The following is a 56,768-nucleotide window of genomic DNA, read 5'->3' as shown; positions in this document are numbered from 1 at the left end:
GCAACGTTAGAGTATCACACTGGCAAAACGAAACGCACAGGAAGGATTGCCATGCAAGCAGATGTAGCCATCGTTGGAGCTGGGCCTTCGGGCATCTTCACGGCGCTCAGGCTCATACGCGAGCGCCCGCAGCTTCACATCGTCATGGTTGAGAAGGGCCTGCCCATCGAAAAGCGCTCATGCCCCAAAGCGCGTGCAGGCCGCTGCGTTCAGTGCAGCCCGTGCCGCATAACCACGGGGTTTTCTGGGGCCGGCGCATTCTCGGATGGAAAGCTGTCTCTCTCGCACGAGGTGGGCGGCGATCTTCCTGAGCTCATTGGGTGCGACCTTGCCCAAAAGACCATCAACGAAGTCGATGGCATCTATCTTGCGTTTGGTGCCGATGAGCACGTCGAGGGGGTCGATGCGCCGGAATCTGTACGTAAGATTCGCCTGCGAGCGATCCAAGCCGGACTTAAACTCGTCGACTGCCCCATCCGTCACCTCGGAACCGAGAAAGCCCAGGAAATCTATGGACGAATCGAGCGGGACCTCATTGACCGAGGCGTAGAGATCGTGTTCAACACCGACTGCCGCGATCTCATCATTGAGGATGGCGCGTGCCGAGGCGTCGTCGCCGAAGGACCCGAGGGGGCGCTGCGCATTGACGCCGAGCGCGTCATCGTGGCAACGGGCCGCCGCGGAGCGGATTGGCTCGAGCACCTTTGCTCCGAGCACGGCATCGACCATGTTCCGGGCGCCGTTGATATGGGTGTACGCGTCGAGGTGCGCAATGAGGTGATGGAGCGCGTGAACGACGTGCTCTACGAGAGCAAGCTTATCGGCTATCCCAACCCCTTCCGCAACAAGGTGCGCACGTTCTGCCAAAACCCCGGCGGCTTTGTAAGCCAGGAGAACTATGACGGCGGCCTGGCGGTGGTGAACGGCCATTCGTACAAAGAGCGCAAGAGCGAGAACACCAACCTAGCCGTGCTCGTGACGCACAATTTCCGCGAGCCGTTCAACCAGCCCATCGCATACGCCCAAAATGTTGGACGCCTCTGCAACATGCTCGGAGACGGACACATCCTCGTCCAACGCTTTGGCGACATCCTAGACGGCAAGCGCACCTGGCAAAAGGAGCTCTCGCGCTCGAACATCAAGCCCACCCTCGTGGACGCCGTGGCGGGCGATATCACAAGCGCGCTGCCCTACCGCACCATGACCTCAATCGTGAACTTCATGCTCGCCGTCGACCAGGCCATCCCCGGCTTCGCCTCAGCCGAGACGCTGCTCTACGCTCCAGAGCTCAAGTTCTACAGCAACCGCGTTCGCATGGACGAGCGCTTCGCCACCAATGTGCGCGGCCTGCACTGCCTGGGCGACTCAAGCGGGTGGACGCGCGGCCTCATGATGGCAAGCGTCATGGGCTACCTCATGGGTGGCTACCTAGCAGAGGAGCTGTAGGAAGAGCGCCCGCCGCACGGGCCGATGCGCGCAGCGCGAGGCCCCCGGCAGAGCTCCCCACCCGCCCATCCCCGTGCCCGCCGCACGGGCCGATGCGCGCAGCGCGAGGCCCCCAAGCCCCTCTCATCCCCTACATCCCCCCCGCGAGCCCGTAAACGCAGGAAGGCCCCGGAAGGATTCCTGAGCGCGTTTCCCGCAGCCGCTCGGCTCTGCCGAGCGGCGATGACCACGCGCGAAGGAACCTTCCGGGGCCTTCCGGTGGGAGTCTAGGACTCGCGATTAGTACATTCCGCCACCCTGAGCGCCAGCGGTCGCAGCAGCAATGGCATCCTCAAGCGCGGTGTTCTTCGGAACATCGGTCACCGTAGCCTCGGTGATGAGGATGAGGGAGGCAACGGACGCGGCGTTCTGCAGCGTGGTGCGGGTAACCTTGACCGGGTCGAGCACGCCCATCTCAATCATGTTGCCCCACTCGCCGTTGTAGGAGTTGAGGCCCTCGCCCGCGGGCAGGGAAGCAACCTTGTCGACCACGACGGCGCCCTCGAAGCCAGCGTTCTGAGCGATGGTCGCCACGGGGGCGGTCAGCGCCTTCTTGACGATGTCGACACCGATCTTCTCCTCGGGATCCTCGACCTCAATCGAATCGAGTGCAGGAGCAGCGTCCATGAAGGCCACACCGCCACCAGCAACGATGCCCTCCTCGACGGCGGCACGAGTCGCCTGCAGGGCGTCCTCGACGCGGTGCTTGATCTCCTTGAGCTCGGTCTCGGTGGCAGCGCCCACCTTGATGACGGCCACGCCGCCGGAGAGCTTAGCGAGGCGCTCCTGGAGCTTCTCGCGGTCGAAGTCGGAATCGGTGTGCTCGAGCTCGCCCTTGATCTGGGCAACACGGGCCTCGATGGCCTCCTTGGAGCCGCCGCCATCAACGATGGTGGTGTTGTCCTTGGTCACCGTGACGGACTTCGCGGTACCGAGCATATCGGCGGTGATGTCGGCAACCTTGATGCCGAGCTCGTCGAGCGCAACCTGGCCGCCGGTGAGCGCGGCGATGTCCTCGAGCATGCGCTTACGACGGTCACCGTAGCCCGGAGCCTTCACGGCAACGACGGAGAGCGCGCCGCGGACCTTGTTGAGCACGAGGGTCGGCAGGGCCTCGCCCTCGATGTCCTCGGCGATGATGAGCAGGCTCTTGCCGGCGCGGCTCACAGCCTCGAGCACGGGCATGATGTCCTGCACGTTAGAGATCTTCTGGTCGGTCATGAGGATGTAAGGATCCTTGAGCGTGGCCTCCATACGATCGTTATCGGTGACGAAGTAGGCGGAGACGTAGCCCTTGTCGAACTGCATGCCCTCGACGGTGTCGATCTGGATGTCGAAGGTCTGGCCGTCCTCGACGGTGATGACGCCGTCCTTGCCCACGACGTCCATGGCGTCGGAGATCTTCGCGCCAACGTTGGGGTCGCCAGCGGAGATGGTGCCCACGGAGGCAATCTGCTCCTTGGTCTCGACCGGCTGGGCCTGCTTCTTCATCTCGTCGACCGCGGCGTTCACGGCCTTCTCGATGCCGCGGCGAATGGCCAGCGGGTTGGCGCCGGCGGCCACGTTGCGCAGGCCGTCGTTCACGATGGCCTGAGCGAGCAGGGTCGCGGTGGTGGTGCCGTCACCCACGGTGTCGTTGGTCTTGGTGGCGACCTCCTTCACCAGCTGAGCGCCCATGTTCTCGATGGGGTCCTCGAGCTCGATCTCCTTGGCGACGGAAACGCCGTCGTTGGTGATGGTCGGCGCACCGAAGGAGCGCTGGAGCGCCACGTAGCGGCCCTTGGGGCCCATGGTGACGGTCACGGCGTCAGCGAGCTTGTTAACGCCCTTGGCGAGCTTGGTGCGCGCCGCGGTATCGAACGTAATATCCTTTGCCATCTTGTGTATCCTCCGTTACCTAAGATGTAGTACCTAATGAATGGCTAAGCCATGCCGGCAGGGCTACTCGACGATCGCGTAGATATCGTCAACGCGCATGAGGAGGTAATCCTCGCCGTCGATCTTGACCTCGTTGCCACCGAACTTGCCATAGATGACCTTGTCACCGGGCTTGACATCCATGGGGAGACGCTCGCCGTTGTCGTTGAGCTTGCCCTCGCCCACCGCGACGACCTCGCCGCGCTGCGGCTTCTCCTGCGCGTTGCTGGCGATGTAGAGACCGGACGCGGTCTTCTGCTCAGCAGCCTCGGGCTTAATCAGGACGCGATCACCAAGCGGCTTAAGACTCATAGAAGGTTCCTCCTTCAGCGGTTGCGCGGAGCACCTAGCCTCCGCAGCACCATGTCCTTTACGTACGCAGAGAATAGTACCCAGCTCTGAGAACTTATACAACTCGAAGTCAAAAAATCTTATCAATTGACACTTAGATTTCTTGAGCGCCTACCCAGCACCGGCTACGGGCTACGGGCTGCGCGCTATCCGCACACCATCCGCGCCCCGTGCATCTGCATAAGGCCCCTACCTCCCCTGCATGCGCGCTTCAACATCATGCAGCAGCTCGTCCCGAGATCGCCGCATGGCGGGCGTCATGGGCGAAAGCACCTTTTCGTCGAGAAGCTGGTGCGCAACCTCGGTGTCACCGTGCGCCAGCTCATACTCGGCCAGGCGCAAGCACCAGCTCGCGCGTTCGTTGTGGGCCTGGGCCCCTTCAAGGCGACGAACGATGAGCGCAAGATCGGATGCGTCCCATGTCTCGACCGGACGCAGCCTCTGCTCCACGCTCTCGCAGACCGAAGCGGCAACCGCCTTTGCCGCCCGGCTCCGTGCAAAGCGGTCGCGGAACTCCTGCGCAGACCGGAGCGCCTGTTCGGCGGCCTCCTGGTCTCCCAGCCAGTACAAGCTGAGCGCGCGCGTGTTTAAGATCGTCGCCCGCAAGGCGCTTCTCTCGCCAACCGAAATGGACGCCAGACGCCGGATCGCATCGGCATACCTGCCGTCGGCGTAATCTGCCGCTGCGATATTGCACGCGATCCTCCGCCGCACGAACCCCCGGCGGTTGCGCTCGTCGTAAAGCTCCATGAACCGGCGCCACTTAGCACTGTCGCAATCTTGCGTGATGATTTCCGTGATGCTGCGCTCGCGCTGGCCCACCACGCTCCGGAAGAGGACCGCGGAAAGAATGGCCAGGCCGAGCAATACGAAATACCACACCATATAGCCGAGCATCCCTGCAATGAGGGCGACGGCGGCAAGCCCCAGCACGCCGACGATCTCCATGAGGCGGAACCGTCTGAACCAACGCCAGTAGTCATCAAATATCTCATCGGCTGTCTGTGCTCTATACCCCGAGGGCACATCCCGCGCCATGAGCGCGCGCACCGCCGCAACATCGACGCCGCCCGCGGACAGCACGAGGGAACGAACCTCGATCTTCTTGGCTCCCGTTTCTTCCCCAGCCATAGAAGCCCCCATTCATATGGCCCAACACCTGCCGATAAAGCGTAAGATTGTTCACGGCTACGAGTATAGCCGATGGCGCGAACGCCACCGGAAGCAGGAGGGCGCATGGCAGGCGAACAAGCACGAACGGCATCGGAATCGCAAGCGCAGGGAACGGCCTATGCGACCGCGCGCATCCAGGAGCTCGGGGCGACCGCGCGCATCCAGGAGCTCGGGCGCGCGGCAGAGCCGTACGTCATCGCGCAGCGCCGCTATTTCCACCAGCATCCTGAGCTGAGCCTGCAGGAGGTGGGCACCACCAAGGCGATTGCCCGCGAGCTCGACGCCATGCGCATCCCCTACGAACGCCCGCTTGACACAGGCCTCGTCGCCACGCTTGCCGGCACTGCGCCCGACGCCTACCGGGAGGACGGCTCGCCGCGGCGGCGCCTTCTCATTCGGGCCGATATCGACGCCCTCGCCGTCACCGAGCGCACCGGCATTCCCTTCGCCAGCGAGCGCGCGGGGGTCATGCACGCCTGCGGGCACGACTGCCACATCGCCATGCAGCTCGGAGCGCTCCGCGTACTCGCGCAAATGACCGACGCGCTCCACGGCGAGGTGCGCGCGGTATTCCAGCCCTCCGAGGAAAACGGCCAAGGAGCGCGCATGATGATCGACGCCGGCGTGCTCGATGGGGTAGACGGCGCCTACGCAGCGCACATTTGGAGCGAGGTGGACGCGGGGACCATCTCATGCGAAGCAGGGCCGCGCATGGCAAACACCGATTGGTTCCGCGTCGACGTGCGCGGGACGTCGTGCCACGGTGCCATGCCGCAGCGCGGAGCCGATGCCATCGTAGCCGCCGCCGAGATCGTGAACAACCTGCAAACCATCGTAAGCCGCGATCTCAGCCCCTATGAGCCCGCCGTGGTGACGGTAGGCGAGCTCCATGGTGGAACGGCGCGCAACGTCATCGCCGGGACTGCTTACCTCACCGGCACCGTGCGCACCTACAGCGACACGGCGCACGAGGCGATGCCGAAGCTCATCGCGCGTATCGCGCAGCATACCGCTGCGGCGCTGGGAGCGGAAGCGGAGCTTACCGACTACACCGTCGCGCATGGTGCGGTGGTGAACGACGGGGCGGCGTCCGCACGGTGTCGGCGCGCGATTGAGCGCGTGCTGGGCCCCGAGGCCGTAGGATGCTACCGGGGCACGCTTTCCGGCGAGGATTTTTCTGAAGTCCTGCGCCGCGTGCCCGGCGTGCTCGCCTTCGTGGGCACGCGCAACCCTGCCCTGGGCGCCACCTTTGCCCAGCACTCCTGCTTTTACCGGGTGGACGAGAGCGTGCTCGTGAAGGGGGCCATGCTCGCCGCCCAGTACGCGGTGGATTTCCTAGCTGAATAACGATGGCCCCACAGCCCGCTGGAACCGGGTTCCTGGTCCGCAGGGTGAATCGCAGACACCGGGTGTCTGCGATTCATCTTCGGCATATTCGTCCAGCAAATGGAAAAGCCTGCATGGGCAGTCTGGATGCTCGCTCAGTTCTCGATATCGCTTGCGCACAACGTCGCATGCGCAGGCCGTCGGCTTGCCCGCGCCTCATATTTCAACTTGCATGCCGAATTACGCAATAAGAGCCATTTTTCGCCCTCTTATTGCGTAAATCGGCATGCAGGTTTCTCCTGAAGAGGGAAGCTGGCTGCCCGCCGCCGTTTTTTCAGAGCGGAGCCGGCGAACCTCGCATTACGCGCGAATGAACGCTGCATCCTGCGAGGGCACGCCGGCGGCATCAGTCACGAAACGCTCGACGCGCATATGCAGGTCGTACTTCTCGCGCAGCTCGGCAATGGTCGCCATCATGGGCGAAGCATGGTGGGCATCGAGTGCAGCCTGGTCGCGCCAGCTGTCGACGAGCATGATGGTCTCGGGATCATCGAGCGGCTGAAAGTACTGGTAGCCAACGTTGCCTTCCTCTGCGCGGATGCGATCGGCCGTGCCCGACGACTCCATCTCCTCGGCAAATGCGCGCGCCGCGCCCGCATTGCCGTGTAATACAAATTCACCGTGATCGCCATCGTTCATCACCCTAGAAATGACAGATGTACCGGGTACAACTGTCACGATTCTCGCTGCGAACCAGGTCCCTCCCGAGCCCCTGGCTCTTGTTGGCAAAAATCATCGTACTATTTATAGAAAACCGAAGCATGAAATCAATAATTCTTACGACAATTATTGAGATGCAACAGATGTACCCGGCATCATTGTCGCGCTGGCAGGCTTGTGATGCAAAAATACCTCTGTCCTAATTTCGCACCTAACTGCCGGCGCACGCAGATGGATTTGCGTCGAATCTATAGTCCCTCGACCCAACGCTCGACTTCAGTCTGGCCAGCGCCATTGAGCAGACGCGCCGGGCGAAAGCCCGCGGCCGTCGCGCACACGCCGCGGAAGCGCTCGTCGATCGACCCTGTACCACTGCCGCCCGACGTACAAAACGGCACGATAGTCGCGTTCGAGAAATCGTATGCCTCGAGGAAGGTATCGATGATCGAAGGCTCACGGTACCACCAGATGGGAAAGCCAACGAATACCGTGGAATATGAGCCCATATCATCGACGGTGCCCGCGATGGCCGGGCGGCACGCAGGGTCGTTCATCTCGATGGAACTGCGGCTCTGTTTGTTCGTCCAATCGAGGTCCGCCCGTGTATAAGGCACCTCGGGCGCTATCTCAAACAGATCGCCGCCCGTCACGGACGCGATCTGCTGCGCCACGCGACGCGTCACGCCGCTACACGAAAAGTAGGCTACCAGCGTCTTTGCCATTGCTATCAGCTCCTATCGGCGCCGCGTTAGACGGCGCTCAAGCCATCTGCTGCCTTTATCCTAAGACTTGGAGTCAGCTCTAAGGCAAGGGCAAACTCGGGTTTCAACTTTTGGGCACTTGAAGGAAGACCTGCCATGTATAAGGCAGTCGTCGCTTAGAAAAACCCCAGCTAGAAGAAGCGCCGCACACCTGGATACTCCGGGTGCGCGGCGCGAAGTGCCCAAAAGTTGAAATTGCGCTCTCTCGCAAAGACTACAAAGACACGTGAGGGGCGAGAAGTCTAATCCCTGCGGCCAAAGAGCGAGAGCAGGCGAATGAACACGTTAAGAATGTCCAGGTAGAGGTCGATGGCGTACCACAGAGCATTCGAAACCGTGGGGACCGCCGTCGATGCGCGGAACACGTCGTAGCCGATGAACCCGCAGAATATCACGATGACAGCAAGGTCGATGAACGTCTGGCCCACGCCCAGGAACATCAAGATAAGCTGGACAACGAACAATGCGATCAGCGCTGTGATGAGCACGCCCTGAATACGCTGGAAAAATTGCGGGAACATAATGCCCGCAGCACCGAACACGATCATGATGCCCGCCGTCGCCGAAAACGCGAGCGAGATGGTCTGCATGTCGTACATGCCCAGAATCAGCGAGGTGGAGAACCCAAACGTCAGCGTGAAGAGGGCATAGCCGATAAGGCCCATGGGGAGGCTTTCCTTACTACGCCCGATGCTCATCACGATGCAGCCTGCGATGCTGCCCACGAGCATGCCGATGGTGAGGGCAAACGGGTTCCTCAGCATGAACAGCATGAACTCATACGTGCCCGTGATGTACGAGCACGCCGCCATGATGACAAACGATAAGAGCACGAATCCGGTGAGCAGGACATTATATAGGCGGCGAGAGATGAGCTTGGGCGCCGGTCCCTCCCGATAGATGGGACCATCGAAAGGCTGCTGCCCGTAGCGCTCGACTTCGTTCATGATTCCTCCGATCAACTGGGGCCTCAGTGCCCCGTTCCTCCCAGTGTACCCAATCAACGGGAATCTCACCAGCTCACCGAGACACCCGCCGGGGTTCGGGGAACTTGGCAGCCTGACGGGGCGCGCCGGGGTCCCGGGGCGCATGGAGCACCTGACGGCTCGCAGGCGCTTTGCCGCGACGGAGGCTTGTCAGCCAGCCGGGCGCTTTGCCACGACGGGCGCCTGGCATCGCCGGGAAGCGCGCAGGCAGCCTTTACGCTGCCGGATGCACCTCGGCATCGATTCGCGCGATGCGCTGGTGGCCGAATACAAGCACAAGGACCGGGAACGACGCGACGAGCACGCTCGCCAGCAAAAGCGTCCCCTGGACCCCGAGCATCGCGGCAAGCCAAGGCGACATGAGCAGCGGAATAACGCCACCCGCACTGGCGCCGAACGTCATCATGGAATTCGCGCGGCCAATCACCTCAACTTCGGCGTGCATCTGTACCAGCGTGTTCTGCAACGGAACGATCATGCCGAAGGCAAGCCCCAAAAGCACCTGCCCCACAAGAGCGACCAGCACGTACGGCGTGCCCACATACACCAAGCAACCGATTCCCATGCCGCAAAGCAGGACAAGGAGCGTCCGCACGGTCACGCGGCGCACCGGAATGCGCAGCACGAGCAGCGCGCCCGCCACCGCGCCCACGCCAGACGCGGCAGAGAGCCAACCCATCCACGCAACGCCCACCTGAAGGACGTCGCGGTAGTAGAGCGATTCGAGCGGGTCGAGCGCGCCATAGCCCAGATACGAGAGAAAGCCCGCCCAAAAGAGGAAGGAGAGCGCTGCGTTGGAGAAAACGGCGCGGATGCCCTCGATAAGCGACGAGCGCGAGCCGGCGGGGCGCCCGCTCGAACCTGCTGCGCAGCAATCTGCTCCAGCGCCGGCAGAGCCCTCCGCCAGCTCCGCTGCCGGCCCTGCATCTTGCCCGCCCCCTTCAGCGCGGACACCGATTACCGGGCGGAACCCCGCTGCCGGAATCACAGCGAGCACCACGCATGCGCCCATGAAAGCGAAGACCGCTCGCGTTGGCGCCACCGAGGCGATTGTTCCGCCGATAAGTGGCCCCACCACCACGCCAATATTCGACACGATGGAGAGCGCCGAGTTAATGCGTTTGAGCTCGATGGCGTCTGCCGTAAGGTAGGCCGGGTACGAGCGAGACACCGGCTCGAAAAAGCCCAGGCTAAACCCCAAGCATGCCGCGCCAAAGGTGAGTGCGGACATATCGCCGCCAAACACGATGCAAAACGCGTCAACAGCAAGCATCACGATGACGAGCAACGCGAAGTGCAGCCGGGGGCCTCGCGCGTCGAGATACGTTCCGCCGACAAACGAGCCTACGATTTGGAAAAGGTTGAGCAGCGCCACCACGACGGCGGTCGAAGCGACCTCACCGTCCATGCTGTAGGTGAGCGTGCCGAGCACACCGATGAAATAGCAGGACTGAATACCTACGTATATGAGAAAGCGCATGAGCACGAGACGGCGCGCCGCCGGTGCGAGCGCGCGAGCCTCGGCAAGAATACGGTCGAGCATAGGGGCTCCTTGGATTCGAGCGATGGTGCGAGCAGAGAACGAACGCGGCGCGCCCGCTACGGTTCGTAGACGAATCCTTGTGTCATGCCACGTCCCCCATCATCCGAGGCCCCAGTATGGGCACCACTCTATCACAACGGATGCGCACCCTGGGTGGCAGGAGCGAGCCCCGCGCAACCGAGGGGCTAGCTCAGCTCGAGCATGCCGGTATACAACTGGTAGTAGCGCCCATGCTGGGCAATAAGCTCGTCGTGGCTGCCGCGCTCTACAACGCGCCCCTGCTCGAGCACCATGATCGCGTCGGCATCGCGCACTGTGGAGAGCCGGTGGGCGATCACGAACGTCGTGCGCCCGCGCATGAGCTGATCCATGCCGCGCCCAATGAGCATTTCGGTACGCGTGTCGATGGAACTCGTCGCTTCGTCCAAAATGAGAACCGGCGGGTCGGCCACGGCCGCGCGCGCGATGGCCAGGAGCTGCCGCTGCCCCTGGCTCAGGTTCGCCCCATCCGAGGTCACCATCGTGTTATATCCATCTGGCAAACGCCGGATGAAGCTATCGGCGTTGGCGATCTTCGCGGCAGCACGCACCTCTTCGTCCGTGGCGTCGAGCTTGCCAAAGCGAATGTTGTCGGCAATCGTGCCGGTGAACAGGTGCGTATCTTGCAGCACGATGCCGAGCGAGGAGCGCAGCGCACTCTTCGCGATGTTCTTGACGTTGATCCCATCGTAGGTGATCTCGCCGTGCTGCACGTCGTAGAAGCGGTTGATAAGGTTGGTGATGGTGGTCTTGCCGGCACCTGTAGACCCCACGAACGCGATCTTCTGGCCGGGCTTGGCAAAGAGGTTGATGTCGTGGAGCACCTCGTGCTCTGGGGTATAGCCGAAGTTCACGGCATGGAAACGCACATCGCCACGGAGCGGGATGAGGCCCGTCATGAGCACCGTGCCGTCCGCGGCCATATTGCGTTCCGCCACCGGAACGAGCGCGCCCCAGACACCGATGCCATAGCCGTCGGGTACCTTCCAAGCCCATGCGTCCTCGCCCGTCTCAACGAGCGTCACCTTGCCCTCGTCGACCTCGGGCTCCACGCGCATGGCGGCAAACACGCGCTCCGCGCCCGCAAGCGCCGAGAGCAGGAAGTTCGACTGCTGCGTGAACTGGTTGATGGGCAGCGCCGTCTGGCGCACGAACACGAGATAGCTCGCGAGCACGCCCACATCGGTCTGCCCGGTAAGCGCCATCCAGCCGCCGAGCACGGCGACAATCGCATAATTCACGTAGCTGATGGACACCACCGCCGGCACCATCGACGCGGCATACGATTGGGCGCTTGTGCCCGCCACGCGCAGGCGCTCGTTCTTATCGCGAAACCCCGCGAGGTTCGCCTCCTCATGGTTGAAGACCTTCACGACCTTCTGCCCCGTGACCATCTCCTCGATGTAACCGTCGAGCTCGCCGAGCACCGACTGCTGCCGCTGATAGAAACCGCGGCTCTTGTTGGTCGAATAGCGAATATAGGCGAACATGCAGACATAGCCCACCACCACGACGAGCGAGAGCTGCCAATTCAAGATGAAGATCATGGCAAGCGTGCCCACGATCTGTATGGCGCTCTGGATGACCATGGCGAAGCTGTTGTTCATAGCCTCGGCCACGGTGTCCACGTCGTTGGTGAAGTAGCTCATGATATCGCCGCGATTGTGCGTGTCGAAGTAGCTCAGCGGCAGCTTTTGCAGGTGCGCAAAGAGATCGCGGCGGATGTCCACGAGCACTTTTTGCGCAGCGTGCACCATAACCTGCGTATACGCGAACGCTGCCACCACACCGGCAGCGTAGATGAGGGCCGTAGCGATGATGCCTGCCACGAAGTCCGCATACGCGCCGCCCGCGAGGCTATCGACCACGGGCCGGATCATGTACGTGCCGAGCAGGTTGGCGATAGCCGACACGCTCACCAGCAGCGCCACCGCCAAAAAGAGCAGCTTATGGCGCCCCATATACGCGAGGAGCTCACGCAGCGTTGCGATGAGGTTCTGCGGCTTGTTCCCAGGCGCAGCCATTACCGCTCACCCCCTTCTGATCCATTATGGGACGGGTTTGTTTTGACCCATCCGGCGTTCCCGGGCGCGGCCTGATAGCCTCTTTTGACCCCGTCCCCATTTGGACCCCCCTTTGGACCATGCGTTTGAGATGCGTAGATTTCCTGGTAGATACTATCGCTCGCCAGGAGTTCGGCATGGGTGCCCACAGCATGCACGCGGCCATCGTCGAGCACGACGATCTGGTCCGCATCCGCAACGGAGCTCACGCGCTGCGCGATGATGATCTTCGTCACGCCGGTAAGCGCAGCGAGGCTCGCGCGAATATCGGCATCGGTCGCCGTGTCCACAGCCGAGGTCGAATCGTCAAAGATGAGCACGCGAGGCCGCTTGAGCAGGGCGCGAGCAATGCAGAGGCGCTGCTTCTGCCCGCCCGAAACGTTCACGCCGCCCTGTCCCAGGTCGTACTCGAGCCCACCAGGCAGCCGGTCGAGGAACTCGTCCACGCGGGCGCGGCGGCATGCCTCGAGCAGCTCTTCGGTCGTTGCCTTTGGATTCCCCCAGCAAAGGTTCTCGCGAACCGTACCGCTGAACAGCACGTTCTTCTGTAGCACGATCGAAACCGCGTTGCGGAGTGCCTCAAGGTCATAGCTGCGCACATCCCGCCCGCCTACGAGCACCGAGCCCTCGCTCGCATCGTATAACCGCGGTATGAGCTGCACGAGCGTCGTCTTGCCGGAACCAGTGCCACCGAGCACGCCGACGGTCGAGCCGGCGGGTATGCTCAAGTTCACATGCTCAAGCGCGTTCTCGGCAGCATCCGCACGGTACTTGAACGACACGTCGCGAAACTCCACGGACCCATCGGCCACCTCGGTGATGGGGGCCTCCGGCGAAACGAGGTCGACCGGCTCATCCAGCACCTCGCAAATGCGATGGATGCTCGCCAACGAACGCGTGAGCAGCAGGAACACGTTCGAGATCATGATGAACGAGTTCAAAATCTGCATGACGTATGAAAGGAACCCGGTCAGCTCGCCCACTTGAAGCTCCCCGCCCAAGATCATCTGGCCGCCGAACCACATGATGAGCGTCGTCGCTGTGTAAAGCGAGACGTACAGCACGGGCATATTCAGCACCGCGAACTTGAACGTCTGCTCGCTCGTGCGCGCCAAGCCCTCGTTGACCGCGCGAAATTGCGCGCACTCGTAGTCCTCGCGCACGTATGCCTTCACGGCACGCACGGCGGTAAGCATCTCCTGAACTACGTCGTTGAGCTTATCCACCGTGGTTTGCAGCACGCCGTAAAGGGGCCCTACATGACGCACGATGAGTGCAAGCGCCACGATCATGAACGGCGAGACCCCCACGAACACGAGCGCAAGCTGCATGTTGAGATAAAACGCCAGGCCGAAGCCGATAACAAGCATCACCGGCCCACGCACCATCGGCCGGAATCCCGCGTTGAGCGCGTTCTGAATCACGGTGACGTCGGTGGTCATGCGCGTGATGAGCGACGAGGTCTCGAAGTGATCGAGGTTCGCGAAGCTCATCTCCTGCACGTGCTCGTACTCCGCGGCGCGAAGCCGTGCGCCGAGGCCATACGTAGCGCGGGCGGCGTGACGTGCGTAGAGCTGGCCCGTGATGAGCGAGAGAGCGGCGCACGCGAGCATGAGCACGCCCTGGCGGAATATGAAGTCGAGGTCGCGAGTAGCCACGCCCACATCGATGATATCGGCCATGAGAATGGGAATGACCATCTCGAACGCGCTCTCAATGACCACCAGGAGCATGCCGAGGATCGCGTCGCGGCGATAGGGACCAAGGAAGCCGACGATGCGGCGGAGCTCATGCATGGGGTGCCTCCTCAGGAGCAGAGGGCTGGCTAAGAGCAGAAGCGGGCCGGGGTTCCTCTCCCGCGGGTATGGGATCTATCCGCTCCGTGGCGGGACGGGGTTCCTCCCCTGCCAGTTGCCGCCCGTAGGCACGCAGGTTCGCATGCGCGCGAACCAGGTAATCCGCGAATGCGGCACGCTCCTCGGGCGTGAAGCCCTCCAACATGGCCGCCGCCTCCTCGCGACACGCAGCACCCCACGATTGGGAGACGCGCTTGCCTTCCGCCGTGAGCGAGACCACCTTGCTGCGACGGTCATCGGCCGCGGGCGCTATGGCCACAAGCCCCTTCTTGCTGAGCGCATCGAGCATGCGCGAGACGCCCGCCGGGTCGAGCTCATAGTATTCAGCGAGGTCGCGGGGCGAACTCGGACCGTTTTCCTCAAGATATGAAAGCAGCCTGGGCTGCCCGGTGCCAAGGCCGATGCTCGCCATGAATGGATGCATGAGCTGCCGCTGTGCATGGCTCGTGCGGTAAAGCAAGGCACGGAATTCAAACAGATCGGGATCTTCCACGCCAATCCATCCCCTTAATTACTTGATATATCAACTGTTGACGCGTCAAGTAATAATCCAGAGCAAAGCCACTGTCAAGCAACAACCCCTGTGTACACAGATGCGAAATGAAAGCAAGCCTGCTCACCGCACCGTCACCGACGACGTGCTAAACGCGGGCGAGCCCCTCCGCACGGGCGGCTTCGGCCACGGCGGCGGCAACCACGGGCACGACGCGCTTATCAAGCGCCGAAGGCAGGATATAGTCGGCCCGCAGCTCATCTTCCCCCACCATGCCGGCGATGGCATGCGTCGCGGCAACCATCATGCCGTCGCTGATATCGCGGGCACGCACATCGAGCGCTCCGCGGAACACGCCGGGAAATACGAGCACGTTGTTGATCTGGTTGGGGAAGTCCGAGCGCCCGGATGCGCATACAGCGGCACCCGCGGCCCGGGCCTCGTTGGGCATGATCTCGGGCACGGGATTTGCGAGGGCGAACACGATGGGATGGGAAGCCATGCTTCGCACCATGTCTTGAGATAGCACGCCGGCAACGCTCACGCCCGCGAACACATCCGCGTCTGCAAGCGCGTCGGCAAGCGAACCCGTAACGCCACGTGGGTTCGTTTGCGCCGCAATGCGCTCCTGTGCGGGATTCATGCCCGGCTTTCCCTCATAGAGCGCACCGTCAACGTCGCAAAGCACGATGTCGCGCGCGCCGAGCTCGAGCATGAGCGATGCGATGGAGATGCCCGCTGCGCCCGCGCCCGAGAACACGATGCGAGCCGTTGCGAGCTCCCTCCCGGTAAGGCGGCACGCATTGATGAGCGCTGCGCTCGCCACAATCGCGGTGCCGTGCTGGTCATCGTGGAAGATGGGAATATCGCAGACCTCTTTGAGGCGCCGTTCCACCTCGAAGCAACGCGGAGCCGAGATATCCTCGAGGTTGATCCCGCCGAAGCTGCCGGATATGAGCCGAATGGTCTCGACGAGCTCGTCCACGTCTTGCGTGCCTACGCACAGCGGGAAGGCATCGATGTCGGCAAACGATTTGAAAAGCGCGCACTTACCCTCCATGACGGGCATGCCCGCGACCGGACCGATGTTGCCAAGGCCCAGCACCGCCGAGCCGTCGGTAATCACCGCGACCAGGTTCCCACGACGCGTATAGGTATACGAGAGGTCCGGGTCGCGCTGAATCTCAAGGCACGGCGCGGCAACGCCCGGCGTATAGGCAACCGCAAGATCATCCGCCGTCTCCACCGCCGCACGGCTTACAACCTCGATCTTTCCATGCCACGCCGCGTGCTGCTCAAGCGCCCGCTCGACAATACTCATTGCGACCTCCTTCTCAAAGTGATAAAACGAACCGGGTTCGTTTTATCACTTTGCTGGCAACGTGCCCGTAGCGAGCACGCGCTCAAGCTGTTCCTCGTCGAGCACGGGCACGCCCAAGCTCTCGGCCTTGGTGAGCTTGCTTCCCGCACCGGGACCTGCCACCACGTAGCTCGTCTTCTTCGAAACCGATCCCGTAACCTTGGCGCCGAGCGCTTTGAGCGCTGCACCGGCCTCGTCGCGTGTCCGGCGCTCAAGCGTACCGGTAAGCACAAAGGTCAAGCCCGCAAGCGGCTGCGCCTCCGCAAGGTCAACCGAAACACCGGTTTCCTCCGCCGCGCGCGCCGCCTCGCCCGAAAGGTCCTCTTCCAGCGTAAGGCCGGCAACGCGCAGGCGCTCGAGCACCGCCAGGTTCTCCGGCACGCTGAAGAACTGCTTCACGCTCGCCGCAATCTTGGGCCCCACGCCGTCGATGGCCGCGATATCCTCTTCGTTTGCCACAACGAGCGCATCGAGGGTAAGGAAGCGCCGCGCAATGGCCTCGCCCACGCTCTTGCCCACGTGCCTGATTCCCAGCGCGAAGAGCACGCGCGAAAGCGGCTGCTGCTTCGACTTGTTGAGCTCATCGATGACCTTGGCCGCAATGGTCGCGCCCACGGGGATGGAATCGCCCGCGCGCACGCCGCGACGCTTATCGTCTTTAAGGTAGGTGCGGCCCGTGTCGATCGCGGCGACGGTGTCGGCGGTAAGCGTGTAGAAATCGGCCACGTCGCGCACGAGGCCCGCCTCCATGAGCTTATCGATGAGCTCGTCGCCCACGCCGTCGATATCCATGCAGCCGCGACTCACCCAGTGCGCCAAGCGCTCCTTGGTCTGCGCAGGGCAATCGATGGACACACAACGGTAGGCGACCTCGCCTTCCTCGTGCACCACGGGGCTCCCGCAGGCGGGGCACGTCGCGGGCATATCCCACTCCTGCGCGCCCTCGGGGCGCTTCGCGAGCACCGGGCCCACAACCTCGGGGATCACGTCGCCAGCCTTATGGACGACGATGGTGTCGCCCTCGCGCACGTCCTTGCGACGGATCTCGTCGATGTTGTGGAGCGTCGCGCGGGCGATGGTGGAGCCGGCCACCACCACCGGGTCGAACTCCGCGACCGGCGTGAGCACGCCCGTGCGGCCCACCTGGATGCGAATCTCGCGCAGCACCGTCTCTTTCTCCTCGGGCGGGAACTTGAACGCGATGGCCCAGCGCGGGGCGCGCGCCGTGAAGCCCAGCTCGTCCTGCTGAGCGAAGCTGTCGACCTTCACCACCACGCCGTCGATGTCGTAGTCGAGGTCCGCGCGGTGGGCGAGCGCCTGCGCGCAGAACTCGTGCACTTCGGCGGGGGTGGTGCAGCGCGCAACGTTGGGGTTCACCGAGAAGCCGGCATCGCGCAGCCAGCTCAGGAAGTCGTGCTGCGACGTCACGTGCAAAGGGGCGGTATCGGCAACGGCATACAGGAAGGTAGCCAGGTCGCGACGGGCCGTGACCTTGGGATCCTTTTGGCGAAGGCTTCCCGCGGCGGCGTTCCGCGGGTTGGCGAAGGGGTCGCGCCCCTCGGCATCCGCCTCTTCGTTCAGGCGCAGAAAGCTCCCCTTGGGCATGTATACCTCGCCGCGCACCTCGATGGCCGTGGCAGCATCGGCCCCCATGTGAGCGAGCGCCGTTTCGGAAAGCCGCGCCGGAACGTCTTTGATGGTGCGCACGTTGAGCGTCACGTCCTCCCCCGTCGTGCCGTCACCACGGGTGGCCGCGCGCACAAAGAGCCCGTTTTCGTAGGTGAGGGCTACGCCCAGGCCATCGATCTTGAGCTCGCAGGTATAGGTGGCTTGGCCCGCGCCGAGCGCCGCCTCCGTGCGGTCGAGCCACTCATCGAGCTCTTCGAGGTTCATGGCGTCGTCCATGGAATACATGCGCGCCATGTGCGTGACCGATTGGAACTGCGGCGACACGTACCCGCCCACGCGCTGCGTGTAGGAATGCGCCGTCACGAGCTCGGGATACGCAGCCTCCAGCTGCTGGAGCTCCACGAGCATCTTGTCGAACGCCGCATCCGTAATCTCGGGAGCGTCCAGGGCATAGTAGCGATATGCATGGTATTCCAACTGGTGGTTGAGCTCCGCCGCCCGAGCTGCGGCCGCACGGCGCTCCTCATCTGCGCGCTCCAGCGTTGGCTCATGGCTCTCGGCCGCCTCATTCGATGCGCGGCTCAAATCAAACAGGCTCTGCTGCTCTGTCATAGTTCTCCCATCACCTATTGGTCGCTTTCATAGCGTAACATCTCGCTCACGCAAAAGGCTCTTTGTCCCAATTTCACATGGAGAGCGGCGCACGCAGCCTACGCCCAAACGTCAAAAGGCCCGCCGCGGATGCGCTCCGCAGCGGGCCTATCGGTTTACCATGCCTGATGAGGGACTGACCCTCATTTGGCATTACATGAGCCCCTCGAGGTACTGACGCAGCTCCTCTTCGCTGAGCGAGTTACCGGAGCCTTCCCCCGTCGTGCCGTCCTGGCTCTCGGCCTGCACCTCGGCATCGGAGCCAAGCGTCACATCAACCTCGATGGTCTCGTCATCGCGCACCACGGTTAGCGTGACCGTATCGCCGATGCTATGCTCGCGCGCTGCGATGATGAGACCGTCGGCCGAGGTAATCTGCGTGTCGTCGACCGCGGTAACGATATCACCCTCACGGAGCCCCGCCTCCTCGGACGGGCTGTCGGCGTTCACGGAGTTCACGTACGCGCCCTCGCTGACCGCAAGGTTGTTCTGGCGCGCGGAGTACGCGTTCACCGTGGTCACCGTCACGCCGATGTACGGGTGCGCGGGGGTCTCGCCATCGATGATCTGCTGAGCGATGTTGATCGCGTAGTTCACTGGAATGGCAAACCCAACGCCCGAGCTCGAGCCGGAGTAGGACTCAATCATCGAGTTGATGCCGATGAGCTCGCCGTTGTCGTTCACGAGCGCGCCGCCCGAGTTGCCGGGGTTGATGGCGGCATCGGTCTGGATCATGTTCGCATAGATCGTGGTGCCGGAAGTGGACTGCATGGCGGTCGAGCGGTAGAGCGCGCTCACGATGCCCGTGGAGACGGACTGCTCGTTGCCGAACGGGCTACCGATTGCCATGACCCACTCGCCAACCGTGAGGCTGTCGGAGTCGCCGATCTCGATGGGCGTGAGCGAGCTTGCATCGGCGCCCTGCAGGCGGATGACTGCAAGGTCGCTCGACTCGTCCTGCCCCACCAGCTCGGCTTCGTAGCTCGCGCCATCGTTCGTTGAAACGTTGATGGTCGTCGCGCCTTCGATGACATGGTAGTTCGTGAGGATGTTGCCATCGGTATCGAGGATCACGCCCGACCCGATGCCACCCTCGCCGGAACCCTCGTTCACCGCCGTGATGGAGACCACCGAGGGCAGCGCCTTGGCAGATACCGCCTCGGCGAGCGTCGTATCCTCGGCATCGATCTGAATTGTCTGGTTCGAGCCGCTATCCGAAAGTGCAGGCGCATCCACGTTGGTGCTGCCGATGCGAAGCGCACCGGTCATGACCAGCGCGATCACAAGCACCGCGCCAACCACCAGGCCGGCGAGCGACGAGACGAAGACCGGGAGCTTCTTGGTTTTCGTCTTCACCACGGTATGGGTGATCGTCTCGGCCGGCGCGGAGGGCGCCTGAGACGAACGGGGGTCGCGGCCCGCGCCAGACGCGCCTGCGCCGGCTGCCACCTGCGGGGCAGCGTACTGCTGCGTTGGCTGCGCCGGGCCCGCGGTGCCAGAGGGGTTTGCCCACGAGGCACCGGATGGGGCCGCATGGGTGCCCGTCTGTGCGGTGCCAGCCTGCGGAGAGCCAGCCTGTGCGCTCCCCGTCTGAGGCACGGTCGGCTGCGCAGAAGACGCGCTCGCGGGAGCCGCTCCCTGCGGCGCCTGAGGCGTGGGCTCAATCTCTATGCGCGGTGAGGACGCCGTGCCCTCGCCCGCCGCGGTCCCCTCGGGACGCTGGGGATACTTCTCATCCATCGTAGCTGCTTCCTTTCAACTTCCATACAGAATCGTTGTTCAGCAAGCGTTGTACCCCAAGCCCGCGCGTTTGCACGAGACAACACGCGAGCTTCAGTCATTTTTAACTAATTGTAACGGCACGTGAAAGGTATCGCGCTATCGGAAACCGACCTATCGACAGCCCGCCGCAAGCCGGCCCGCCGCGGCCTCCGGCAAGCCGACCCGCCGCAGCACTCCGCGAACCGGCCCGCCGCGGCCCATCGCACGCCAACCGCCGCCGCATGCCGCGAACCGGCCCCAACACACGCTAGTCTTTGAACAGGTAACCCACACCGCGGACGGTGGTGATGTGCGCGGCGATCTGCGGGCCCACCTTCGAACGAATGCGACGGATGTGCACGTCGACGGTACGCGTGCCGCCGCAGTACTCAAAGCCCCACACGCGATGCAGCAGCACCTCGCGCGAATAGGCCCGGTTAGGATGAGTGGCCAAGAACGAGAGCAGCGAGTACTCCATGAGCGTGAGGTCGACGGGCTCGTCATCGAGATAGACCTGATAGGTCGCGAGGTTGATGACGAGGTTATCGATATGAAGAATGTCGTCGAGGTTGAAGGAGTCGTCATCTCCCATAAGGCGACGCGCACGTGCCTCGAGCTCCGCGGGGCTCGCCGAAGAGCAGATGAAGTCGGAGCGGGAGTGCGCGGGCAGGCGCAGCGACGGAAGGGTCTCGTCGTCTACGATCACGAGCATCGGGATGCCGCCGCGGTCCTCGAGCCATTTCGCGATCTGGTCGATGCGGTCGTTGCGAATGCCATCCCCATCGAGCATCAGCAGGTCAAAATCGTGTGCCGCGTTAGGAGAATCGGGAGTCGCCAAGCTCACCTCCACACCCAGCGATTGGGTGAGGGTCCGGGCAAACTCGTGGAACCGCGTTGTCCTGGCCATAAACAAAATGCACTTCTCGGCCATGCAGCACCTCCTAACGCGTTGCTTTATCTTACCGTAAAACACCTACCACTTGCAGCGCAGATGCGCATTTCCGCACGTAGGAGGGATCATAAAACCCTTCCTGCGACCCTGCGCGCCTCCGCCGGCCCGTGCCCGTTGCCGGAACCTTCAACTGACCGGCCAGACGGCACGCTCAGCTGCACGGCGGACACAAGGTCGTTACCGCGCAGCCACCCGAACTTCGCTAGGAATTTGCGAAGTAGTGCTTGATCTCCCACTCGGTGACCGTCGAGGTGAACTTCGCCCACTCGGCGCGTTTCTTCTTGAGGAAGAACGAGTGGATATGCTCACCGAGCGCGTCCTTCATAAACTGGGAGTCCTCGAAGTAATCGAGGGCCTCGTCGAGACTGCGCGGCAGGGGCGCATAGCCGGTAGCAGCCAGCGCCTCGGGGCCCTGGTTGAGCATTTCGGCCGTGGCCTCGGGCGGAAGCTCCAGCTTTCGCTCGATACCGTCGAGGCCGGCGGCGAGCGTCACCGCGTTCACGAGATAGGGGTTCGACATCGGATCCGGGGAGCGCAGCTCGATACGCGTGGAGAGCTGCTTGCCCGGCTTATAGATGGGAACGCGAATCATCGCAGAGCGGTTGCGCAGCCCCCATGTAGCGGACTCGGGCGTATTCCCCTCGCCCGTGGTGAGGCGCTTGTAAGAGTTAACCGTAGGGTTGGTGATGGCGCTGATCTCTTGCGCGTGCGCAAGGATGCCCGCCATGTAGTGCTTGGCAAGATCGGAAAGATGGTACGTGTTGTCGTCCTCGCCCCAGAAGACGTTGTTCCCCTGGCGATCGAAGAGCGACTGGTGGAGGAACATGGCGCTCGACGGCGCCCCCGCGATGGGTTTGGGCATGAACGAGGCATGGATATCGGACGCATAGGCCTCGAGCTTGATGATGTACTTGGCCGTCATGATGGCATCCGAGGTAGTGAGCGCCTCGGCATGGCGCAACGAGATGCCGTGCTGCGACTTACCCGACGAATGGAAGGTGTACTCGACCGGGATGCTCATCTTCTCGAGGGTGAGCACGGTGTCACGGCGCAGGTCGCGCGCGGAATCAGACGGCATGAGATCGAAGTAGCCCACCTCGTCCATGGGAACGGGCGTGTGGTCGTCGGGGAAGTAATAGTATTCGAGCTCCGTGCCGACGTTCATGATGTATCCGGACGACTCCGCCTTGCGGAACATGCGACGCAGGCACTCGCGCGGATCGCCCTCGAAATACGTGCGGTCGGGCTTGCGAATGTCGCAGAACACGCGAGCCACGCCGTCGTGCGAGGGACGCCAGGGAAGCACCTGGAACGTAGAGGGGTCCGGGAAGGCGAGCATGTCGGCCTCCTCGGGCGCGGTGAATCCTTCGATGGCAGAGCCGTCGAAGCCGACGCCCTCCTCGAAGGCGACCTCGAGGTCTTCGGGGCTAATGGCGAAGCTCTTGAGCCTGCCGAGCACATCGGTAAACCAGAGATGCACAAAGCGGATGCCGCGCTCCTCGACGGTGCGAAGAACGAAGTCGATGTTCTGCTGCTGATCCATGAGCCAGTGTCCTCCCTAATACTGGGGTTCACACAGTACACGCACGTACCCGTTCACTGTGCCATACGATTGTTTCAGCAGCGTTTCCGGGGCACGATAGGCGGTGCCCGCAAAATGGTGCAGCGAGCCCGGTTTGATAAAACGAACCCGGTTCATTTTCTCATTGTTAGGCACAGCAAAAAGTTCGAGGCTCGAGTCGGTAGGTTTTTCGCGATGTGCCGAGTAGACCGCCCTTTGAAGCCAATAAAACCGCAGGAACGGCTTTGCGTACAACACGGTCTACTCGTCCGATCTTAAAAAACTTACCGACTCGAGCCTCGAACCTAGAATGAGAAATTGAACCGGGTTCGTTTTGTCACTTTACACTTTGCTCGAGCTCCTGCGCCACAGCGTCGACGCCCTTCATGGCCGGGCAGCTCTTCTTGGTGCTCGAACTGCAATGCCCCGTGCAGACGCCCGCCGAGGCGCAATCCGCACACGACCCCTTGCGCCGCACACGCACGCACACCGCCACGAACGCGACGGCCACCAATGCGAGCACGATGATGTCGGCCAAAGAAAGCACCGCGTTCACCTCCTACGATACGATCATCGTACCCCATGCAGCCAAAACGCATGGGGCACGCATAGCTTCTCCAACGCGGAGCGGATCCCATCGAGGCTGGAAACTGTTGGATAACAGAGGGGATGGGCGCCCCGAGCAATCCGCTCCGAGTTGAAGGCCAGGGCACCGTGCGGGCGCCCTGGCGAGCAACCGAATCTTATACGGGCAAGAGCCCCATCTTATGCAGCAGTGGCAGCAGGAGCCACGCCATCGTCCTCGCCCATAGCTCCCTTAGGCATGGGCCGGAAGAGCTGGAAGAGGATGAGCGCGATGAATGCGAAGGCCACGACGGTCCACAGCCCAAACTCACCGAGCACGATGAGGTTATAGAGCTGGTTGATGATGAGGCCCACGACCCACGCGAAGGCGCACTCGTAGCCCAGCGCGATGGCGGTCCACTTGCCGGAGTTCATCTGGGCGCGGATGGTGCCCATGGCGGCGAAGCACGGCGCGCAGAGCAGGTTGAACGCACCGAAAGCGGCGATGGCGCCAGCGCTCGGGAACATGGCAGCGAAGGCCTGCCAGAGCGCCGGATCGGTCTCGCCGGCATCAGCGATGTGCAGGAGCGACGCCGCCGTGGCGATCACGTTCTCCTTCGCCACGAGACCGGTGATCGACATAGCCGTGGCCTGCCACGTGCTGAAGCCGAGCGGAGCGAAGATCCATGCGATGGCGCCGCCGAGCATGGCGAGCACGGAGTAGTCGGTGAACTCCTCGGGCACGCCCTCCATGGCGGGCAGGAACCCGAAGGCGCCCGTGCCACCATCCCAAGAGGCAACGCCGAAGTTCGACAGGAACCACACCACGATGGTGGAGGCGAAGATGATCGTGAACGCCTTCTTGACGTATGCGCTCACGCGCTCCCAGATATGCAGCCACCAAGACTTCAGCGAGGGGAAGTGATAGCTCGGCAACTCCATGACGAACGGCGTGGGGCGGCCGGCGAAGAGCTTCGTCTTCTTGAGCATGATGCCCGAGACGATGACAGCCACGACACCCAGGAAGTAGAAGAGCGGGGCGATCCACGTGGCCTCGGCATCTCCCACGAGCGCACCCATAAGGAGCGCGATGATGGGGAGCTTCGCGCCGCAGGGGATGAATGTCGTGGTCATGACCGTCATGCGGCGGTCCTTCTCGTTCTCGATGGTCTTCGTGGCAAGCACGCCCGGCACGCCGCAGCCCGTAGAGACGAGCATGGGGATGAAGCTCTTGCCCGAGAGGCCGAAGCGACGGAACACGCGGTCCATAACGAACGCAACGCGCGCCATGTAGCCGCAATCCTCAAGGAAGGAAAGCAGGATGAAGAGGACGAACATCTGCGGGATGAAGCCGAGCACCGCGCCCACGCCAGCCACGATGCCGTCGTTTACCAGGCTGATCACGAGATCGCTTGCGCCGAGTGAGGTGAGCCAGCCCTCGGCCACCATGGGTACGGACGGGAAGCTTTGTCCAAAGAGCTCGAAGCCCTCACCGAAGAGGTTGTCGTTCACCCAGTCGGTGCCCGCGGTACCGAAGGTAGAGATGGCCAGATAATAGACCACATACATGATGAGCAGGAAAATCGGCAGGCCGAGGATACGGTTGGTGACGATGCGGTCAATCTTCTCGGACGTGCTCATGCGAGCGGGCGCCTTCTTGAGGCAGCCGTCGATGATGTGCGCGATCACGGCATAGCGCTCGCCGGTGATGATGGACTCGGCATCGTCGTCGCAATCCTGCTCGCATTTAGCGATGAGCTCTTCCACGCGGTCGCTCGCGCCCTTGGTGAGGTTCACGAGCTTGGTTGCATCGGCGTCGCGCTCGAAGAGCTTGACCGCGTAGTAGCGGCGCTTGTGCGCGGGCACCGAGCCGGGGAGCTGGCCCTCGATGTGGTCGAGGACGTCTTCGATAGCAGAGTCAAACTTGTGCGACATCTTGCCGGAAGCGCTGCCCGCTGCCTGCTTGGCCTCGGCGATAAGGTTGTCGAGTCCGCGGTTCTTGAGCGCCGAAATCATGACGACCGGGCACCCGAGGCTCTTGGAAAGCGCCTCGGTATCAATCTTATCGCCGTTCTTCTCCACGAGGTCGGCCATGTTGAGCGCCACGACCACGGGCACGCCCGTCTCGATAACCTGGAGCGCGAGGTACAGGTTGCGCTCGAGGTTGGTGGCATCAACGACCTGGACGACCACATCGGGCTCGCCGCTCATGAGGTAGTCGCGCGAGACGCGCTCCTCGGGGCTGTAGGGGCTGAGCGAGTAGATGCCGGGAAGGTCGGTGATGGTCACGCTCTTGTCGGCGGAGAGCTTGGCCTCCTTCTTCTCGACCGTAACGCCGGGCCAGTTGCCCACATAGCCGTTCTGGCCCGTGATCTGATTGAACAATGTGGTCTTACCGCAGTTGGGGTTACCTGCCAACGCGATATGGAGCTGTGAAGCTGCCATGTAATCCTTCTTCCATAGGCTTTGAAACTTGGGTAAGTTACCGAGCTAGCAATCCTTAGCCCCTAACACCCCGAACCGGTTTGTGGCGAACGCCCCGAAATCTGAACTCCGCGGGACTCTGCGCCGCCTGGCTCCTGGATGGCTCGTGGTTGGTTCTTGGGCCCGGGCTACAGCGAACCATTTGATTCCTGAGAACCGCGTTTTCTGATGTCAATATGCTGAGGTTAACAAATGCCACCGGAACAGTGATATTTGTTAGATTCCGCTAACTCTACCTTCAAAAAAAGAGGTGCACTGCACCAGAAGCTATGCGAGACGCGACACGATGCCTCGCCCACTATGAGCGAGCGACACGCGACGTGCCTCGACAATCGCCGTGTTACTGCACCTCGACAATCGCCGCCTCTTCCTTGCGAATCGAGAGCTCATAGCCGCGAACCGTGATCTCGATCGGATCGCCGAGCGGCGCGACCTTAACCACCGTGAACGGCGTGCCCTTGATGAGGCCGAGGTCCATGAGATGACGGCGGAGCGCCCCCTCGCCATGAAGCTTCACGATGGTGGACGAACCACCCACCTGCACATCTCCGAGCGTTTTCATTGCATCCCCCTTTCCACGTTCCGAACGGCGGAAGGCTCAACCGCGCGCGGGCCCGCCTTAAGCGGGCGCAGCACGCAGAGGCGTGCCTATGCCGTCATGACATGTGCGGCGACCTTCGCATCGAGGCCGAACCGCGCCCCCTTGATGGTCACGATGATGTTGCTGCCGCTCGAGCTCACCACGTGCACCTCCGAGCCCTCGACAAAGCCGAGGTTCTCGAGATGGTGCTTAATGTTCTCGTTGCCGCGCACGCGTGCGACCGTAACAGTGTCTCCGCTGTGGACCAGCGATAGCGGCATCGCTGGCATCTGCGGCCCCTGTCCCATGTCAAACCACCCGTTTCATCGTTTCCGTCTTACGATCCGTGCGCACCTTTGCCGCAGCATGCGGTGCGCAGCAGTTCACCTAAGTAAACTACCACGACAGCCACGCGAGGGGAAGATGAAATTAGCCATTGGTAACAAAAAAGTTTCTATCGGTACACTTTTCCCATGAGACAGTTGTGCCGGGTTAATCTGTCTCCTTCTCTGCTTCGCCGTCTCGGTAAACAAAACCCCGCCCGCAGAGGCGCGGACGGGGCCGAAACACAAGAGTGGAATAGATAAATGAGACAGATTAACCCGGCACGATTGTCTCGGAGACAGATTGACCTGGCACAACTGTCTCTCTACAGGTAGGAGAGCACCACCTGCATGGTGCCGGAGAGCTCCAGCGTATCGCAGGCGGAAAGGGCCAGCAGATGCGTTCCCTTCTTGACCTCCCGGCCGTTCACGACGCCCTCCCCCTCGATCACGCTGATGCACGTAAAGGGATGCGGCGTCTCGACGGCGAGCTCCGCAGGACACCCGTCCTCGCCAACGCGCACGAGGTCGACAGTGTAGCACTCGTTCTGCTCGAGCGTGGTCACGGGGCCCGAAAGCTCGACCTCGCCCGAGGTGAGCGGCGCGCAGTCGAAATCGATGACGTCGAGCGCCTGCTGCATGTGGAGAGGACGCAGCGTGCCATCGTCCTGCTTGCGATCGTAATCATAGACGCGATAGGTCACATCGCTCGACTGCTGAGATTCCAGAATCACCGTGCCGCCTTTGATGGCATGCACCGTGCCGGGGTCGATCTGGAAGAAATCGCCCGCCTTGATGGGGATCTCGTTCAAGAGCTCGCTCCAGCGCCCCTCTTCGACCATCTGGGCGAACTCCTCGCGCGAGTGAGCGCGCTGACCCACAACGATGGTCTGGCCCGGCTCGGCGGAGAGCACGTACCAGCACTCCTTCTTGCCCAGCGAGCCGTTCTCATGCTCGGCGGCGTAATCGTCATCGGGATGCACCTGGATAGAGAGGTCGTCCTTCGCATCGATGATCTTGACGAGCAGCGGGAACCGGTCGCCTTCGCAATTGCCGAAGAGCTCGCGGTGCTCGTCCCACAACCACGAAAGCGTCCTCCCGGCGTACTCGCCCGAGGCGATCTCGTCGTCGCCCGCCGGGTGTGCAGAGATTGCCCAGCACTCGCCCACGGGCCCGGCGGGAATCTCGTAGCCAAACTCGGTCTCGAGCTTGCGCCCGCCCCAGATCTTCTCCTTGAACACCGGTACGAGCTCGATGATTGATTCCATGGTACAGCTCCTTGCCACGAGGTGAACGCCCTGCCGCCCCATTGTATGCCAAGAACGAGGCGTCTCCAAAAAGACATCCGAAAGGGGCGGCGCGTGCGGTCGCGTTGCCTCACCTGGCGCATCTTGTGATAAAACGAACCGGGTTCGTTTTATCACTCCACGTAGACCGTGATGAACTTGCAGTGCTTGAGCACGGGCAGCTCAACCGTAGCGCCGTCCACGGCAAGTTCCTCCGTTTCGCGCTCGCGCAAATCGCAGATGCATGCGCGGTGCACCGGCTCCGCGAACACGAGCTTTGCCGTTGCATCCCCCTCATGCATTCCGCAGAACAGGCGCACGATGATACCCGGCTTCTCCGGATCCTCCGCCGCTTTCACAGCCGACACAATTGCCGAACCCTCAAGCGTAAAGACCGAGCCATGTGCAGGCCGATCGCCCACGACCTCGGGTTCCGAGAAGATGAGGCGGCCATTCAGGAACGCCGCATACTCATAGACCTCGAGCTCCCCGTCATAGCAGCGTGCCAGCTCGGCCACACCGGCCCTGGCCAGTGGCTAGAGGCAAGACTCGAGCTTGGCGCGAAGGCGGTCGGCGGTGGACTGCTCGTCGGGACCCTCGACCGAAAAGCATAGCTCATCCCCTTGACGAGCACCGAGTCCCATGACGCCCATGACATCGGTCGCCGAGACCGTTTGCCCGGAGAACGCAAGGGTGATCTTGCCGTCGTAGGAACCGGCGAAAGAGCAGATTTCGGCCACGGGACGGGCGTGCAGACCCGCTCGACCCTGCACCACATGCGTGAACTCGACCATGCTCCTCGCCTTTCTATCGGGCTCCTCAATAGTAACAATACCAAGCAGCCCAGCCGCCGTTGGATGCGGGGCTGGGCCAAGGTGCAACAAAGATGCTTTATGTTATTGCGGGGCAGTCAAAATGGGACTGTCCCATTTTTTGTCAAAGCGGTCAAAACGGGACTGTCCCGTTTTGACTCATTTGTCATTACATGAGGCGCAGCGAAACCTCTTTGAGCTGGCCGAGTGACACCGCACTCGGTGCGCCCGACATGAGGTCGGAGCCAGAGCTCGTCTTGGGGAAGGCCATCACGTCGCGGATGGAATCGCTGCCCGCAAGCAGCATGCACACGCGGTCGAGACCGAGCGCGAAGCCGCCCATCGGGGGCGCGCCGAAGGTGAGCGCCTCCATGAGGAAGCCGAACTGCTCCTTCGCACGCTCTTCCGTAAAGCCCATGAACTCGAGCATCTTAAGCTGCAGCTCGGCATCATGGATGCGCATGCCGCCGCCGCCCGCCTCGAAACCGTCCATCACGAAGTCGTACGTGCAGCTGCCCATGGCAAGCGGATTGGTCTCGAGCAGGTCGAGCTGGTCCACATGCGGCAGGGTGAAGGGCTGGTGCTCGGCCTCGTAGCGCTTGGCGTCGTCGTCCCAGTGGAAGAGCGGGAAGTCCACGACCCACAGGAAATCATGCCCCTCTCGCTCGATGCCCAGCGCATCGGCCATGTGGCTGCGCATGCCGCCGAGGATCTCGTCGGAAGCGAGACGCGGGCCGGCAGCGAACATCACGAGGTCACCGGGCTCCACGTCGCAGCGGCTCTTGAGCTCGGCCATCTCCTCATCGCTGAAGAACTTCACGATGGGCGAGTTCATGGAGCCGTCCTCGCGGAAGGCGATCCAGGCCAGGCCCTTGGCGCCGAAGGACTCGGCAACCTTCGCGAGCTTATCGATCTGCGCGCGCGGCCAGGTGCCGGCACCCTTGGCGTTGATGGCCTTGACTACGTGGCCCTCGGTGTTGGCGGCGCCGGAGAACACCTTGAACTTGGAGCCCTTGAAGACATCGGTGAGGTCGACGAGATGCATGCCGAAGCGCGTGTCCGGCTTGTCGGAGCCGTAGGTGTCCATGGCATCCCAGTAGTTGATACGGCGGAGCGGCGTGGGCATCTCGACGCCAACCTGGGCGAACGCGTCGGCAAGCACGTCTTCGAGCGCGCCCATGACGTCGTCCTGGTCAACGAAGCTCATCTCGATGTCCACCTGCGTGAACTCGGGCTGGCGATCGGCGCGCAGGTCCTCGTCGCGGAAGCACTTAGCCACCTGGTAGTAACGCTCAACGCCACCAACCATGAGCAGCTGCTTGAGGAGCTGCGGACTCTGCGGCAGGGCGTAGAAGCTGCCCGGCTGCAGGCGGCTGGGAACGATGAAGTCGCGCGCGCCCTCGGGAGTGGATTTGAAGAGCGCCGGGGTCTCGACCTCGGTAAATGCGCGGTTATGGAGCGCAGAACGGATTGCGAAGGTGAAATCCGAGCGCAGCTTGAGCTTCTCGGTCATCTCCGGACGTCGAAGGTCCAGGTAGCGGTAGCGCAGGCGCGTGTCCTCGGCGGTCTCGATGCCATCCTCGATCTGGAAGGGCGGGGTCTTGGAGCGACCGAGCACCTCGATATGGTCGACAAGCACCTCGATCTCGCCGGTGGGCAGCTTGGGGTTGACCGTCTCGGCATCACGGGCGATCACGGTGCCGTGCACCAGGATGGGCCACTCCGGACGCATGGTCTCGGCGGTGTGGAACGCGCTGCCTTGAGCGTGCTCGGGGTCGAACGTGCACTGCGTCATGCCGGTGCGATCGCGCAGGTCGCAGAAAATCAGGCCGCCGTGGTCGCGGCGACGCCACACCCATCCGGTGAGGGTAACCTCCTCGCCGATGTTCTCGGCGCGAAGCTCGCCGGCGGTGCGGGTGTGCATGGAATGGATGTTCTCGGGGTTCTGGACGCCGGATGCAGCGGGCGTAGCGGTTGCGGCGCCGGTTGGTGCGCCAGCAGTGGTCTGGGTCTCTGCCACAGAGTCCTCCTTATAATCTGTGCCGCCCCGTGCCGGAGCGGGCGGCGTGCGTACAGATTGCCGAGCCTGCGTAGACCGCGCAGCCCGGCATGCGAGGGTCAATGGTACCAGCTCCCTGCCTCGAGCGCGAGCAAGCCACCCGATTCATACACTGTTAATGATGGAGGCCGTGGTGTCTTGCGCGATGCACTGGCGGTGCGCCGCCCGTATTTCGGCTTTTAATATCGTGCCGCGCGATGCTCACGACGTAAGGAACCGCCCGTCGTGCGAGTGGTCTTGATTCACCGGACGCGCGGGCTATTAAAACCGCGCTGATCGCAGGCGCTTGGAGACCGCATCGGGCGTGCATAGCAATTAATAGACCCCCTACTTTCGATTTTTTATCCAAAAATGCGCTAAGTCGGTCTTTTGTCTCGGGTTTTGACGGTGCCATCTGGCAACCGCGCTGGCAGGAAGCCTATCGCATGGCTCCGTACCAGCATACTTATGAAAGCGCACCCACAAACCAAAAGAAAAAAGACCGACTTAGCGCATTTTTGGCTAACTTGGAGAAACAGGGAGGGTATTAAAAGCATTGCTTGCCTTGGCAAAGCGACAGCCGGACGCTGCATCAAGTCCTTCATCAACGCGATACAGCCAACCGCGCTTGGCGCCGCGCGTCGCATTGGCCCGCTCTTCGCCATGCGCCACGTCAACCCGGTCTGCATCCCCGCGCGCTGGCGACGGAAGCCATGTTTGGCGGACATTTTAACCAACCCATGGTTGCGGAGGCTCTGAGCTGGAGTTTTCCTAACTGATAGAATAAGGCCGGTTTGCTGTACCGCACGACCGATCAGAATTGATAAAACAAACCTGGTTCGTTTTATCATATGCGTGAGAACACGAAGACCGGAGGAATGCCATGCGCTGGCTCGGAATTGACGCAGGCGGAACCAAGACGGCGTTCGCCACATATGACGAGACGCTAACGCAACTCGACCGCTTCGAGTTGCCAACGAGCCACTACGCACAGGCTGGCTTCGATGGCATGGAAGCTGTCCTCGCTGAGGGTATTGCCCGTGCCGAGGCTGCCGGGCTTTTAGGCGAGCAGTACGGCATCGGCATCGGTATGTGTGGGTATGGAGAGGGAACCACGTCGACGGCGCGCATCGAACAGATCGTGGCCAAGGTTGCCGGTGCGCACCCCTATGCGCTCGTCAACGACGTGGAAAGCGCTTGGGCAGCGGGGCTAAACCTTGCCGACGGCATCGTGATCATCGCCGGCACGGGCTCCATCGCCTACGGCGTACACGGCGAGCGCTCGCTGCGCTGCGGCGGCTGGGACTACGAGCTCGGAGACGAAGGCAGCGGCGGTTGGCTGGGCAAGGAGCTGCTGCGCGCGTTCACCCGCCAGTGCGACGGACGCGACCCGGCGGGGCCTATGCGTAGCCTCGTGCGACAGGAGCTCGAGCTTGCCGACGATTTCGATATCATCGCCTTCGCGCAGGAACACATGGCGAACCGCTCGCGCATCTCGGCCCTTGCGCCCCTGGTGAGCAAAGCCGCAGCGGCGGGCGACGCAAGCGCGCAGCGCATCCTTGAGCGCGCAGCGGCGGAAGAGGCCGAGATGGTCGCGGCCATCGTGCGCGGTCTCTTCGATGAGCCGGATAATCAGGCGGCGGGCAGCATCCCCGTCACCTATGTCGGCGGCACGTTCAAGGCGGGCGAGGCCATCCTCGGGCCTCTGGGCGCTGCCCTCCCCCGCTGCTGCCGCCTCATCGCTCCGCTCCACGAACCAGAGCTCGGCGCGTGCCTCATCCTTCAGAAGCGCCTTGGCCTGAGCCTGTAGACACCCCCGGCATAGCAGAAGCCGGCTGAAGCCACTCCCGCCATCTCGCCGAGCCCATTTCGCAAAAGCAAACGGGCCGGCAACCGCAAACGGCTACCGGCCCGCGAAGGGGAGGCAAATGCGTGGCTCGTAGAAACCCGCTTTCTGTAACCCACTTGGTTCGTAGACACCCGGTGTCTGTGAACCACTCCGCAGCTATTCGCCCTTGGTCATCTCACGGGCGCCCGTGGCGCGGAAGACGGCCCAGTCGGCGATGCGCACGGCATCGTCGCCCATGCGCTCGAAGTACTTAGCCACCATGAGCAGCTCTGGCAGGTACTTGGCGCGGGTCTCGCTCGCCTTGATGAGGTCGATGACCACGCCCTCGGCAGCCAGGTACACATCGTCGATGTCGTCGTCCATGGCAAAGACGCCGCGGGCCTTATCCACGTCGGTGGTACGGAACGCCTCAACGGCCTCCTCGACCATCGTCGCCACGCGATCGGCCGCGTAATCCAAGTGCTCCTTGAGCTTGGCGGAAACCTCGGCAGGCAGGCTCTTGGCCAGATACGCCACGTCGCGGCTCATCTCGTCAATGTGAGTGAGATCCGAGACCAGGCGGAACGAGCCGCTCACAAAGCGCAGGTCACCGGCGATCGGCTGCTGGAGCAGCATGATGTCCAGGCAGCCATCCTCGATGGCGGTGCGCAGACGACGCTCGGACTTGGCACCGCCAAGCACCTCGTCAATCGTGTCGGCGTCACCGGCAAGCGCCAAGGAGAGCGCGCGAATATCCTTTGCCGTCTTCTCGCTGAAGCGACCGAGCGTCTCGTCGATCTCTTCAAGCTGATGCCGAAATTCGGAACGAGTAATCATTAGCTGAACCTTCCCGTCAGATAGTCGTTGGTGAGCTTCTCCTTGGGGTTGGAGAAGAGCTCCTTGGTGGGCGCTGCCTCAACGAGTTCTCCCAGGTAGAAGAAGCAGGTTTTATCGGCAACGCGCGCCGCCTGCTGCATGTTGTGCGTCACGACCACGACGGTATGGTCCTCGGAGAGCTGCATCATGAGCTCCTCGACCATCGAGGTCGAGATGGGGTCGAGCGCCGATGTGGGCTCGTCCATGAGGAGCACCGAAGGGTCGGTGGCAAGCGCGCGGGCGATGCACAGGCGCTGCTGCTGGCCGCCGGAAAGCCCAAGGCCGCTCTGGCCAAGCTTATCCTTGACCTCGTCCCAGAGCGCCGCGCGCGTGAGGCAGCGCTCCAAGATCTCGTCCTCCTCCGAACGACTCATGCGGCCCATGCGCTTCACACCGTAGAGCACGTTTTCGCGAATGCTCATGGGGAACGGGTTGGGGTGCTGGAACACCATGCCCACGTACACGCGGAGCGCGTTGGCGTCCATCTTGAAGATGTCCTGCCCGTCGAACTCGATCGTTCCCTCGGTCTTGACTGTCTCCACGAAGTCGCACATGCGATTGAACGTGCGCAGCAGCGTGGACTTTCCGCACCCCGAAGGTCCGATAAAGGCGGTCGCGCGGTTCTTGGGAATCTCGAGCGTGATGCTCTTCAACGCCTGGAAATCGCCGTACCACAGGTTGAAGTCGCGGATGGAGAGCATGCTCTCCACGCCCTCCACGCTGCGGTGGATATCCTCGTTGAACTCTCTATCCATAGTCTTCTCCATCAGCCGAACCTACCCGTCAGGTAATCGGCAAGACGCTGGTCTTTGGGTGCCGAGAAAATCTGCTGGGTGGTGCCCGTTTCCACCATATCGCCCACGTAGAAGAAGGCGGTGCGGTCGCTCACGCGGCCCGCCTGCTCCATGTTGTGGGTCACGATGATTTGGCAGAGCCCCGTGTCGCAGAGCGAGCGAATGGTCTCCTCGATCGTGTAGGTCGAGATGGGGTCGAGCGCCGAGCACGGCTCGTCATAGAGCACCACGTCCGGCTTCATGGCAAGCGTGCGGGCGATGCACAGGCGCTGCTGCTGGCCACCGGAAAGGGCGTGGGCAGACTGCTTCAGCTTGTCCTTGACCTCGTCCCAGAGCGCCGCCTGGCGAAGCGACGTCTCCACGAGCTCGTCCTCCTCGTCCTTGCCGTGCAAGCGGCCGTGCTTCTTGGGAGCGAACAGGATGTTCTCGCGAATGGACTTGCGGAACGGCGTGGGCTGCTGGAACACCATGCCGATGGACTTGCGCAGCTCAAAGAGGTTCTCGGTCTTGGTGTTGATGTTGCGGTCGTGGTAGAAGATCTCTCCGCCGACCTTGCAGCGCGAAATCTCACGGTTCATGAGGTTCAGGCAGCGCAGGAAGGTGGACTTGCCGCAGCCGGAGGGGCCGATGAGGGCCGTGACCTCGCCCGCGCGGAACTCGAGGCTCGTCTTGTGGAGCGCCTCGTGCGTGAGGTCGTAGGTAACGGTCACATCCTTGGTAGAGAGAAGCGCGGCCTGCGCGTTGGTGTCACTCATTCGGCGGTCAGCCTCCTCGCGAGGAACTTGCCCAGCACGCGCGCGAGCACGTTGAAGAGCAGCACGCACACGAGCAGCACGGTGGCCGTGCCCCACACGATCTCGGTCGAACCCGGCGTGGGCTCGGAGGTGAGGCGCCAGATATAGACGGCGAGCGTGCAGGCGGGACGGAAGATGTTGAACGGGTTGGTCGGGCTCATGAAGTTCGTGCTCGCGAAGTTGAGGCGCGAGGGCGCGGAGCCCGAGGTGAAGATGAGCGCGGCGGCTTCGCCGAACACGCGGCCCGCAGAGATGACGATGCCGGTCACGATCGCGGGCATGGCAGCGGGGAGCAGCACGTTCACGGTGGTCTCCCAGCGGGTGAGCCCCATGGCGAGCGCGGCGTCGCGCTGGCTGCGCGGCACGTCTTCGAGCGCCTGCTGGATGGTGCGAACCAGGATGGGGATGTTGAACATCGTGAGCGCCACAGCACCCGAGATGATCGAGATGCCCCAGCCCATCACCACAACGAAGAAAAGCGAGCCGAACATGCCCACGACGATGGAGGGCAGGCTGGAAAGCGTCTCGATGGCCGTGGATGCCGCTGAGGTGATCCAGTTATCGGGCGCGTACTCCACTAGGAAGATAGCGCCGCCAAGCGAGATGGGCACCGAGATGAGCAGGGTGATGAGCAGCATGTAGAACGAATCGAACAGCTGGTACAGAATGCCCGACACCGCCTCGTCGGTGGAGGGGTTGGTGAGGAACCCGGGCGTGAGCGCGATGCCGCCGCCTCGCGCAAGGATGTAGACGATGATGGCGGCAAGGAGCAGTAGGACGAATCCAACGATCGCCGTCAGGATGCCGGTTGCGATCTTATCCTGCTTGCCGATGCGAGCCACATGAGCGGAAAGGTCGCGCTGCTGCGCGGGAGTTGCAGCCGGAGCGTTTGCCTGGTTAGCCATTCTGCTTCGCCCCCTTATGACCGATGAGGTGAATGATGAGGATGAACACGAGCGACATGGCGAGCAGGATGAGGCCGAGCGACCACAGCGCATGGTAGAACTCGGTGCCGCTCACCGCGTTGTTAAGACCGGAGGTGAGGGTGGCCGTGAGGGTCGAGGCCGGCGAGAGGAGCCCCGTGGGCATGTTGCGCTCAACGCCGCCGATGACCATCTGAACGGCGAGGGTCTCGCCGAACGCGCGGGTCATGCCCAAGATGACCGCCGTCATGAGCGAGGGCATAGCGCTCTTGAGCACCACGTGCCAGATGGTCTGCCAGCGGGTGCAACCAAGCGCGTAGGAACCCTCACGGTACTCGTTGGGCACGGCAGCGAGCGCATCGATGGAGAGCGTCGTCACCGTGGGCAAGATCATGACCGCCAGCACGATGGCACCGGAAAGGATGCCCGCGCCGGTGCCCGCGGAAGCACCGAAGATCATGCGCATGGCGCTGTTCACCACATAAAGGCCGAGCACGCCGTAGACGACCGAAGGAATGCCCACGAGCAGCTCGACGAGCGGCTGGAACACGCGACGGCCGAAACCGGGCGCAATCTCCACCACGAACATGGCCGAACCAAGCGCGATGGGCAGAGCGATGATCGTAGAGAGCAGGGTGACCGAGAACGAACCCACGATCATGGGGAGCGCTCCGTACATATCCTGCTCGGGAATCCAGTGCGTTCCCGTGAGGAACGCGATGGGATCGAAGCCGTCTACGAAAAACGTGGTCAGACCCTGCTGGGCGACCATGAAGATCAAGGTGATCACCACGAGGGCCACAAGGGCCACGCACGCACCCGTGATGGTGAGCCCGATGTTCTCCAGACGGCGTTTTGGCATAACCTTAGCCATGTGACGCCTTTCTCCACAGACTAATCCAAAGAAAACGGGGCACCCCGCGCGAACGAGAGGTACCCCGTCGTACTACCACTGCACCGCTTTTGCGGGCGCGCTACTCGACAGGAGTGACGTTGCCGTCGACGTCCTTCTTGACCTTCATGTTGCTCACCGGGATGAAGCCCTGCTCGATGACGGTCGTGCTCTGGACGTCCTCGGACATGATGTAGTCGATGAACGCCTGGGTGACGGCAGCCGTGGCCTCGTCCTCGTCGGAACGGGTGTACATGTGCTCGTAGGCCCAGATGTTGAAGTCACCGCTCTCGACGTTCTCCTGCGTGGGCTCCACGCCGTCGACGCTGAGCGCCTTGATGCCCTCGTTGGTCTCGTAGTAGTTGAAGGCAACGTAGGAGATGGAGCCCTCGGTGGCAGCAACCTGCTCAACGACGGTACCCGAAGAGTCAACCTCGGCAACCGGGGTGAAGTCCGCGGGGACCTCGGCGCCCTGGAGCACGGCGGCCTCGAAGGTGGCACGGGTGCCGGAGCCGGCCTCGCGGTTGATGACGTTGATGGTGCCGGCAGTGCCACCCACCTCGGACCAGTCGGTAATCTGGCCGGTGAAGATGCCAGCGAGCTGCTCGGTGGTGATGTCGTCGATGTCGACGTTGGCGTTCACGATCGGGCCCATGCCCACGATGCAGACCTGGTTGTCGACGAGGTTCTCGAGCTGGGACTCGTCATCGACCTTCTCCTCAGCGAACACGTCGGAACGGCCGATCTGGAGGGAGCCGTCCACGATGCCGGAGATGCCGTCGCCCGAGCCGCCGCCGGAGATGGCGATGACCACATCGGGGTTGGCATCCTGGAAATCGCCAGCCACGGCCTCAACGAGCGGCTGGAACGACGTGGCGCCACCGCAGTTGATGGTGCCGGAGAGGCTGGCGCCCGCGGCGGCGCTACCGGTGGAACCGGCAGTAGTGGTCTGGCCGCTGCAGCCGGCAAGGCCGAGGCCCGCGACGGCGGCGATGCCACCGGCGAAACCGAGGAACTGACGACGAGAGCACGAATAATCGAACATGAACGATTCTCCTTCCAGAATCTAATACGCACGATGGTCGCAGGCAAAATCGACAGACGCCTGCGCTCGTCTGCAATGCACCATACGCGTTCGATTCTTGGCAGAAGTGCTCGTCGGCCAGTTATTACATGAGTCTTATGAAGCATTACCCAGCGTAAACGACGAGTTTACAAATTGCTAACAAATGGCGGCGGTATGTTAAGCATCCGCAGCGGGGGCATTTGGCCGCGGCGGACCCCGGCGTGCGGCGGCTTGCGAGGCACGACGGCGTTCGCATACGGCGGCTCCCAGTGCGCGACCGCCCCGGCGCGCCGGGGTTTTCGGGCGAAAACGGACGCACCGCTCGTTCTCGGGCAAGATCTGGACGCTCAGAACGCCCGAGCGTACGATAGTCGCCCGGCAACGCCTTCAGTGTCCGGATCTCGCCCAAAAACAAGCGGCGCGTCCAGAATGCCCGTGAATCGTGGACACCCGGTATTCACGCGTCATGAATCGTAGACACCCGGTGTCTACGATTCATCGCTATGCGCTGAGCTGCTCGGCTGCCTTGTCCACGCAAGCAAGTGCGTTCAGGCTGCGCGGATAGCCGATATAGGGAACGCATTGCGAGACCACGCGGTAAAGGAAATCCTTGTCGTTGCCGAGGTTCATATTACCCATGGCATGGCTCGTGAGCTGAGGCTCGCAGCCGCCCTGCGCCGCGATGAAGCAGAAGGTGATCATCTCGCGGTCGCGGTCGCTCAGGCCGTTGCGCGTGTAGTAGTCGCCGAAGCAGTTGTCGGCGAGCCACTTGTTGATATGAGCGCGCTCAGCGGGACCATGGAGCCAGGTCTCGCGCATACCCTCGCCAAAGTAATCGACCTGCACCTGGTTTCCTGCGGTGAGGCGCGTCTCGAACGTGGTGGTTGCCTGGCCCTCAAGGGGCAACTCGATGCCGCGCTCCTCGAGCACTTCATTCACCGCGCGGATGAACGGGAGGGTGCGGCCGATGCCGAGGTACACCGTGCCCTGGTAGACGACTTCCTTGACCTCGACGGGCGTCACGCCGAAGTTGAGAGCACCCGCCACCATGACTCGGAACTCATCGACGCCCTGGCAACCCATGAGCGCGGCGAGAATGGCGAGGAAGCGCACGCGATCGGGCAGCTTAGCCGCCTCCTCGTTGACCACCTCGTCAAAGGCGAACGTATTGAATCGCTCGGCGAACTCCGGATCGGTGGTCGCGAACGAGCCCGTGGCGCCGGGATTCATGCGCTCAAGGTAGGCCGCGGCAGCATCTGACTGTGCCATATATGTCTCCTATTCCCTGCTTCAACGAACGGTCAGATGGGAGGCACTCTCTTGCGTCAAAATGGACCCGTCCCATTTTGACCGTTCGGTATATCCGCTTCGTGCTAGGCGAGCTTGCCGTATTGCTCGTCATCGACGGGCTCGAGCCATTCATTAGACTGCTCGTCGCACCCCTTGACCGGCATGGCGATGGCAATGTGCGTGAACCAAGAATCCTTGGCGGCGCCGTGCCAGTGTTTCACCTCGGGCTGAATGTCCACGACGTCGCCCGCATGAAGCTCTTGCGCGGGCTGGCCCCATTCCTGGTACCAACCGCGCCCGCCGGTGCAGACGAGCACCTGGCGCTCGCCGTGATGCACGTGCCAGTTGTTGCGGCAACCGGGCTCGAAGGTCACATTGGCCACACCGCCGGCGAGCGGCGCGAGGAAACTGTTGCCGATGAAGTACTGCGCGAACGCAGTGTTGGGCTCGCCCAGCGGGAATGCGCTCGACGCCCCGAGACTCTCACGTGCCTGCTGCTCAAGATCGAAATCCATTGGAGCCCCTTTCACTCAACTGCTAGTTGCCGAGGACATCGTAGCCCTTGAAGCCGGCTCCAAGTCAAGATGATGTCGCAGGCGCCGTGCACGAGGCCGACGAACCCTATGCCGCGCCTGCACACGCTCCGGACCCTATGCCCGCGCGTGGCCACCGAAAACGGCAAGGTCCATGCCATCGAGCGCCGCATCGATGCGCGCGACCTCCTCGGCCGTAAGCGTCACCTGGGCGGTTCCAAGGTTTTCCCGCAGGCGCTCGGGCTTGCGGCTGCCCGGAATAGGGATGATGCACGTCTTCTTGCAGAGCATCCACACGAGCGAGATCTGAGCCATCGTCGCGTTCCTTTCGCGCGCAAGATCGCCGATGAGCCCCAGCACCGCGCGATCCTTCTCATAGCCCTCAGGCGTGTACTAAGGCATGCCGTCACGATAGTCCTGCGCACCCTCGAACTTCGTCTTCGGACTATACGCGCCGGTCAAAAAGCCGTTCGCCATGGGGCTGAACGCCACGAGCGCCACATTGAGCTCCTCGAGCACGGGAAAGAGCGGCTCGTGCCAGCGCGCGAGCATGGAGTAGCGGTTCTGGACGGCAGCGGGCGTATCCATCGCGTCGCCGCTTGCATGAGTGAGCCCCATGCAACCGAGCCCCAGTGGAGACACCTCGATACCGCTTTTGCCAAGCACGCGCTTCTTCACGTCTACCATGTATGACCTCCTTGTTCGGCAACGGAATCGGTTTTCATTGTCCGGCGGAAAAATGGCGGCGCACACCGCATTCTGGGCATGTTGGCATGCACCGCGCGCATAGCAGGGCGGCCACGCTCCTTTGTGCATCGCCTTTCTCTCCGGTAAGAAAGCTCGAGCCTCGAGACGGAAGGTTTTTTACCGATGGGCCGAGCAGACCGAGCTTCTGGTTCGACACGGCCCGCTTTTTGCTGGCTCGCGCAAGGTATCTACTCGGAGGGTCGCGAAAAACCTTCCGACTCGAGCATCGAACATCCCGCGCGGCACACCGAGGGGCTCATTATTATGAACGGCATTCGCAGCATGGCCACGATGACCATCGCGCTTGCAGGCATCGCCTCGTTCATTGGAGCGGGCGGCCTGGGCGTTGCCATCTACCGCGGCATAACCACCAACGTGAGACAGATGTGCCGGGTTAAACTGTCTCATGCTGTCTGGAGACAACTTAACCTGGCACATCTGTCTCATTCAACGCTGCCGTCTACCTGCAGCAGCCTGCGTAGGTTGTCGCGGAAGCGCTCGCGATCCTCATCGGTGAAGGCAGCGGGTCCCTTGGTGCGGCCCCCTGCGCGCCGCACTTTCTTTTCCTCGTGCCGAATAAACAGCTGCATGTCGATGGTCTCTTTGCGGTAAACGTGTCCGCGCACGCCGATTGCCGCTGCGCCGCGCCCAAGCGCCATGCTCGCCAAGCCAATGTCCTGCGTGACCACGATGTCACCCGGCTCCAGGCGCTCCGCGATGGCAAAATCCGCCGCGTCGGCTCCCACGCCAACGGCAAGCGTCTCCACCCAGAAGCCCCCGTTGGCCTCCATCGGCGAGCGCGGGTCGTCGGAGCGCACGTGCCGTTCAAGATTCTGCGTGGTGTTTCCCGCGACGACCACGGGCGCGTGCGACTTTCGTGCCAGCGCAAGGGCATCGCGCGTGACCGGGCAGGCGTCAGCATCGATGAACAAGGTGGCCATGAACCCTCGCATTCGGAACGGCGGCTTCGGGCGGTAATCGAATACCCGGTGCTAGAGTACCATGCCGTGCAACAAGGCCGCCGGTCAAAGCGGCCCCAGCGCCCACTCCGCCCTATCTCATTGGACAGGAACGATACAGTCGTAGCGAACGCTCTTGCCTGCAAGGGAGTAGCTCGGCTTGATTCCGGCGAGATACGGCCCCTTGACCGGACGCTTGACGACCACCTTACGCGGATGAGCCGCCAAAGCCGCGCGCATGAGCGCCTCCTGGTCGTCGCACGGATGCTCGAGGTAGTGGATGAGCTGGAATTTCTTCTTTACTGCCGCACTCTTTCTCCGTTCGGGAAACATAGGGTCGAGATAGATCACATCGGGCGCCGGATCGATCGCCGGCATGGCTTCGACGCTATCGGCACCCGCGAGATGCATGCGTGACGCGGCATCGGCAAGCTGCGGATGCTCCCGCGCGCGGCGCAGGCTATCGGCCAGGAGTGCGGCGATGATCGGGTCACGCTCGAAAAGCATCACCTCGAAGCCGGCCGCAGCGAGCAGCAGCGCATCTTCGCCCAAGCCCGCCGTCGCGTCGACAGCACGCAGAGGGCTTTCGCCCACCTGAGCGCCCTTGATGCGCGCGGCACGAACCAGCAGTTCGCGATTGAGCCGCCCGGCCTTGAGGCGCGGGAGCATCGCGGCCAGATCCGCGCGCATGCTCAGCCCACCACGCTGCAGGGACACGCCATCCGCATCAAAGCGAACGACGAGATCGGACGGGTCGAGAACACGCTCATCGCAGAGCGGCACCGCGCCGATTGTAGTGCCCAAACGCTCGGCAGCATCCTCATCGGCACCGGGGAGCACCAAGATGCGAACGAGCGACAGGGCAGTATCCGCGGGATCCGCCGGTGCAGACGCATGGGCACTCCGCCCCGCAAACGCCTGCGCGCCATCGCAACCATGCAGCGATGTTCGCCGAAAGCTATCTCGCTCGTCCATTTCTCCCCCTTTCGCCTTGGCAACTCAGCATACCGCACCGTCTGCGGCGTGGCCCGCTCTTATTCCTCGATCCCCGCTATGCGCTCGAGCCGCATGGCAACCAACCGCGCGCCCTGCCCGGAGCCCATCGTTCTCACCAGCACCCATTCGTCATCGACATCTTCTACCACGCCCTCGATCTGAGAGCTGTTCGCAACGAAGTGCACTTCGCCAAGCAAAAGCCGGCAGCGGGCGCCTTTGCGCGCACGCAGTTCCGCCGCGAGCCCCGCGGACCTGCGCGCCTCGGCATCGGGGTGCGTCGCCTTACGGAGGTCGCGCTTCGTGGGCATCGAGAGCACGAGGTAGATGACAAAGCCAAAGATGAGAATCGCCATCGTATAGCCAAAGGGAATGAAGCTATCCATGTGCTACGCCTCCCTTGCGGGTCCATGCGGCGCGCGCGAGCCGCCGGCGAGGCGCTCCCCGATCGCTATCGAACACACGTCGTTGAGGTCGATGAGGCGAATCACGCGCTCGCTTTCCACGCGCGGCGAACCGAACCGCGCGCGCTTGACCGTGCAGGACACGCGCAGCCACGCCGAGCTCACATCGAGCAGCTCTACATCTTGCTGCACCCCATCAACAAGTTCCAGCGTCGCAGCCCGCCCCATGAGGCCCCTAAGCACGTGCAGGTCGCGCGGGGCATCATGCGCCCCCGTACTCACGACATCGACCTCGTCGGACACGAGGTCATCGAGCGTCACGCCGTAGAGTCGCGCAAGCTCAGCAGCCTTGTCGAGCGCTGGAGACCCCTGGCCGAGCTCCCAATTGCTTACTGTCTGCCGCGTTACCCCGATGGTTGCGGCGACCTCCTGCTGGCTCATTCCCGAACGCCGCCGCAATAGCGCCAGTTTATCGTGAATCATCGCTCTCCCCTGCCCGAGCCTGCCTGCTCCCCTATTGTCGCTAATGGCACGAGCCTTGCCTAGCAAATCGCTTTGGCGCATGCGCAAATCGAGTTGGCACGGCACCTGACGGCCTGCCTGACCGCATAGCGCCTAGGAGGCCTCCGTATGAGACGGCTCGGCCTTCTTCCAGTCCCGGTGCTTGCTGCCCCAGGTGCACATGGCATCGAGTACCTCCATGAGCGACGCCCCGCGCTCGGTAAGGCCGTACTCGACCTTGGGCGGAATCTGCGGGTACGCCTCGCGCCACACCAGGCCGTCGGCTTCGAGCTCCTTGAGGGCGCGGCTGAGCGTTTTGTCCGAAACCGTCTTGAGGTAACGACGCAGCTCGTTGAAGCGCACCGGCTGGAATTCCATCAGGCAATACAGGATCACCATCTTGTACTTGCCCTGGATGAGGGAGAGCGTATACGAGAAGCCCGTCTGCTCGAAGTCCGCGTCCTCAATACACGCCCATGCATCGCGGCACGCTCTCTCTCCTACGCACTTCTCCATATCCCGCCCTTTACTATCCGCATGGTAAGTACCTGTCATAAGTTTCGGTACTTGCTTTGATTTGTGTTCAAGCGTATCACAGAAGCAGCGGTAGTTACGCCGCCGCCAATCCCTAGTGAACGGAGGAACCATGAAGAAGGACCTGGGCGTACAGCCTGCGATTTACCCTATGCCGGTGCTTATGATCGCCACCTACAATGACGACGACAGCGTCGATGTCATGAACATGGCGTGGGGCGGCATCTGCGCGCGCGACATGGTGGCGCTCAACATCAGCCGCGGGCACAAGACCGCCAAGAACATCGAGCAGCGCGGTGCATTCACGCTGAGCATCGCGGACGTGGCCCATCTGGACGAAAGCGACTACTTTGGCATCGCGAGCGGAAACAAGGTGGCCGATAAGTTTGAGCGCACGGGCATGACCGCCACCAAGAGCGCCCGCGTGGACGCGCCGGTGGTGGACCAGTATCCCATCACGCTCGAATGCAGCGTGGTCGAGATGCAGGAGCAACCCTACGGCCTGCGCGTGTTGGGCAAAATCGAAAATGTGCTGGCCGACGAGGCAGTGCTCGACGAAGAGGGTAAAGTCGACCCCGCAAAACTCGGCGCGTTCGCCTTTGACCAGTTCCAGAGCGGATATTACGCCCTGGGCGAGAAGGTTGGCCAGGCCTGGGACAGCGGCAAGCGGCTCGTGTAGGAAGCTATGCCGGCGAGGCGCTGCCATTGCTAGGACGTACATCACGAGGACGTATTGCGTCGCCCTGATGCGCTTTTTCACAGCAGGCCCCATTTTTCTGGCAGTTATTTCAGATATGCGCGATTGACTTGCGTAGCTGTCGCTGTAAAACACCGAGACATCCACAGAACGATGATAAAACCGCAGGAAAGCGACACTCGAAACTGACAGCTTGGTCCATTCTTGCGCCTTAGCGCCACTTCGCACGCCCGTCAATCGCGCATATCTGAAATAACTGCCAGAAAGAGCCCGAGCATCGAGAAAAAACATTGGCTTTGCCACAACGCATCGTTGATTTCCAGCGTCTTCCCATGCGAAGGGGCGAGAATCACAGCGCGTTCCTTTGACCTATCGTGCGCATTGTGACAGCAAAACTTCGCACAACCATGCCCTATGCGTTCTTTGGCGCTTTGCCGCCGGCCGAAGCTCCTGCATCCCGTTCGCGACGCTTGCGCGCGACCGCATCTCCGACCGCCTTGCCGCCGGCAGCCGCAAGCTTGCCTCCTGCCGTAGCTGCCGCCGCAATTCCTTTGCCCGCAGCTCGGGCCGCCTTTTCTGCCACTACGGGAGCTTCCCACGCCGCTGTCTTCGCGATCTTTCCCGCCTCTTTTTTGGCGGCGCTGCCAAGCTTTTCTGCAGCAGCATCAAGCTTGCGCTCCACCTTGGTCGGCTTCCGGCCTGAATAGGTGCGCTGCCCCTTGCTCGCCAGCGCCACCCCGCAAGCAATGACCGCCACGCCGGGACCAGGCAGTACGCACAGCGGGACACCAATGGCTGCCACAGCAATGCCTGCAATCATTTGAGAGATCCCCTTTGCTTTCTCTCGCTTCGGCTGCGAGTGATGCCCTTTTCTTGTTTGCGGATTCGTTGCCTCGTTGCCGTCGGGCATGCCTTTGGTCTGCACGGAAACTCCCTTTGCGTTCGTATCTTAGCAGCGCTTTTTCCCGAAGGTGTGCAGGTTATACACCACTTGCACTCAACCACGAACAAAGCGCCCCGTTGGTCGAGCGCCTCGCGAGCCTCACGCATCCGCCCGCTTCATGTAAAGCAGCGGAAACGGATCGCCTTGCGTGTCGGTATCCGTTCTTCGATAAGTCACGAAGCCCATATGCTCGTAAAACCCTATGGCCTGCGGATTTTGCTCGTTGACCGAGAGCTCAGTAACGCCGAGAAGCTCTGTTGCGCGCTCAAGCAGCAGCCGGCCGACGCCCGAACCCCGCGCATCGTCCGCAACGAAGAGCATCTCGAGAAACGCGCCGTCGGTTCCGGCAAATCCCACCGGCGCACCGCCCCGGCGCGCCACAAGCAGATGAGGAACCTCCGCTATGGCCTGCGGGACCATGCCACGCAAGCGCTGAATGTCCGCCTCGGCCAGAAAGGCGTGCGTCGCACGGACAGACCCTTCCCATATGTCGAGCAACCGGGCGACGAGCTCACTCGACGGGCGCTGTTCCTCCCCAACGGTTATGCCCCGGCGCTCGAGCGCAAGCAGCGCCCGCTTGCGCCAGAGGCCGCCGGCATATCCTGTGAGCGAGCCATCCGCCCCCGTCACGCGATGACACGGCACGATGAGCGAGGCAGGATTCCTGCCCACCGCCGCGCCAACCGCGCGGGCAGAAGTTGGCGTACCGCGACGCTCTTTGATGCTCTGGGCAAGCTTGCCGTACGTTGTCGTCTCGCCATACGGGATGCGCTGCAATGCCTCCCAGACCATTCGTTGGAACGGCGTACCAAGAAGTTCAAGCCGAAGCAACTCGCCAGCCGGCGGCCTCGGCCCCGGGCCAGCGGGCGCACCCGCGCACTCCTTCGGCATTTCACCTGCAAAATATGACTCAAGCCATGCTTGCGCGAGCTCGAAAACCGGCAACTCTGGAGCATCCGCCGCATCGGCTGGCAAACCCGCACCGCAATACGCCTGCCCCACGAACCACAAACCCGTGAGCGCCGCGCCGTCGCTTGCCAAGAGCATGTCGCCCAGCGGCGACGGGCACACCGTCTTGAACTGCATATACGCCTCCCTTGTCGCCATCAGTCTACCTCGATAGATAGATCGGCACTCCGAACGAGCACCGCCTATGCAACGCATCTGGAAGAATGCAAGCCGGTCGAGAACTATCATCCAGCCGATAAAGCTTACCCAGCGCATCCGAAAGCGCCGCGGCCGTTAGCCCTCAGATGAGCCGCGAAGCGCACTGGGCAGCGTATTGAGGTTAAACGGCTTTGGCGCGGGAAGGTCCGCCTCGGTTTGAAAGCCCACCACGATGCGCCTCCCCGCAAAAAGCCTGCGCCCACGCGCAGCGATTGCATCGCGCGCCGTTTGAGAAAGCGGGCGGAATTCCGTGATGGACAGGCGCTTGCCCACAAGCTTCCAGCGCGCGCAGGCGCGGCCGCGATAGAGCACGATGGGAAACACGATGCCCGCCCTGTTGGTGATGTGGGGCAGATCCTCGGTGCGAGCAAACCGGGATCGGTTGCGGTATCCCAGCACGAGCTGGTCAAAGCCCGCCAAGTACACGCATCCGGGCACACGCGCCTCGGGATCGAGGTCTCCAAGATAGAAGAGCTCGATGCCGTCGCATGTCACCCTGCGCAGCGACAACCCGGCGCGGCACACGAGCCCCGCCACCTCGCTCGATGGATACCCAAGAAACGCCGCGCAGTCCGCTATGGTCGCCGGGCCAAAATGCTCGAAGTATCGACGGACGAACATCGCTCGTGCCTCGTCTCGAGGCATCCATACGGGCTCCTCGGGAGGGAGCGTGAAGCGCTTGGACGTGCCCGCCTCGTACACGAGCATGCCGCGGTCGCACATCTCCTTAAGCAAGCCGCCCCATCCGTTGAAGATGCGCGGCACGAGCTCCGGGGCCATACCGGCAGCCACGCAGGCCCGCTTGAGCTCCTCGCGTTCTCCCATGCCTGCAGCAGCTCGCTCGAGGATAACATCGGCCCAACGTTCGACCTCGTTCAGCGGGATACCCCAGCCATGCCATGCCTCGATAAGCGAGGCCGTACTGCCGCGCGCCGAGAGATGCAAGCCGAGCTCGCTCGCCGGCACCACATGGATGGTGCCGCGATGCGACCAGATCTTGACAAGCCCCCGGTCCCAGCCGTCCTCGGCGTAGTCTCGCGCCCGAATGCGCAGCGCCTCGCGCGGACCGGTGGCAAACTGGGCCTGCAGGCCGCAGAGGTCCGACACGACCTGGAGCCGGGTGGCGCGCTGCAGCACATGATGCCGAGCTAGGGACTGTGCGAGCAGCTCTTTCTTGGTAAGGCTCGTCATGGGCGCCTCCTCACACGTAAGATATGGCAAGCTTATAGCAGAAGCGGCATGCCGCAATCTGCGAAGGCTCCGCTCGGGAGGAAGCACATGAAGACCTTGTATCTCATCAGCGGCACCATGGGGGTGGGCAAATCGACGGTCGCCCAGCGCCTGCGCGATGCGCTCCCCGCCGCCGTGATGCTTGATGGCGATTGGTGCTGGAGCGCAGACCCCTTCATCGTGACGGACGAAACGCGTACGATGGTGCTCGACAATATCTGCCACGTGCTCGGCAACTTTTTGCGTTGCAGCGCCTATGAGAACGTTGTGTTCTGTTGGGTGATGCACGAGCAGGCGATTATCGATGCGATACGCGCGAACCTTTCTCTTGCGGAAACCGGCTGCCGTGTCGTGAACATATCGCTCACCTGCTCGGAAGCGGCGTTGCGCGAACGGCTGGCACGCGACGTTTCCGCTGGCAAGCGCACAGACGACGTTATTGCACGAAGCGTTGCGCGCCTGCCGCTTTACCCTACCCTAGACAGCACGCTTATCGATACCACCGCGCTCACGCCAGAAGAGGTTGCAGAGAGAATCCTCTCGATCAGCCCCCTGCTTGGTAACAGCGCTTAGGTCCTTGCCGGGAGATTGACCGGGAATTCCAGTGAGAAACTGGCAGGCTCAAATCTACTACGCGCTGAGCAGGTGCCGGTAGATCGCGGCATCCTCGTCGAGGAACACGTTGAAGATGACGCGCAGGCAAGCGCTTGGATGTGCGCCAAGCCACGCGAACGGTTCGCACGGCGATTTGCGCCGCTTCATCGCGCGGGAAACCGAACACGCCCGTGCTGATGCAACAGAACGCAATGCTGCCGAGCCCCTCGCCTGCCGCCGCATCCAGGCAGGCCGTATAGCACCGGGCAAGCTCGTCGCGGTGCCGGTCGCTCGGCCTCCCTCCCGCAATGGGGCCGACCGTATGAATCACGCGCTGCGCGGGCAAGTTGTACGCACGCGTCACCTTGTTTATTTACATCGAATCACACGAGGCTCCGCCACTCGCCTTAGCAAGCAGCCGCCCATGCGTCGCGCGACAAGCACATGCAGTGCTCCACGCGCCGCTCGCCGAGCAAGGGCACGTCGCATTCCGCGCTGCGTTGGTACGCCATGCCCAAGCGCTCCATCACCCGGTGGGAGCGCTCATTTCCCTCGTAATAGCAGGCCCAAATTGCCGAAAGCCCCAGCTCGGTAAAGCCGTATCGAACAAGCTCGCGGGACGCCTCCGTAGCAAGTCCCTTACCCCAGAACGGCACACCGAGCCAATAACCCAGCTCGGCCTCTCCCTCGCCTGCAGCGCTCGACGCCTCCGCCGGCGTAAGGCCAACGCAGCCGACCAAGGCGCCGCCATCTTCAAGAAACGCGGCGAAGCAATGGGGCGCGGACAGCACGTCTCGAATCACCTGCCGGCTCTCGTCAACGCTCGCATGCGGCGCCCAGCCCGCCGGCGGCCCTACCCGCGGATCGCGCGCGAGCTCGAAGAGAGCGGGCGCATCATCGACGTTCCAAGGACGCAGCAGCAAACGCTCACTGCGCAAGACCGTGCAATCATCGCAAGGCGAGGAACTTAGTGCGGGGCTAGGCATGGGAACCCTCCTTTGCAAGCTGAAGTTCGACCTCCGCGTCTAGATCGGCGATCGTCGTCTCGCTCAGCCGCTGTTCGAGCGCATGCTGCGCCGCAGCAACCTCGCCATCGAGCACCGCATGCACGTTGCGCCCCACCGGGCACTCCGGATTGGGGTTGGCATGGAAGCTGAACAGGTCGCCCTGCACGCAATCGACCGCCCGGTACACGTCGAGCAAGGTGATGCGCTCCGCAGGGCGCGCAAGCGTAGCACCGCCCACACCCGCCTCGACCAGTACGATACCCGCCTCCTTGAGCTGCCCGAGCGTCCTTCGAATGACGACCGGATTCACGTTCACGCTCCCCGCGATAAACGCCGAGGTCACTTTCTGCGAGCCCGAAAACCGCGCGATGCACAGCAAGGTATGCACCGCGATGGTGAAGCGGGAAGAGATCTGCATGGCCGTACCTCAGAATTCTGCGAAAAGCTTTGGCGCCGCTGCGGCGTGTCGCGTTGTATACATCAAGTGTACAACACACGGAGCGGTGGTCCGGCGCGGGACGGCTATTTGGAGCGAGGCGCGCGATGCGGAGGGACCAGCCCGCCATTCGGCTCGGAGGGCCGCCGCTCGGCACGGCCAGCCCGCCATTCGGCACAAAACGCGCTAGGGAAACGCTGATTTTATCTTAGGGGCGATCGCGATTTCAGCTTTTGGGCACTTCGGAGCGGAGGGCCAGGGTATCCACGCCGCGGCCGGGAGGGCGCCGGCCGCCTGAGCTGCGCCTTTCCCTTCCCCTCGCCCGCCTGTGCCCGCCCGCCGCGTCGGGAAGCGCCCAAAAGTTGAAACCTCGCGGGACGGACAGCTCCGGTGCCCAATAATCAGCGTTTCCTAGCAGCTCTCCTGGCGCCCGCCCGGCAGAATCAGGTTGAGCAGAATGCCCGCAAGCGCCGAGGTGGCCATGCCGGGAAGCGTGTAGTCGCCGATGGGAATCGAGATGCCCGAGGTCTCCATACCCACGCCTACGATGATGACGACCGATGCGATCATGAGGTTGCGGTTGACGTCGAAATCAACCTTGTTGGAGACGAGCATGCGCAGGCCGTTCGAGGCGATGAGACCAAAGAGCAAGAGGCACACGCCGCCCATGACCGGGCTCGGGATGGACTGGATGAGCGCCGCCAACTTGGGGCAGAAACCGCCGATAACGAGCGCGAAGCCGCCTGCATACCAGAAGATCTGCGTGGAATACACGCGCGTTACGCTCATGACGCCGATGTTCTCGGCATAGGTGGTGGTGGGAGGGCCGCCCAGGAAGCCGGAAATCATGGTGGAGATACCGTCGCCCGCGAGCGAGCGCGGCAGCATCTCGCGGTAATCCTTGCCCACGATCTCGCCCACGGCAAGCAGGTGGCCGATGTGCTCGATCACCACGACGATGGCCACAGGAGCCACGAGCGCAATGGCGCCCACATCGAAGCGCGGAGTGGAGATGTTCGGCAAGCCGATCCACGCGGCCTCGGCCACGGGGGCGAAGTCCACGAGCCCGAGCGGGACCGACACCACATAGCCCACGATGATGGCCAGAAGCACCGGAATGGTGCCGAAGATGCCTCCCATGCTGGAGAACACCACGGCTGCAACGAGCGTGATGGCGGCAACGACGGCTCCCAAGCCATAGAACGCCGATGTTACATCGGGGAGATCCTGCATGAAGGCCATATCGACCGCCGTAGCCGAAAGCCCCACGCCGATGACCACCATCACCGACGCCACGAGCACCGGCGGCAGCAAGCGGTCGATCCAGCCGGTACCAGCAAGCCTAACGATGCCGGCAACCGCCAAAAACACGAGGCCCGCGACCACGACACCGGACATGGCGGCGTCGAGCCCCTGCGTGGCGCCCACGGCGAGAATGGGGCTGATGAAGGCAAAGGAGCTGCCCAGGTAACTGGGGATCTTGTTACCCGTAACCAGCAGATAGCAGATGGTGCCGATACCCGAGCACATGATGGCCACGTTGGGATCGAGCCCCGTGAGCACGGGCACGAGCACCGTCGAGCCGAACATGCTCATCATATGCTGGATGCCTAGCGGGATGGCGCGACCAACCGACACGCGGTCGTCGACGCCGATCACTTCACGTTCATGTGAACTCATGCAAAGCCCCTCTCAGTCGGTGCCATCATTCTCGCATACGGCGCGCCCCCGAGGCGCCTGCCCCGTGCTCTTAGCAAGATTGGAAACACGTTCAAACTGCCGCATGAGGTACTCGTAGTTTTCCACGCGGTGCGGCAGCGTGCACGCGCTGCAATCCTTGATATCTCCGATATAGCTGAAATTGCCCCCGCAGGTGCTGCCCAAGCAGTAGAGCGGGCAGAAGCAGAATAAGCAATTGAGCTGCTCGGCGGGCATATCGTGGCACGGATAGAATTCGCATGCCGTATGGTTGAAGAACTTGTAGTGCTGGGTCGCGGGCCAGTCGCCGGACGCAGCGGGCCGGTCGCCGCGATCGGCGGGTTGCCCGACAGGCAAATCGTCCATGTGCCCTCCTCATGCCATGGCACCCAACATGAGGACGCCCTCGTCTGTGCCATTGTAGCGCGCGTACACCAAACTCGTGAATCGTAGACACCGGGTGTTCGCGAGTCATGCAATCGTAGACACCGGGTGTTCGCGAGTCATGCACCAAATCGAGGTCCGCGGGGTGCCGCATGGTTCGCAGGCACCCGGTTCCCACGAACCATGTGAATCGTAGACACCGGATGTCTACGATTCACGCTCTACGGTCCGTAGGTAGCGCCCGGCCGAATCGGCGTACATAATGAGCGGTGCCGGCACCAATCGAGCGACCGTCATACCTCGATGCACTCCATGACCACACAACGCGAAAGGATGCCATGAGCACCTACATCACTGCAGATACCATCCGAACCCTGCGTGAACAGCAGGGACTCACCCAGCGCGCCCTTGCCGAAGCCGTCGGCGTTACCGACAAAGCGGTTTCCAAATGGGAAAGCGGCCGGGGCCTTCCCGACATCTCGCTCATCGAATCGCTCGCTGCAGCGCTCGGGGTGTCGGTAGCCGAGCTTCTCACGGGCGATGTGCGCCAAAACGCCAACCGCGCCGGCAACATGCTTCGCTCTCGCTTCTACGTTTGCCCTATCTGCGGCAACGTTGTCCATGCCCTTGGCGAAGGATCGTTTTCCTGTTGCGGAAGCCAGCTGATTTCCCAGGAAGCAGAGGAGCCCGACGAGCACCATAACGCCACCGTAACCTACCTCGACGGATCGTGGCATGTGCTGATCGACCACCCCATGACCAAGCAGCACTACATCAGCTTTATCGCCTACGTAACCTCGGGCGTCATCCAGCTCACCAAGCTGTATCCCGAGCAGGAGGCAGAGGTCCGCATCCCCGCAAACGGATCGGGATACCTTTACTTCTTCTGCAACCAGCACGGCCTGTTCCGGATGCGCACCCCGCGCCGCCGCTAGGGAATCGCTGGCTTTGCCATCGAGGGTGAACGGGATTGCAACTTTTGCGCACTTCGCGGCGATGGGCTCGAGTAGCCGCGCCGCGGCCGGGAGGGCGCAGGCCCTCTGAGCTGCACTTTTTCCTCCGCCCCGTTCGCCCGTACCTGCCGTGCGCGCGGGAAAGTGCCCAAAAGTTGAAAACTCGACGGCAGTACGCCCCCGACTCGTCTGCCGGACGCTCCCCGACTCGTCTGCCAGGCGTCTCCGGCGCCCGGCAAACGGCACTTCCCGAGGGAATCGCTGACCATTGCTCTTGGCGCGCCGCGGCGGCGGTCCCTCCGATAAACCCAATTTCCCCATCGCGCATGTTCACGACATGCGGACTTCCCGGCTACGCCCTCGGACGGGCGCGCCCCAAAGCAAGCCCCACTGCCGTGAAGGCGACGGCAAAAAGCAAGGTAACGCCCACATCGGTTCCCATGCGCAAGAGAAGCTCTTCGGTAATCGAGGGAGAGGTCAACGCAGCGGCGACGGCATCGTTTGTCCAGTACGCGGGCGAAAAGAGCGCGGCTGTCTGAACGGCGTCGCCCAAAAGCGCTATAGGCACCCACGCCCCTCCCAAAAACGAGGACACCATGCCCCCAAGATTACCCAGGGCATTGAGCCCTTCCTCACGAAATCCCAGCTGAGAGAGCGTGAAGGCAAGCGCGAGCGGAACAAGGGAAAAGGCGAGCATCGCGCCGAGTGCGAGCGCAATCTGCACTGCGCCCACACCGTTGGCAAGCGCCCCGCTCGAGATGACTCCCACCGCGCTCGTGAGCGCCCAGACGCACAGCACGAGCGCCAGGCATGCTACGAGCACTCCGGCGCTCAAGCGCCACGGGCGCGTGGGCGACACGAGCATGCGCCGGCGAACATCCTGCTCGCTCATCTTGGTGAGCACGAGGCCCACGCAGACCACAACGGAGCACACGATGGTGTACGTGCTGAAACTTAAGTACGCGCCAAGCAGGTACGAAGGCCCTCGCGACGACGAAACCTCGATCACCTCGGTATCGGCTCGCTCGGCGGTCGCAGCGGCAGCAAGCTCCGCAATCCGCGAAACGTCCGCCTCGGGCTCCAGCGCCGCAGCAGCCCCGGCCAGTTGGACCCACTGCACCGCCTGCTGCTCGGCCAGCGCGGACGCCTGCGTGTAGCCACCGTACGCGACCTCGACCTTCGGGAGCTCCTCCCCCGCACGCGCCGCCGCCAAGCAATCCGACCCGAAACCCTCCGGAACGATGACCACCGCGTCAACCGTGTTGGTGGCGAGCGCATCTTGCAGGGCGAACTCATCGTCTGCCACGTCCGAGACGTTATGCATGTCTGCAAGATAGACCTCAAGCGCCTGCGAGAGCGCCGAACCGTCGCGATCGACCACCGCCAAGTTCGCCGGCTCCGCCACATAGGTGGTGCCAGCGGTGTCCACATAGGTAGACCCGCCGGTGAGAAAGATTCCCAGAAGCGAAAGAAACACCACGTAGACGCCCAGATAGATGGGATGCGCCAAGGCGATGCCAAAGACCGATTTACAGATGCGCATAGCGTTGCCTCCTGAACAACGGCGCCGCGAACGCGAAGAACACGACTCCCCAAGCGATGCAGGCCGCAAGGCGCGCGGCGAACGGCGCGAGCGATTCGTAGAAGTACAGGCTGTGGAACAGGTCGCAAACGAGCTTGGTCGGGTTGATCCACGCGGAGACCGGCACCGCGCGAGCGATGGCGTCGGCGAGCTTCATGGTGGGCTCGCCGTAAAGCCCCGCGAAGATGGAAAGGACACAGGTGAGGCCCGTAAGGATGCCCGATCCGGCAGAGGCTCCCCCGTGGAGCGGAAGCGAGCCCACCAGCGAGCCGAGCCCCGCCGCCATGAACGCGCTACCGGCGATGCCAACCAGGCAGAGCACCTCGCGCCCCGCGAAGTCGATGTTCACCACGAAGCGGACATAGCAGAAAGCAATCGTAAGGAACGCGACCGAAAGCAGCCATGATCCTGCGAGCGCGCCGGCAAGTTGCCGGACACGGCTCACCCCGGCGATAGAGCGCCGCGCGGCGGCGGCCGAGGCAGTGGGCCGGATGTTCGCCACGGCAAGCATGGAGAGCTGCGACGCGAAGAGCGCTGCCATGCCCATGAGGGCGTAGTAGTAGCGCACCGTCTCGTCGGGCGTGCCCCGGGTGAGCGACACGCGCTCCGAGCCAGCCTCGAGCGAGAGCGCGCGGGCCACGGCCGCGGGGTCGGCGAGCGCGGCGGGATCGGATGCGGCAACCTCCTCGATCAGTGCCGCCGACTGCACGTAAGAGCTTGCGAGCGTCTCTAGGATTGACCGATTGATGCCGTAGGACCGGCCGCGCTCGCCTTGGTGGGCGTCCGAGGACTCGGGCGCGACCGTAAGGTGCGGAACGCCCGCCTCGTCGACCTCGAACGTGCCGTCTACCTCGCCCTCCTCAAGAAGTGAGCGGGCCTCGGCTGCATCATCTACCTCCCGCACGGCCACAAGCGCGTCGTCACCCGATGCAAGGCTCTCGATGACCTGCGAAAACGTTGATTCTTCCCATGCGCCATCTGCTACAACCGCCACGGGCACGGCGTCGACCGTACCGTCGGTGCGCATGCTCGAGAACATGAACATGAACAGTGTTGCCATGAGGATGGGGAACGCCAGCGCCCACACGATCGCCCCTGGCGTGCGCAGGAGCATTTTGACGGTGGCTTTGAACGTGCTTCTCATGTGAGCCCCCTAATCGCGCAGTTCGCGGCCGGTAAGCTCGAGGAACACGTCGTTCAAGGTGGGTGGCTCGGCCCAAACGCGCCCGGGTACGATGCGCGCCGCCCCCAACACGCCGAGCACATCGACGAGGTTGTGCGGGCTCGCCTCGCAGCGGACCGTAAGCTCTCCATCGGCGAACGCGGCGTCGAGCACATGCGGGAGAGCGCGTAGGCGTTCGAGCACGCGAGCGGGAAGCTCGGAAAGTTCTACCACGATTTTCTCGCCCGTAGATACCATGCGCTTGAGCTCTTCATTGGTGCCCTGCGCCAGCACGCGCCCGCGGTCCATGATCATGATCTGAGAGCAGATCTGCTCGACCTCTTCCATGTAATGGCTGGTATAGACCACCGTTGCTCCCTCGTCGCGCAGGCCCTGGATGCCCGAGAGAATGGCATTGCGACTCTGCGGATCCACGGCGACCGTGGGCTCATCGAAGAAGATGAGCTCGGGCTTATGGGCGATGCCGCAGGCGATGTTAAGGCGGCGCAGCAGGCCACCCGAGAGCTTCTTCGGGCGGAACCGCACGTAATCTCCGAGGTCGACGAACTCGATCGCCTCGTCTACCAACGCCCGGCGGCGGGCGCGGTCGCGCACGTAGAGCGAGCAGAAGAAGTCAATGTTCTCGCGCACGGTGAGCTCCTCGAGCACCGCGACCTGCTGCGGCACCATGCCGATGCGCCGCTTGAGGTCGTAGCGCGTGGGCGCCATGGCCTCCCCGAAGAGCTCGATGGAGCCGCGGTCGTAGGTGAGAAGCTGCAGCATGCAGTTGATGGCCGTGGTCTTGCCGCTGCCGTTGGGGCCGAGCAGGCCGAATATCTCGCCCTGTTTGATGGACAGATCGAAGTGGTCGAGCGCAAGCAAATCTCCGTAGCGCTTGACGAGGCCGGTAACACGAACGATATCCACAGGCTCCTCCTCGTGGTCGGGTGACCGGATGGTCGAATGGTCGGATAGACGAGCGGGCAGTTGATGGACGGGCTGGCAATCTTGCGTGGACGCGACGGCGGGCGTGGGCGGGCGCGGGCGCGGGCGCGCGGGTGCGCACG

General features: G+C 62.7%; 54 protein-coding genes and 2 pseudogenes. 6 read left to right on the top strand and 50 right to left on the bottom strand.

The genetic code is table 11. The annotated features are described in order from the left end of the window. Positions 1 to 51 precede the first annotated feature (51 nt). Positions 52 to 1,446: an NAD(P)/FAD-dependent oxidoreductase gene (locus tag HGEM_RS02295; RefSeq protein WP_019127790.1), complete on the top strand. Its 1,395-nt coding sequence runs from the start codon at positions 52 to 54 to the stop codon at positions 1,444 to 1,446. Between the two features lie 279 nt (positions 1,447 to 1,725). On the opposite strand, the gene groL is transcribed toward HGEM_RS02295, so the two are convergent. The 3 genes from groL to HGEM_RS02280 form a co-directional block, all read right to left on the bottom strand. Further along, entirely contained in the window at positions 1,726 to 3,363 is a 1,638-nt protein-coding gene (gene groL / locus HGEM_RS02290) for a chaperonin GroEL (RefSeq protein ID WP_019127789.1), read from the bottom strand. Positions 3,364 to 3,426: 63 nt separating this feature from the next. Next, positions 3,427 to 3,714 carry a co-chaperone GroES gene (groES, locus tag HGEM_RS02285; protein WP_019127788.1) on the bottom strand — a complete coding sequence of 96 codons (288 nt, stop codon included), beginning with the start codon at positions 3,712 to 3,714 and terminating at the stop codon, positions 3,427 to 3,429. A 228-nt stretch (positions 3,715 to 3,942) separates the two neighbouring features. Beyond that, entirely contained in the window at positions 3,943 to 4,884 is a 942-nt protein-coding gene (locus tag HGEM_RS02280) for a hypothetical protein (protein ID WP_019127787.1), read from the bottom strand. Between the two features lie 105 nt (positions 4,885 to 4,989). Between HGEM_RS02280 and HGEM_RS02275 the strand changes: the two genes are divergently transcribed. Next, the gene (locus HGEM_RS02275; protein WP_019127786.1) at positions 4,990 to 6,273 is read left to right on the top strand and encodes an amidohydrolase; all 1,284 of its coding nucleotides are present in this window, start codon (positions 4,990 to 4,992) and stop codon (positions 6,271 to 6,273) included. Between the two features lie 339 nt (positions 6,274 to 6,612). Here HGEM_RS02275 and HGEM_RS02270 read toward each other — a convergent pair whose 3' ends face one another. The 21 genes from HGEM_RS02270 to aspS all read right to left on the bottom strand — a co-directional run bounded on the left by HGEM_RS02270 (position 6,613) and on the right by aspS (position 30,600). Then, complete coding sequence (locus tag HGEM_RS02270; RefSeq protein WP_230197206.1) at positions 6,613 to 6,951, bottom strand: putative quinol monooxygenase; 339 nt, start codon at positions 6,949 to 6,951, stop codon at positions 6,613 to 6,615. Between the two features lie 269 nt (positions 6,952 to 7,220). After that, complete coding sequence (locus HGEM_RS02265; RefSeq protein ID WP_019127785.1) at positions 7,221 to 7,694, bottom strand: flavodoxin; 474 nt, start codon at positions 7,692 to 7,694, stop codon at positions 7,221 to 7,223. A gap of 281 nt (positions 7,695 to 7,975) precedes the next feature. Then, positions 7,976 to 8,680, bottom strand: a complete 705-nt coding sequence (locus HGEM_RS02260) for a Bax inhibitor-1 family protein (protein ID WP_019127784.1) — start codon at positions 8,678 to 8,680, stop codon at positions 7,976 to 7,978. Between the two features lie 253 nt (positions 8,681 to 8,933). Beyond that, a complete protein-coding gene (locus HGEM_RS02255; RefSeq protein WP_019127783.1) occupies positions 8,934 to 10,262 on the bottom strand; it encodes an MFS transporter in 1,329 nt (442 codons plus the stop codon). A 185-nt stretch (positions 10,263 to 10,447) separates the two neighbouring features. Then, entirely contained in the window at positions 10,448 to 12,325 is a 1,878-nt protein-coding gene (locus tag HGEM_RS02250) for an ABC transporter ATP-binding protein (protein ID WP_019127782.1), read from the bottom strand. Further along, entirely contained in the window at positions 12,325 to 14,160 is a 1,836-nt protein-coding gene (locus tag HGEM_RS02245) for an ABC transporter ATP-binding protein (RefSeq protein ID WP_019127781.1), read from the bottom strand. The genes HGEM_RS02250 and HGEM_RS02245 overlap by 1 nt, the downstream gene beginning before the upstream one ends. Then, positions 14,153 to 14,713: a MarR family winged helix-turn-helix transcriptional regulator gene (locus HGEM_RS02240; protein ID WP_019127780.1), complete on the bottom strand. Its 561-nt coding sequence runs from the start codon at positions 14,711 to 14,713 to the stop codon at positions 14,153 to 14,155. The genes HGEM_RS02245 and HGEM_RS02240 overlap by 8 nt, the downstream gene beginning before the upstream one ends. A gap of 148 nt (positions 14,714 to 14,861) precedes the next feature. After that, positions 14,862 to 16,034, bottom strand: a complete 1,173-nt coding sequence (locus HGEM_RS02235; RefSeq protein ID WP_019127779.1) for an NAD(P)-dependent malic enzyme — start codon at positions 16,032 to 16,034, stop codon at positions 14,862 to 14,864. A gap of 45 nt (positions 16,035 to 16,079) precedes the next feature. Then, positions 16,080 to 18,314, bottom strand: a complete 2,235-nt coding sequence (ligA, locus tag HGEM_RS02230; protein WP_019127778.1) for an NAD-dependent DNA ligase LigA — start codon at positions 18,312 to 18,314, stop codon at positions 16,080 to 16,082. Positions 18,315 to 18,506: 192 nt separating this feature from the next. Further along, positions 18,507 to 20,093, bottom strand: a complete 1,587-nt coding sequence (locus tag HGEM_RS02225; RefSeq protein WP_019127777.1) for a S1C family serine protease — start codon at positions 20,091 to 20,093, stop codon at positions 18,507 to 18,509. Positions 20,094 to 20,382: 289 nt separating this feature from the next. Next, positions 20,383 to 21,045, bottom strand: coding sequence for a response regulator transcription factor (locus HGEM_RS02220; RefSeq protein WP_019127776.1), 663 nt, complete (start codon positions 21,043 to 21,045; stop codon positions 20,383 to 20,385). A gap of 223 nt (positions 21,046 to 21,268) precedes the next feature. Next, positions 21,269 to 22,609 carry a glutamine synthetase family protein gene (locus HGEM_RS02215; protein WP_019127775.1) on the bottom strand — a complete coding sequence of 447 codons (1,341 nt, stop codon included), beginning with the start codon at positions 22,607 to 22,609 and terminating at the stop codon, positions 21,269 to 21,271. Between the two features lie 15 nt (positions 22,610 to 22,624). Further along, positions 22,625 to 22,885, bottom strand: coding sequence for a hypothetical protein (locus HGEM_RS10200; RefSeq protein ID WP_154646794.1), 261 nt, complete (start codon positions 22,883 to 22,885; stop codon positions 22,625 to 22,627). 79 nt (positions 22,886 to 22,964) lie between these two features. After that, positions 22,965 to 23,174, bottom strand: a complete 210-nt coding sequence (locus HGEM_RS02210) for a hypothetical protein (protein WP_019127774.1) — start codon at positions 23,172 to 23,174, stop codon at positions 22,965 to 22,967. 218 nt (positions 23,175 to 23,392) lie between these two features. After that, complete coding sequence (feoB, locus tag HGEM_RS02205; RefSeq protein WP_019127773.1) at positions 23,393 to 25,636, bottom strand: ferrous iron transport protein B; 2,244 nt, start codon at positions 25,634 to 25,636, stop codon at positions 23,393 to 23,395. 379 nt (positions 25,637 to 26,015) lie between these two features. Continuing rightward, on the bottom strand, positions 26,016 to 26,237 hold the full coding sequence (locus tag HGEM_RS02200) for a FeoA family protein (protein WP_019127772.1): 222 nt from the start codon (positions 26,235 to 26,237) through the stop codon (positions 26,016 to 26,018). Positions 26,238 to 26,323: 86 nt separating this feature from the next. Beyond that, on the bottom strand, positions 26,324 to 26,545 hold the full coding sequence (locus HGEM_RS02195; protein WP_144687611.1) for a FeoA family protein: 222 nt from the start codon (positions 26,543 to 26,545) through the stop codon (positions 26,324 to 26,326). 359 nt (positions 26,546 to 26,904) lie between these two features. Beyond that, positions 26,905 to 27,846: a type I phosphomannose isomerase catalytic subunit gene (locus HGEM_RS02190; RefSeq protein WP_019127770.1), complete on the bottom strand. Its 942-nt coding sequence runs from the start codon at positions 27,844 to 27,846 to the stop codon at positions 26,905 to 26,907. A 152-nt stretch (positions 27,847 to 27,998) separates the two neighbouring features. After that, positions 27,999 to 28,382 carry a glycosyl hydrolase-related protein gene (locus HGEM_RS02185; protein WP_019127769.1) on the bottom strand — a complete coding sequence of 128 codons (384 nt, stop codon included), beginning with the start codon at positions 28,380 to 28,382 and terminating at the stop codon, positions 27,999 to 28,001. Positions 28,383 to 28,400: 18 nt separating this feature from the next. Then, on the bottom strand, positions 28,401 to 28,658 hold the full coding sequence (locus tag HGEM_RS02180) for an HPr family phosphocarrier protein (RefSeq protein WP_019127768.1): 258 nt from the start codon (positions 28,656 to 28,658) through the stop codon (positions 28,401 to 28,403). Between the two features lie 187 nt (positions 28,659 to 28,845). Further along, positions 28,846 to 30,600 (bottom strand): aspartate--tRNA ligase, encoded by a 1,755-nt coding sequence (gene aspS, locus HGEM_RS02175; protein WP_035101046.1) that lies wholly within the window; start codon positions 30,598 to 30,600, stop codon positions 28,846 to 28,848. 997 nt (positions 30,601 to 31,597) lie between these two features. Here aspS and HGEM_RS02170 point away from each other — a divergent pair. Then, on the top strand, positions 31,598 to 32,524 hold the full coding sequence (locus HGEM_RS02170; RefSeq protein ID WP_019127766.1) for an N-acetylglucosamine kinase: 927 nt from the start codon (positions 31,598 to 31,600) through the stop codon (positions 32,522 to 32,524). Positions 32,525 to 32,719: 195 nt separating this feature from the next. Here the strand turns inward: HGEM_RS02170 and HGEM_RS02165 are convergent, their stop codons facing one another. The 14 genes and pseudogenes from HGEM_RS02165 to HGEM_RS02100 all read right to left on the bottom strand — a co-directional run bounded on the left by HGEM_RS02165 (position 32,720) and on the right by HGEM_RS02100 (position 43,830). Then, the gene (locus HGEM_RS02165) at positions 32,720 to 33,379 is read right to left on the bottom strand and encodes a phosphate signaling complex PhoU family protein (protein WP_019127765.1); all 660 of its coding nucleotides are present in this window, start codon (positions 33,377 to 33,379) and stop codon (positions 32,720 to 32,722) included. Continuing rightward, positions 33,379 to 34,173, bottom strand: coding sequence for a phosphate ABC transporter ATP-binding protein PstB (pstB, locus tag HGEM_RS02160; RefSeq protein ID WP_035100567.1), 795 nt, complete (start codon positions 34,171 to 34,173; stop codon positions 33,379 to 33,381). Before pstB ends, HGEM_RS02165 begins: the two co-directional genes overlap by 1 nt. Before the next feature lie 11 nt (positions 34,174 to 34,184). Then, entirely contained in the window at positions 34,185 to 34,967 is a 783-nt protein-coding gene (locus HGEM_RS02155; RefSeq protein WP_019127763.1) for a phosphate ABC transporter ATP-binding protein, read from the bottom strand. Next, positions 34,964 to 35,911: a phosphate ABC transporter permease PstA gene (gene pstA / locus HGEM_RS02150; RefSeq protein ID WP_019127762.1), complete on the bottom strand. Its 948-nt coding sequence runs from the start codon at positions 35,909 to 35,911 to the stop codon at positions 34,964 to 34,966. The genes HGEM_RS02155 and pstA overlap by 4 nt, the downstream gene beginning before the upstream one ends. Further along, the gene (gene pstC / locus HGEM_RS02145) at positions 35,904 to 36,803 is read right to left on the bottom strand and encodes a phosphate ABC transporter permease subunit PstC (RefSeq protein ID WP_019127761.1); all 900 of its coding nucleotides are present in this window, start codon (positions 36,801 to 36,803) and stop codon (positions 35,904 to 35,906) included. Before pstC ends, pstA begins: the two co-directional genes overlap by 8 nt. A 100-nt stretch (positions 36,804 to 36,903) precedes the next feature. After that, entirely contained in the window at positions 36,904 to 37,866 is a 963-nt protein-coding gene (locus tag HGEM_RS02140) for a phosphate ABC transporter substrate-binding protein (RefSeq protein ID WP_019127760.1), read from the bottom strand. A gap of 522 nt (positions 37,867 to 38,388) precedes the next feature. Beyond that, on the bottom strand, positions 38,389 to 39,156 hold the full coding sequence (locus tag HGEM_RS02135) for a carboxymuconolactone decarboxylase family protein (RefSeq protein ID WP_019127759.1): 768 nt from the start codon (positions 39,154 to 39,156) through the stop codon (positions 38,389 to 38,391). 104 nt (positions 39,157 to 39,260) lie between these two features. After that, positions 39,261 to 39,692: a cupin domain-containing protein gene (locus HGEM_RS02130; protein ID WP_019127758.1), complete on the bottom strand. Its 432-nt coding sequence runs from the start codon at positions 39,690 to 39,692 to the stop codon at positions 39,261 to 39,263. A 135-nt stretch (positions 39,693 to 39,827) separates the two neighbouring features. Then, positions 39,828 to 40,298, bottom strand: a pseudogene (locus HGEM_RS10425) (aldo/keto reductase). A gap of 602 nt (positions 40,299 to 40,900) precedes the next feature. Continuing rightward, positions 40,901 to 41,398 carry a YaiI/YqxD family protein gene (locus HGEM_RS02120; RefSeq protein WP_019127755.1) on the bottom strand — a complete coding sequence of 166 codons (498 nt, stop codon included), beginning with the start codon at positions 41,396 to 41,398 and terminating at the stop codon, positions 40,901 to 40,903. Positions 41,399 to 41,515: 117 nt separating this feature from the next. Further along, a complete protein-coding gene (locus HGEM_RS02115; protein ID WP_019127754.1) occupies positions 41,516 to 42,391 on the bottom strand; it encodes a class I SAM-dependent methyltransferase in 876 nt (291 codons plus the stop codon). A gap of 59 nt (positions 42,392 to 42,450) precedes the next feature. After that, positions 42,451 to 42,795 carry a hypothetical protein gene (locus HGEM_RS02110; RefSeq protein WP_019127753.1) on the bottom strand — a complete coding sequence of 115 codons (345 nt, stop codon included), beginning with the start codon at positions 42,793 to 42,795 and terminating at the stop codon, positions 42,451 to 42,453. Positions 42,796 to 42,798: 3 nt separating this feature from the next. Further along, complete coding sequence (locus HGEM_RS02105) at positions 42,799 to 43,296, bottom strand: helix-turn-helix transcriptional regulator (protein ID WP_051008425.1); 498 nt, start codon at positions 43,294 to 43,296, stop codon at positions 42,799 to 42,801. Positions 43,297 to 43,428: 132 nt separating this feature from the next. Then, positions 43,429 to 43,830, bottom strand: a complete 402-nt coding sequence (locus tag HGEM_RS02100) for a winged helix-turn-helix transcriptional regulator (protein ID WP_019127751.1) — start codon at positions 43,828 to 43,830, stop codon at positions 43,429 to 43,431. Positions 43,831 to 43,960: 130 nt separating this feature from the next. On the opposite strand from HGEM_RS02100, the gene HGEM_RS02095 reads away from it, so the two are divergent. Then, positions 43,961 to 44,527, top strand: a complete 567-nt coding sequence (locus tag HGEM_RS02095; protein ID WP_019127750.1) for a flavin reductase family protein — start codon at positions 43,961 to 43,963, stop codon at positions 44,525 to 44,527. Positions 44,528 to 44,957: 430 nt separating this feature from the next. On the opposite strand, the gene HGEM_RS02090 is transcribed toward HGEM_RS02095, so the two are convergent. The 3 genes from HGEM_RS02090 to HGEM_RS02080 form a co-directional block, all read right to left on the bottom strand. Beyond that, positions 44,958 to 45,470 carry a hypothetical protein gene (locus HGEM_RS02090; protein WP_154646793.1) on the bottom strand — a complete coding sequence of 171 codons (513 nt, stop codon included), beginning with the start codon at positions 45,468 to 45,470 and terminating at the stop codon, positions 44,958 to 44,960. A 117-nt stretch (positions 45,471 to 45,587) separates the two neighbouring features. After that, positions 45,588 to 46,574, bottom strand: coding sequence for a GNAT family N-acetyltransferase (locus HGEM_RS10420; protein WP_019127747.1), 987 nt, complete (start codon positions 46,572 to 46,574; stop codon positions 45,588 to 45,590). A 156-nt stretch (positions 46,575 to 46,730) separates the two neighbouring features. Next, a complete protein-coding gene (locus HGEM_RS02080; RefSeq protein ID WP_019127746.1) occupies positions 46,731 to 47,846 on the bottom strand; it encodes a winged helix DNA-binding domain-containing protein in 1,116 nt (371 codons plus the stop codon). 87 nt (positions 47,847 to 47,933) lie between these two features. Between HGEM_RS02080 and HGEM_RS02075 the strand changes: the two genes are divergently transcribed. Then, positions 47,934 to 48,458, top strand: a complete 525-nt coding sequence (locus HGEM_RS02075) for an AAA family ATPase (RefSeq protein ID WP_019127745.1) — start codon at positions 47,934 to 47,936, stop codon at positions 48,456 to 48,458. Between the two features lie 57 nt (positions 48,459 to 48,515). On the opposite strand, the gene HGEM_RS10570 is transcribed toward HGEM_RS02075, so the two are convergent. The 6 genes and pseudogenes from HGEM_RS10570 to HGEM_RS09635 all read right to left on the bottom strand — a co-directional run bounded on the left by HGEM_RS10570 (position 48,516) and on the right by HGEM_RS09635 (position 51,986). Next, entirely contained in the window at positions 48,516 to 48,647 is a 132-nt protein-coding gene (locus tag HGEM_RS10570) for a hypothetical protein (protein WP_019127744.1), read from the bottom strand. Positions 48,648 to 48,687: 40 nt separating this feature from the next. Further along, positions 48,688 to 48,810 (bottom strand): annotated as a pseudogene (locus HGEM_RS10415) (macro domain-containing protein); the annotation flags it as partial. Positions 48,811 to 48,886: 76 nt separating this feature from the next. Further along, positions 48,887 to 49,465 carry a GNAT family N-acetyltransferase gene (locus HGEM_RS02070; RefSeq protein ID WP_019127743.1) on the bottom strand — a complete coding sequence of 193 codons (579 nt, stop codon included), beginning with the start codon at positions 49,463 to 49,465 and terminating at the stop codon, positions 48,887 to 48,889. Then, positions 49,458 to 49,904, bottom strand: a complete 447-nt coding sequence (locus HGEM_RS02065) for an Rrf2 family transcriptional regulator (protein ID WP_019127742.1) — start codon at positions 49,902 to 49,904, stop codon at positions 49,458 to 49,460. Before HGEM_RS02065 ends, HGEM_RS02070 begins: the two co-directional genes overlap by 8 nt. A 429-nt stretch (positions 49,905 to 50,333) precedes the next feature. Then, positions 50,334 to 51,602, bottom strand: a complete 1,269-nt coding sequence (locus HGEM_RS02060; protein ID WP_019127741.1) for a uracil-xanthine permease family protein — start codon at positions 51,600 to 51,602, stop codon at positions 50,334 to 50,336. A 12-nt stretch (positions 51,603 to 51,614) separates the two neighbouring features. Beyond that, positions 51,615 to 51,986, bottom strand: coding sequence for a cysteine-rich small domain-containing protein (locus tag HGEM_RS09635; protein WP_019127740.1), 372 nt, complete (start codon positions 51,984 to 51,986; stop codon positions 51,615 to 51,617). 356 nt (positions 51,987 to 52,342) lie between these two features. On the opposite strand from HGEM_RS09635, the gene HGEM_RS02050 reads away from it, so the two are divergent. Then, on the top strand, positions 52,343 to 52,939 hold the full coding sequence (locus HGEM_RS02050; protein WP_019127739.1) for a helix-turn-helix domain-containing protein: 597 nt from the start codon (positions 52,343 to 52,345) through the stop codon (positions 52,937 to 52,939). A gap of 370 nt (positions 52,940 to 53,309) precedes the next feature. Here the strand turns inward: HGEM_RS02050 and HGEM_RS02045 are convergent, their stop codons facing one another. Genes HGEM_RS02045 through HGEM_RS02035 form a run of 3 tightly spaced genes read right to left on the bottom strand, consistent with a single transcriptional unit; the run spans position 53,310 to position 56,628 of the window. Then, positions 53,310 to 54,500: an ABC transporter permease gene (locus HGEM_RS02045; RefSeq protein WP_019127738.1), complete on the bottom strand. Its 1,191-nt coding sequence runs from the start codon at positions 54,498 to 54,500 to the stop codon at positions 53,310 to 53,312. Next, a complete protein-coding gene (locus HGEM_RS02040; RefSeq protein WP_019127737.1) occupies positions 54,487 to 55,683 on the bottom strand; it encodes an ABC transporter permease in 1,197 nt (398 codons plus the stop codon). Before HGEM_RS02040 ends, HGEM_RS02045 begins: the two co-directional genes overlap by 14 nt. Before the next feature lie 9 nt (positions 55,684 to 55,692). Beyond that, complete coding sequence (locus HGEM_RS02035; protein WP_019127736.1) at positions 55,693 to 56,628, bottom strand: ABC transporter ATP-binding protein; 936 nt, start codon at positions 56,626 to 56,628, stop codon at positions 55,693 to 55,695. Between the last annotated feature and the right edge of the window lie 140 nt (positions 56,629 to 56,768).

It is taken from the genome of Enorma massiliensis phI, from assembly GCF_000311845.1.
GTDB lineage: Bacteria > Actinomycetota > Coriobacteriia > Coriobacteriales > Coriobacteriaceae > Enorma > Enorma massiliensis.
The sequence above is the reverse complement of the archived record's forward strand: the minus strand, read 5'-3'. Positions and strand labels throughout refer to the sequence as shown.

Bases quoted from the DNA above. Each gene is read 5' to 3' on its own strand.
- HGEM_RS02225 (WP_019127777.1), bottom strand. From the start codon at position 20,093: ATGGATGAGAAGTATCCCCAGCGTCCCGAGGGGACCGCGGCGGGCGAG.
- HGEM_RS02095 (WP_019127750.1), top strand. From the start codon at position 43,961: ATGAAGAAGGACCTGGGCGTACAGCCTGCGATTTACCCTATGCCGGTG.
- ligA (WP_019127778.1), bottom strand. From the start codon at position 18,314: ATGACAGAGCAGCAGAGCCTGTTTGATTTGAGCCGCGCATCGAATGAG.
- HGEM_RS02170 (WP_019127766.1), top strand. From the start codon at position 31,598: ATGCGCTGGCTCGGAATTGACGCAGGCGGAACCAAGACGGCGTTCGCC.
- HGEM_RS02120 (WP_019127755.1), bottom strand. From the start codon at position 41,398: ATGGCCACCTTGTTCATCGATGCTGACGCCTGCCCGGTCACGCGCGAT.
- HGEM_RS02045 (WP_019127738.1), bottom strand. From the start codon at position 54,500: ATGCGCATCTGTAAATCGGTCTTTGGCATCGCCTTGGCGCATCCCATC.
- HGEM_RS02190 (WP_019127770.1), bottom strand. From the start codon at position 27,846: ATGGAATCAATCATCGAGCTCGTACCGGTGTTCAAGGAGAAGATCTGG.
- HGEM_RS10570 (WP_019127744.1), bottom strand. From the start codon at position 48,647: ATGAAGCGGCGCAAATCGCCGTGCGAACCGTTCGCGTGGCTTGGCGCA.
- HGEM_RS02265 (WP_019127785.1), bottom strand. From the start codon at position 7,694: ATGGCAAAGACGCTGGTAGCCTACTTTTCGTGTAGCGGCGTGACGCGT.
- HGEM_RS02275 (WP_019127786.1), top strand. From the start codon at position 4,990: ATGGCAGGCGAACAAGCACGAACGGCATCGGAATCGCAAGCGCAGGGA.
- HGEM_RS02255 (WP_019127783.1), bottom strand. From the start codon at position 10,262: ATGCTCGACCGTATTCTTGCCGAGGCTCGCGCGCTCGCACCGGCGGCG.
- HGEM_RS02050 (WP_019127739.1), top strand. From the start codon at position 52,343: ATGAGCACCTACATCACTGCAGATACCATCCGAACCCTGCGTGAACAG.
- HGEM_RS02220 (WP_019127776.1), bottom strand. From the start codon at position 21,045: ATGGCCGAGAAGTGCATTTTGTTTATGGCCAGGACAACGCGGTTCCAC.
- HGEM_RS10420 (WP_019127747.1), bottom strand. From the start codon at position 46,574: ATGCAGTTCAAGACGGTGTGCCCGTCGCCGCTGGGCGACATGCTCTTG.
- HGEM_RS02140 (WP_019127760.1), bottom strand. From the start codon at position 37,866: ATGTTCGATTATTCGTGCTCTCGTCGTCAGTTCCTCGGTTTCGCCGGT.
- groL (WP_019127789.1), bottom strand. From the start codon at position 3,363: ATGGCAAAGGATATTACGTTCGATACCGCGGCGCGCACCAAGCTCGCC.
- HGEM_RS02165 (WP_019127765.1), bottom strand. From the start codon at position 33,379: ATGATTACTCGTTCCGAATTTCGGCATCAGCTTGAAGAGATCGACGAG.
- HGEM_RS02250 (WP_019127782.1), bottom strand. From the start codon at position 12,325: ATGGCTGCGCCTGGGAACAAGCCGCAGAACCTCATCGCAACGCTGCGT.
- HGEM_RS02075 (WP_019127745.1), top strand. From the start codon at position 47,934: ATGAAGACCTTGTATCTCATCAGCGGCACCATGGGGGTGGGCAAATCG.
- HGEM_RS02040 (WP_019127737.1), bottom strand. From the start codon at position 55,683: ATGAGAAGCACGTTCAAAGCCACCGTCAAAATGCTCCTGCGCACGCCA.
- feoB (WP_019127773.1), bottom strand. From the start codon at position 25,636: ATGGCAGCTTCACAGCTCCATATCGCGTTGGCAGGTAACCCCAACTGC.
- pstA (WP_019127762.1), bottom strand. From the start codon at position 35,911: ATGGCTAACCAGGCAAACGCTCCGGCTGCAACTCCCGCGCAGCAGCGC.
- HGEM_RS09635 (WP_019127740.1), bottom strand. From the start codon at position 51,986: ATGGACGATTTGCCTGTCGGGCAACCCGCCGATCGCGGCGACCGGCCC.
- HGEM_RS02295 (WP_019127790.1), top strand. From the start codon at position 52: ATGCAAGCAGATGTAGCCATCGTTGGAGCTGGGCCTTCGGGCATCTTC.
- HGEM_RS02280 (WP_019127787.1), bottom strand. From the start codon at position 4,884: ATGGCTGGGGAAGAAACGGGAGCCAAGAAGATCGAGGTTCGTTCCCTC.
- HGEM_RS02065 (WP_019127742.1), bottom strand. From the start codon at position 49,904: ATGCAGATCTCTTCCCGCTTCACCATCGCGGTGCATACCTTGCTGTGC.
- HGEM_RS02215 (WP_019127775.1), bottom strand. From the start codon at position 22,609: ATGGATCAGCAGCAGAACATCGACTTCGTTCTTCGCACCGTCGAGGAG.
- HGEM_RS02155 (WP_019127763.1), bottom strand. From the start codon at position 34,967: ATGAGTGACACCAACGCGCAGGCCGCGCTTCTCTCTACCAAGGATGTG.
- HGEM_RS02180 (WP_019127768.1), bottom strand. From the start codon at position 28,658: ATGGTCGAGTTCACGCATGTGGTGCAGGGTCGAGCGGGTCTGCACGCC.
- pstC (WP_019127761.1), bottom strand. From the start codon at position 36,803: ATGGCTAAGGTTATGCCAAAACGCCGTCTGGAGAACATCGGGCTCACC.
- HGEM_RS02200 (WP_019127772.1), bottom strand. From the start codon at position 26,237: ATGAAAACGCTCGGAGATGTGCAGGTGGGTGGTTCGTCCACCATCGTG.
- HGEM_RS02080 (WP_019127746.1), bottom strand. From the start codon at position 47,846: ATGACGAGCCTTACCAAGAAAGAGCTGCTCGCACAGTCCCTAGCTCGG.
- HGEM_RS02260 (WP_019127784.1), bottom strand. From the start codon at position 8,680: ATGAACGAAGTCGAGCGCTACGGGCAGCAGCCTTTCGATGGTCCCATC.
- HGEM_RS02130 (WP_019127758.1), bottom strand. From the start codon at position 39,692: ATGGATTTCGATCTTGAGCAGCAGGCACGTGAGAGTCTCGGGGCGTCG.
- HGEM_RS02270 (WP_230197206.1), bottom strand. From the start codon at position 6,951: ATGAACGATGGCGATCACGGTGAATTTGTATTACACGGCAATGCGGGC.
- HGEM_RS02245 (WP_019127781.1), bottom strand. From the start codon at position 14,160: ATGCATGAGCTCCGCCGCATCGTCGGCTTCCTTGGTCCCTATCGCCGC.
- HGEM_RS02100 (WP_019127751.1), bottom strand. From the start codon at position 43,830: ATGGAGAAGTGCGTAGGAGAGAGAGCGTGCCGCGATGCATGGGCGTGT.
- HGEM_RS02235 (WP_019127779.1), bottom strand. From the start codon at position 16,034: ATGAGTATTGTCGAGCGGGCGCTTGAGCAGCACGCGGCGTGGCATGGA.
- HGEM_RS02195 (WP_144687611.1), bottom strand. From the start codon at position 26,545: ATGCCAGCGATGCCGCTATCGCTGGTCCACAGCGGAGACACTGTTACG.
- HGEM_RS02105 (WP_051008425.1), bottom strand. From the start codon at position 43,296: ATGATTCACGATAAACTGGCGCTATTGCGGCGGCGTTCGGGAATGAGC.
- pstB (WP_035100567.1), bottom strand. From the start codon at position 34,173: ATGGATAGAGAGTTCAACGAGGATATCCACCGCAGCGTGGAGGGCGTG.
- HGEM_RS02060 (WP_019127741.1), bottom strand. From the start codon at position 51,602: ATGAGTTCACATGAACGTGAAGTGATCGGCGTCGACGACCGCGTGTCG.
- HGEM_RS02115 (WP_019127754.1), bottom strand. From the start codon at position 42,391: ATGGACGAGCGAGATAGCTTTCGGCGAACATCGCTGCATGGTTGCGAT.
- HGEM_RS02135 (WP_019127759.1), bottom strand. From the start codon at position 39,156: ATGGCACAGTCAGATGCTGCCGCGGCCTACCTTGAGCGCATGAATCCC.
- HGEM_RS02110 (WP_019127753.1), bottom strand. From the start codon at position 42,795: ATGGATAGCTTCATTCCCTTTGGCTATACGATGGCGATTCTCATCTTT.
- HGEM_RS02070 (WP_019127743.1), bottom strand. From the start codon at position 49,465: ATGCCTAGCCCCGCACTAAGTTCCTCGCCTTGCGATGATTGCACGGTC.
- groES (WP_019127788.1), bottom strand. From the start codon at position 3,714: ATGAGTCTTAAGCCGCTTGGTGATCGCGTCCTGATTAAGCCCGAGGCT.
- aspS (WP_035101046.1), bottom strand. From the start codon at position 30,600: ATGCACACCCGCACCGCCGGCGAGCTTCGCGCCGAGAACATCGGCGAG.